General features: G+C 71.3%; 53 protein-coding genes and 2 pseudogenes (2 of these 55 only partly in view). 25 read left to right on the top strand and 30 right to left on the bottom strand.

Translation table 11 applies throughout. From position 1 onward, the window contains the following. Window positions 1–528: the 5' portion of a TetR/AcrR family transcriptional regulator gene (locus IE241_RS27295; RefSeq protein ID WP_190024497.1), read on the bottom strand. 126 nt of this gene lie to the left of the window's left edge; the window shows 528 of its 654 coding nt (coding positions 1–528); the start codon lies at window positions 526–528; its stop codon lies off the left edge, out of view. A gap of 129 nt (window positions 529–657) precedes the next feature. Between IE241_RS27295 and IE241_RS27290 the strand changes: the two genes are divergently transcribed. Next, complete coding sequence (locus IE241_RS27290; RefSeq protein ID WP_190024496.1) at window positions 658–1722, top strand: aldo/keto reductase; 1065 nt, start codon at window positions 658–660, stop codon at window positions 1720–1722. 90 nt (window positions 1723–1812) lie between these two features. Here IE241_RS27290 and IE241_RS27285 read toward each other — a convergent pair whose 3' ends face one another. Beyond that, a complete protein-coding gene (locus IE241_RS27285) occupies window positions 1813–2301 on the bottom strand; it encodes a glutathione peroxidase (RefSeq protein WP_190024495.1) in 489 nt (162 codons plus the stop codon). A gap of 301 nt (window positions 2302–2602) precedes the next feature. Here IE241_RS27285 and IE241_RS27280 point away from each other — a divergent pair, with 301 nt between their 5' ends. After that, window positions 2603–4042: a tetratricopeptide repeat protein gene (locus IE241_RS27280; protein ID WP_190024494.1), complete on the top strand. Its 1440-nt coding sequence runs from the start codon at window positions 2603–2605 to the stop codon at window positions 4040–4042. Between the two features lie 6 nt (window positions 4043–4048). After that, complete coding sequence (locus tag IE241_RS27275; RefSeq protein WP_190024493.1) at window positions 4049–5137, top strand: sulfotransferase family protein; 1089 nt, start codon at window positions 4049–4051, stop codon at window positions 5135–5137. 10 nt (window positions 5138–5147) lie between these two features. On the opposite strand, the gene IE241_RS27270 is transcribed toward IE241_RS27275, so the two are convergent. After that, window positions 5148–6173, bottom strand: coding sequence for a hypothetical protein (locus tag IE241_RS27270; RefSeq protein WP_190024492.1), 1026 nt, complete (start codon window positions 6171–6173; stop codon window positions 5148–5150). 147 nt (window positions 6174–6320) lie between these two features. On the opposite strand from IE241_RS27270, the gene IE241_RS27265 reads away from it, so the two are divergent. Continuing rightward, window positions 6321–6995 (top strand): hypothetical protein, encoded by a 675-nt coding sequence (locus IE241_RS27265; protein ID WP_190024491.1) that lies wholly within the window; start codon window positions 6321–6323, stop codon window positions 6993–6995. 133 nt (window positions 6996–7128) lie between these two features. Continuing rightward, window positions 7129–7306, top strand: a pseudogene (locus tag IE241_RS34375) (transposase family protein); the annotation flags it as partial. A gap of 392 nt (window positions 7307–7698) precedes the next feature. Here the strand turns inward: IE241_RS34375 and IE241_RS34690 are convergent. Together IE241_RS34690 and IE241_RS27260 are read right to left on the bottom strand one after the other, a co-directional pair. Continuing rightward, complete coding sequence (locus IE241_RS34690; protein ID WP_268254431.1) at window positions 7699–7833, bottom strand: hypothetical protein; 135 nt, start codon at window positions 7831–7833, stop codon at window positions 7699–7701. A 254-nt stretch (window positions 7834–8087) separates the two neighbouring features. Next, window positions 8088–9197: an alkene reductase gene (locus IE241_RS27260; protein ID WP_229899878.1), complete on the bottom strand. Its 1110-nt coding sequence runs from the start codon at window positions 9195–9197 to the stop codon at window positions 8088–8090. 156 nt (window positions 9198–9353) lie between these two features. On the opposite strand from IE241_RS27260, the gene IE241_RS27255 reads away from it, so the two are divergent. Next, the gene (locus IE241_RS27255; protein ID WP_190024490.1) at window positions 9354–10190 is read left to right on the top strand and encodes a helix-turn-helix transcriptional regulator; all 837 of its coding nucleotides are present in this window, start codon (window positions 9354–9356) and stop codon (window positions 10188–10190) included. 63 nt (window positions 10191–10253) lie between these two features. On the opposite strand, the gene IE241_RS35035 is transcribed toward IE241_RS27255, so the two are convergent. Next, window positions 10254–10376 carry a SapB/AmfS family lanthipeptide gene (locus IE241_RS35035; RefSeq protein WP_190024489.1) on the bottom strand — a complete coding sequence of 41 codons (123 nt, stop codon included), beginning with the start codon at window positions 10374–10376 and terminating at the stop codon, window positions 10254–10256. Window positions 10377–10638: 262 nt separating this feature from the next. On the opposite strand from IE241_RS35035, the gene IE241_RS34685 reads away from it, so the two are divergent. After that, entirely contained in the window at window positions 10639–11442 is an 804-nt protein-coding gene (locus tag IE241_RS34685) for a CaiB/BaiF CoA transferase family protein (protein ID WP_190024488.1), read from the top strand. Beyond that, window positions 11346–11801 (top strand): CoA transferase, encoded by a 456-nt coding sequence (locus IE241_RS34680; protein ID WP_190024487.1) that lies wholly within the window; start codon window positions 11346–11348, stop codon window positions 11799–11801. The genes IE241_RS34685 and IE241_RS34680 overlap by 97 nt, the downstream gene beginning before the upstream one ends. Window positions 11802–11886: 85 nt before the next feature. Here IE241_RS34680 and IE241_RS27235 read toward each other — a convergent pair whose 3' ends face one another. From IE241_RS27235 to IE241_RS27225, 3 genes are all read right to left on the bottom strand, one after another. Beyond that, window positions 11887–12798 (bottom strand): carbohydrate kinase family protein, encoded by a 912-nt coding sequence (locus IE241_RS27235; protein WP_190024486.1) that lies wholly within the window; start codon window positions 12796–12798, stop codon window positions 11887–11889. After that, the gene (locus tag IE241_RS27230; RefSeq protein WP_190024516.1) at window positions 12795–13697 is read right to left on the bottom strand and encodes a pseudouridine-5'-phosphate glycosidase; all 903 of its coding nucleotides are present in this window, start codon (window positions 13695–13697) and stop codon (window positions 12795–12797) included. Before IE241_RS27230 ends, IE241_RS27235 begins: the two co-directional genes overlap by 4 nt. Window positions 13698–13889: 192 nt before the next feature. Then, window positions 13890–14825, bottom strand: a complete 936-nt coding sequence (locus IE241_RS27225) for a LysR family transcriptional regulator (protein ID WP_190024485.1) — start codon at window positions 14823–14825, stop codon at window positions 13890–13892. A gap of 118 nt (window positions 14826–14943) precedes the next feature. On the opposite strand from IE241_RS27225, the gene IE241_RS27220 reads away from it, so the two are divergent. Then, a complete protein-coding gene (locus IE241_RS27220; protein WP_190024484.1) occupies window positions 14944–15384 on the top strand; it encodes a tautomerase family protein in 441 nt (146 codons plus the stop codon). A gap of 232 nt (window positions 15385–15616) precedes the next feature. Beyond that, complete coding sequence (locus IE241_RS27215; protein WP_190024483.1) at window positions 15617–16159, top strand: RICIN domain-containing protein; 543 nt, start codon at window positions 15617–15619, stop codon at window positions 16157–16159. A gap of 121 nt (window positions 16160–16280) precedes the next feature. Here IE241_RS27215 and IE241_RS27210 read toward each other — a convergent pair whose 3' ends face one another. From IE241_RS27210 to IE241_RS27195, 4 genes are all read right to left on the bottom strand, one after another. Then, window positions 16281–16913, bottom strand: a complete 633-nt coding sequence (locus tag IE241_RS27210) for an AAA family ATPase (RefSeq protein WP_190024482.1) — start codon at window positions 16911–16913, stop codon at window positions 16281–16283. An 85-nt stretch (window positions 16914–16998) separates the two neighbouring features. Next, the gene (locus IE241_RS27205; RefSeq protein ID WP_190024481.1) at window positions 16999–19398 is read right to left on the bottom strand and encodes an ATP-binding cassette domain-containing protein; all 2400 of its coding nucleotides are present in this window, start codon (window positions 19396–19398) and stop codon (window positions 16999–17001) included. 97 nt (window positions 19399–19495) lie between these two features. Beyond that, a complete protein-coding gene (locus tag IE241_RS27200) occupies window positions 19496–19912 on the bottom strand; it encodes a VOC family protein (protein ID WP_190024480.1) in 417 nt (138 codons plus the stop codon). 10 nt (window positions 19913–19922) lie between these two features. Further along, window positions 19923–20342 carry a helix-turn-helix transcriptional regulator gene (locus IE241_RS27195; RefSeq protein WP_190024479.1) on the bottom strand — a complete coding sequence of 140 codons (420 nt, stop codon included), beginning with the start codon at window positions 20340–20342 and terminating at the stop codon, window positions 19923–19925. Between the two features lie 146 nt (window positions 20343–20488). Here IE241_RS27195 and IE241_RS34365 point away from each other — a divergent pair. Then, window positions 20489–20602 (top strand): annotated as a pseudogene (locus IE241_RS34365) (AraC family transcriptional regulator); the annotation flags it as partial. 126 nt (window positions 20603–20728) lie between these two features. Here IE241_RS34365 and IE241_RS27190 read toward each other — a convergent pair. Next, on the bottom strand, window positions 20729–21964 hold the full coding sequence (locus IE241_RS27190) for a GDSL-type esterase/lipase family protein (RefSeq protein ID WP_190024478.1): 1236 nt from the start codon (window positions 21962–21964) through the stop codon (window positions 20729–20731). A 400-nt stretch (window positions 21965–22364) separates the two neighbouring features. Further along, window positions 22365–22910 (bottom strand): hypothetical protein, encoded by a 546-nt coding sequence (locus tag IE241_RS27185; protein WP_190024477.1) that lies wholly within the window; start codon window positions 22908–22910, stop codon window positions 22365–22367. A gap of 170 nt (window positions 22911–23080) precedes the next feature. Here IE241_RS27185 and IE241_RS27180 point away from each other — a divergent pair, with 170 nt between their 5' ends. Beyond that, window positions 23081–23278, top strand: a complete 198-nt coding sequence (locus tag IE241_RS27180) for a hypothetical protein (protein WP_190024476.1) — start codon at window positions 23081–23083, stop codon at window positions 23276–23278. Window positions 23279–23314: 36 nt separating this feature from the next. On the opposite strand, the gene IE241_RS27175 is transcribed toward IE241_RS27180, so the two are convergent. Together IE241_RS27175 and IE241_RS27170 are read right to left on the bottom strand one after the other, a co-directional pair. Further along, a complete protein-coding gene (locus IE241_RS27175) occupies window positions 23315–23992 on the bottom strand; it encodes a hypothetical protein (RefSeq protein WP_190024475.1) in 678 nt (225 codons plus the stop codon). Continuing rightward, on the bottom strand, window positions 23989–26241 hold the full coding sequence (locus IE241_RS27170; RefSeq protein ID WP_190024474.1) for an MMPL family transporter: 2253 nt from the start codon (window positions 26239–26241) through the stop codon (window positions 23989–23991). The genes IE241_RS27175 and IE241_RS27170 overlap by 4 nt, the downstream gene beginning before the upstream one ends. A gap of 238 nt (window positions 26242–26479) precedes the next feature. On the opposite strand from IE241_RS27170, the gene IE241_RS27165 reads away from it, so the two are divergent. Both IE241_RS27165 and IE241_RS27160 read left to right on the top strand, forming a co-directional pair. Then, entirely contained in the window at window positions 26480–29029 is a 2550-nt protein-coding gene (locus IE241_RS27165) for a polyprenyl synthetase family protein (RefSeq protein ID WP_190024473.1), read from the top strand. Between the two features lie 24 nt (window positions 29030–29053). Further along, on the top strand, window positions 29054–29827 hold the full coding sequence (locus tag IE241_RS27160) for an SOS response-associated peptidase (protein WP_190024472.1): 774 nt from the start codon (window positions 29054–29056) through the stop codon (window positions 29825–29827). On the opposite strand, the gene IE241_RS27155 is transcribed toward IE241_RS27160, so the two are convergent. After that, window positions 29824–31449, bottom strand: a complete 1626-nt coding sequence (locus IE241_RS27155) for an alkaline phosphatase D family protein (RefSeq protein ID WP_190024471.1) — start codon at window positions 31447–31449, stop codon at window positions 29824–29826. The two genes, IE241_RS27160 and IE241_RS27155, sit on opposite strands and share 4 nt — an antisense overlap. 274 nt (window positions 31450–31723) lie before the next feature. Here IE241_RS27155 and IE241_RS27150 point away from each other — a divergent pair, with 274 nt between their 5' ends. Next, a complete protein-coding gene (locus IE241_RS27150; protein WP_190024470.1) occupies window positions 31724–32884 on the top strand; it encodes a serine hydrolase domain-containing protein in 1161 nt (386 codons plus the stop codon). A 49-nt stretch (window positions 32885–32933) separates the two neighbouring features. On the opposite strand, the gene IE241_RS27145 is transcribed toward IE241_RS27150, so the two are convergent. The 4 genes from IE241_RS27145 to IE241_RS27130 all read right to left on the bottom strand — a co-directional run bounded on the left by IE241_RS27145 (window position 32934) and on the right by IE241_RS27130 (window position 36748). Then, entirely contained in the window at window positions 32934–33899 is a 966-nt protein-coding gene (locus tag IE241_RS27145; protein ID WP_190024469.1) for a hypothetical protein, read from the bottom strand. 49 nt (window positions 33900–33948) lie between these two features. Further along, window positions 33949–34761 carry an alpha/beta fold hydrolase gene (locus IE241_RS27140; RefSeq protein ID WP_190024468.1) on the bottom strand — a complete coding sequence of 271 codons (813 nt, stop codon included), beginning with the start codon at window positions 34759–34761 and terminating at the stop codon, window positions 33949–33951. 113 nt (window positions 34762–34874) lie between these two features. Further along, window positions 34875–35651 (bottom strand): DUF2278 family protein, encoded by a 777-nt coding sequence (locus IE241_RS27135; protein WP_190024467.1) that lies wholly within the window; start codon window positions 35649–35651, stop codon window positions 34875–34877. A gap of 128 nt (window positions 35652–35779) precedes the next feature. Next, on the bottom strand, window positions 35780–36748 hold the full coding sequence (locus tag IE241_RS27130) for an epimerase (protein ID WP_190024466.1): 969 nt from the start codon (window positions 36746–36748) through the stop codon (window positions 35780–35782). Between the two features lie 259 nt (window positions 36749–37007). Between IE241_RS27130 and IE241_RS27125 the strand changes: the two genes are divergently transcribed. The 4 genes from IE241_RS27125 (at window position 37008) to IE241_RS27110 (ending at window position 42939) form a co-directional block, all read left to right on the top strand. Next, the gene (locus tag IE241_RS27125; protein ID WP_190024465.1) at window positions 37008–38264 is read left to right on the top strand and encodes an ankyrin and HEAT repeat domain-containing protein; all 1257 of its coding nucleotides are present in this window, start codon (window positions 37008–37010) and stop codon (window positions 38262–38264) included. 177 nt (window positions 38265–38441) lie between these two features. Beyond that, the gene (locus IE241_RS27120) at window positions 38442–39716 is read left to right on the top strand and encodes an aspartate aminotransferase type Ic (protein WP_190024464.1); all 1275 of its coding nucleotides are present in this window, start codon (window positions 38442–38444) and stop codon (window positions 39714–39716) included. A gap of 197 nt (window positions 39717–39913) precedes the next feature. Continuing rightward, window positions 39914–41554, top strand: coding sequence for an amidase (locus IE241_RS27115; protein ID WP_190024463.1), 1641 nt, complete (start codon window positions 39914–39916; stop codon window positions 41552–41554). A 269-nt stretch (window positions 41555–41823) separates the two neighbouring features. After that, window positions 41824–42939 (top strand): alpha/beta hydrolase, encoded by a 1116-nt coding sequence (locus IE241_RS27110; protein WP_190024462.1) that lies wholly within the window; start codon window positions 41824–41826, stop codon window positions 42937–42939. A gap of 28 nt (window positions 42940–42967) precedes the next feature. Here the strand turns inward: IE241_RS27110 and IE241_RS27105 are convergent, their stop codons facing one another. Continuing rightward, entirely contained in the window at window positions 42968–43633 is a 666-nt protein-coding gene (locus tag IE241_RS27105; RefSeq protein WP_190024461.1) for a LysE family translocator, read from the bottom strand. Window positions 43634–43806: 173 nt separating this feature from the next. On the opposite strand from IE241_RS27105, the gene IE241_RS27100 reads away from it, so the two are divergent. Further along, window positions 43807–44763 carry a MerR family transcriptional regulator gene (locus IE241_RS27100; RefSeq protein ID WP_190024460.1) on the top strand — a complete coding sequence of 319 codons (957 nt, stop codon included), beginning with the start codon at window positions 43807–43809 and terminating at the stop codon, window positions 44761–44763. 62 nt (window positions 44764–44825) lie between these two features. Here IE241_RS27100 and rox read toward each other — a convergent pair whose 3' ends face one another. From rox to IE241_RS27085, 3 genes are all read right to left on the bottom strand, one after another. Next, window positions 44826–46250 carry a rifampin monooxygenase gene (gene rox, locus IE241_RS27095; protein ID WP_190024459.1) on the bottom strand — a complete coding sequence of 475 codons (1425 nt, stop codon included), beginning with the start codon at window positions 46248–46250 and terminating at the stop codon, window positions 44826–44828. A 191-nt stretch (window positions 46251–46441) separates the two neighbouring features. Beyond that, window positions 46442–46636 (bottom strand): DUF1272 domain-containing protein, encoded by a 195-nt coding sequence (locus IE241_RS27090; RefSeq protein WP_190024458.1) that lies wholly within the window; start codon window positions 46634–46636, stop codon window positions 46442–46444. Window positions 46637–46798: 162 nt separating this feature from the next. Next, complete coding sequence (locus tag IE241_RS27085) at window positions 46799–47131, bottom strand: antibiotic biosynthesis monooxygenase family protein (protein ID WP_190024457.1); 333 nt, start codon at window positions 47129–47131, stop codon at window positions 46799–46801. A 232-nt stretch (window positions 47132–47363) separates the two neighbouring features. Between IE241_RS27085 and IE241_RS27080 the strand changes: the two genes are divergently transcribed. Beyond that, entirely contained in the window at window positions 47364–47564 is a 201-nt protein-coding gene (locus IE241_RS27080; RefSeq protein WP_190024456.1) for an SCO3870 family protein, read from the top strand. A gap of 139 nt (window positions 47565–47703) precedes the next feature. On the opposite strand, the gene IE241_RS27075 is transcribed toward IE241_RS27080, so the two are convergent. Continuing rightward, complete coding sequence (locus IE241_RS27075; RefSeq protein ID WP_190024455.1) at window positions 47704–48819, bottom strand: outer membrane protein assembly factor BamB family protein; 1116 nt, start codon at window positions 48817–48819, stop codon at window positions 47704–47706. A gap of 213 nt (window positions 48820–49032) precedes the next feature. Between IE241_RS27075 and IE241_RS27070 the strand changes: the two genes are divergently transcribed. After that, window positions 49033–49368 carry a hypothetical protein gene (locus IE241_RS27070; RefSeq protein ID WP_190024454.1) on the top strand — a complete coding sequence of 112 codons (336 nt, stop codon included), beginning with the start codon at window positions 49033–49035 and terminating at the stop codon, window positions 49366–49368. A 74-nt stretch (window positions 49369–49442) separates the two neighbouring features. Here the strand turns inward: IE241_RS27070 and IE241_RS27065 are convergent, their stop codons facing one another. After that, window positions 49443–49880, bottom strand: coding sequence for a PPOX class F420-dependent oxidoreductase (locus IE241_RS27065; RefSeq protein ID WP_308433747.1), 438 nt, complete (start codon window positions 49878–49880; stop codon window positions 49443–49445). Window positions 49881–50380: 500 nt separating this feature from the next. Between IE241_RS27065 and IE241_RS27060 the strand changes: the two genes are divergently transcribed. Next, window positions 50381–51319 (top strand): amidohydrolase family protein, encoded by a 939-nt coding sequence (locus tag IE241_RS27060; protein WP_190024452.1) that lies wholly within the window; start codon window positions 50381–50383, stop codon window positions 51317–51319. A 66-nt stretch (window positions 51320–51385) separates the two neighbouring features. Here IE241_RS27060 and IE241_RS27055 read toward each other — a convergent pair whose 3' ends face one another. Beyond that, window positions 51386–52729, bottom strand: coding sequence for a cytochrome P450 (locus IE241_RS27055; protein WP_190024451.1), 1344 nt, complete (start codon window positions 52727–52729; stop codon window positions 51386–51388). Window positions 52730–52901: 172 nt separating this feature from the next. Between IE241_RS27055 and IE241_RS27050 the strand changes: the two genes are divergently transcribed. Together IE241_RS27050 and IE241_RS27045 are read left to right on the top strand one after the other, a co-directional pair. After that, window positions 52902–53477, top strand: a complete 576-nt coding sequence (locus tag IE241_RS27050; RefSeq protein WP_190024450.1) for a hypothetical protein — start codon at window positions 52902–52904, stop codon at window positions 53475–53477. Between the two features lie 319 nt (window positions 53478–53796). Beyond that, window positions 53797–54723, top strand: coding sequence for a methyltransferase domain-containing protein (locus IE241_RS27045; protein ID WP_190024449.1), 927 nt, complete (start codon window positions 53797–53799; stop codon window positions 54721–54723). Window positions 54724–54785: 62 nt separating this feature from the next. Here IE241_RS27045 and IE241_RS35030 read toward each other — a convergent pair whose 3' ends face one another. Then, a protein-coding gene (locus tag IE241_RS35030) for a S10 family serine carboxypeptidase-like protein (protein WP_373300772.1) crosses the window boundary here: on the bottom strand, window positions 54786–55432 show its 3' portion. It continues 61 nt past the right edge of the window; the window shows 647 of its 708 coding nt (coding positions 62–708); the start codon falls outside the window, past its right edge; the stop codon is at window positions 54786–54788.

The raw sequence follows: 55432 nt of genomic DNA, 5'->3' as shown, positions 1-55432 counted from the left end.
GGTCAGCAGGCGGTAGTAGAGGGGAGCGGAGACGGCCCGGACGACCTCGCGGGTGTCGGTCCCCTCGGGCAGCTCACCTCGCTCGACGGCTTCCCGGACGCAGGGCTCCCACTCCGCGACACGGGTGTCGTAGAAGAGACGGAGGGCCGCCGCCGCCTCGTCGTTGCAGGTCGCTGCGGCGATCACCGCCTTGAAGAGCGCTCCCTGGCGCGGGTCGGCCAGTGTGCGCTGCACGAGGCGGGCATTGGCGCGCAGGTCGCCCAGGAGCGTGCCCGTACGGGCGCGCGGGAGGGACTGCTCGGCCATGTCCGCGAGCACGTCGGCGGCGAGGCCCGCCGGCGTGCCCCAGCGGCGGTACACGGTCGTCCTGCCGACGTCCGCGCGGCGGGCCACGTCGGCGAGGTCGAGGCCGGAGAACCCGCCCTCGGCCAGTGCGTCTCCGGCGGCCTGCAGGACGGCCGCACGCACGCGGGCGGTGCGCCCGCCCGGACGCACGGTTCCCGGATCCGCGCTCCTGGACGACTCCATAACGGGACTCCTATTCCATTAGTGGCTCGACTCCTGCTACGGTAGAGCCATATTAACGGGACGGAAGTCCCGGTAGCGTTGTCGTCCCGCACCCACGGCGCTGGACGGCACGAGGGGAAGGGAACCGCTGTGGAATTCCGACGACTGGGCGCTTCAGGGCTGATGGTTCCGGCGCTGAGCATGGGCGCAGGCACGTTCGGCGGGCGCGGGGAGCTCTTCGGCGCCTGGGGCACCACCGACGCCGAGGAGGCACGCCGCCTCATCGACATCTGCCTCGAGGCCGGCCTCAACATGTTCGACACCGCCGACGTGTACTCCGCCGGCGCTTCGGAAGAGGTCCTCGGCGCCGCCATCAAGGGCCGGCGCGACGAGGTCATCCTCTCCACCAAGGCGGGGCTGCCGATGGGCGACGGCCCGGCGGACGCGGGAACCTCCCGCTCACGCCTCATCAAGGCCGTCGACGACGCCCTGCGCCGCCTCGGCACCGACTACATCGACCTCTTCCAGCTCCACGCCTTCGACGCGGGCACCCCCGTCCAGGAAGTCCTCTCCACCCTCGACGACCTCGTACGGGCAGGGAAGCTCCGCTACACGGGCGTTTCCAACTTCGCCGGCTGGCAGCTGATGAAGTCCCTCGACACCGCCGACAAGCACGGCTACCAGCGCTACGCCGCGCACCAGGTCTACTACTCCCTCATAGGCCGCGACTACGAGTGGGAGCTCATGCCGCTCGGCCTCGACCAGGGCGTCGGCGCCGTCGTCTGGAGCCCCCTGGGCTGGGGACGCCTCACCGGCAAGATCCGCCGGGACCAGCCGCTGCCGGCCGGCAGCCGTCTGCACGCCACCGCGGACTACGGCCCTCCCGTGGACGACGACCTCCTGTTCCGCGTCGTCGACGCCCTCGACGAGATCGCCCGCGAAACCGGCAAGACCGTGCCGCAGATCGCCCTCAACTGGCTGCTGCAGCGCCCGACGGTCTCCTCCGTCATCATCGGCGCCCGCAACGAGGCGCAGCTGCGGCAGAACCTCGGCGCGGTCGGGTGGAACCTGACCGCCGATCAGGTGGCGAGGCTCGACGCCGCGAGCGCCACGACCGCGCCGTACCCCTACTTCCCCTACGAGCGCCAGGAAGGCTTCGCCCGCCTGAACCCGCACCCGGTCCGGCGTATGGAGGCAGCGGGCAGCGAGGCGTAGGAAAGCGGCCGGGCCCGCCGTGCCGTGCCGTGGACGGCACGGCACGGCAGCGCGACGCCCCCGCCGGCGACGAGCAGATGGTGAAAGGCGTCAGGCGGGCAGGGCGCCCTCGACGGCCGAGACGACCTCAGGGGCGTCGGGCTCGGTCCGAGGGCTGAAGCGGGCGGCGACGCTGCCGTCGGGGGCGATGAGGAACTTCTCGAAGTTCCAGCGGATGTCGCCGGTGTGACCCTCGGCGTCCGCCGTGTCCACCAGGGCGGCGTACAGGGGGTGCCGCTGCTCGCCGTTGACGTCGGTCTTCTCCGTCATGGGGAAGGTCACGCCGTAGGTGGCCGAGCAGAAGGAGGCGATCTCCTCGGCGGAGCCGGGCTCCTGGCCCATGAACTGGTTGCACGGCACGCCCAGCACCGTGAAGCCGCGCGGCGCGTAGGCCTCGTGCAGCTTCTCCAGCGCCGCGTACTGCGGTGTCAGGCCGCACTTCGAGGCGACGTTCACGACCAGGACGGCCTTGCCGCGGTACTGCGCGAGATTCGCGGGGCCGCCCTGGAGGGCGCCGATCTCCACGTCGTGGATGGACACGATGGCTCCTTGGGTTCTGCTCGGCTTGGATCTGCTCGGCTTCTGGGTGATCAGGTCGACTTACCTGTGGGCCAGTATGCCTCCAGCGGGACGAACTCCCGGGGCCCGGTGGCAGCATTGCCGGCGGCGGTCGGCACGGGCCGTGGTTCACGACAACCCCGCGATCATGCGTCCCGGCCCGCAGGACCGGGCAGGCATGTACTGCTGCCGCGGCGTCCGGTCCGTCCGTCCGGGCGGGCGGCGCTGTCACGGCGGCCGAGCGGGAGGACCTGGAGTGGGATCGGACCGGCATGCTCAGGCAATGACGTTCACCAGCACCGATGCGGTGCGGCACTACGAGAAGGCGCTGGACTGCCTGCTGTTCTTCCGCCCTCAGGTCACCGCCGAGGCGGAGGCGGTGGTCACCGACTCGCCGCGCTCGGTCATGGGGAACGTCCTCCTGGCGTACCTCGGTCTGCTGGGCACGGAGGAGAAGGACGCGGCAGCGGCCCGGAAGGCGTTCGAGGAGTTCCGCCGGGGCGTGCGCCTCTCGGAGGCGACTCAGCGGGAGCGGATGCACATCGAGGCCGCCTCGTCCTGGCTGAACGGTGACATCCCGGGAGCCGGCCGTGTGCTCGGCGAACTCCACGTGACCCACCCGCGGGACGCCCTGGCCCTGGCGGTGGGCCATCAGACCGACTTCTTCACCGGCAACGCCCTGCTGCTGCGCGACCGCATCGGCGGGGCGCTGTCCGCCTGGGACGAGGACGACCCGCACTACGGCCTGCTGCTCGGCATGTACGCGTTCGGCCTTGAGGAGGCGGGCCACTACGCACAGTCGGAGCAGGCGGGCCTGGCCGCCGTCGAGCGCAACGCCCGCGACGTGTGGGGGATCCATGCCGTCGTGCACGCCTACGAGATGACGGGGCGGTTCGCGGACGGGATCCGCTATCTGAACGAACGGAAGGCCGACTGGGCGGACGGCAACTACCTCAACGTGCACAACTGGTGGCACTACGCCCTGTACCACCTGGAGGCGGACCGCACCGACCGGGTCCTCGACGTCTACGACGCCGTCCTGCACAACGAGGAGTCCGCCGGGCTGGCCATGGAGATGCTGGACGCGGCGTCCCTGCTCTGGCGGCTCCACCTGGCCGGCACCGACACCGGTGACCGCTGGAAAGCACTCTCCGACGCCTGGGCGGCACGGCAGGACGGCGCCTACTACGCCTTCAACGACGCGCACGCCGTCATGGCCCACGTCGGGGCGGAGCGGATGGCCGAGGCCGAGGGCCTGATCCGGGACCGGGAGGCCTGGGTGCGGCAGGCGGCGGGGCAGCACACGTCCGGCCTGCCCGGCCTGCCCGGCCTGCCCGGCCTGCCCGGCTTGCACGGCCCGTCCAACCTGCAGATGACCGCCGAGGTCGGCCTGCCGGTGTGCCGGGCGCTCGTCGCCTACGGCAAGCGCCGGTACGACGAGGCCGTCGGTCTCCTCCTCCCGATCCGGCACCGTCTTCAGACCTTCGGGGGCAGCCACGCGCAGCGGGACGCCGTCCAGCGGACCCTGGTGGAGGCGGCGGTGCGCAGCGGGCAGCACGACATCGCGCGCACGCTGCTGAGCGAACGCATCCACGTACGGCCCCTGTGCCCGTACAACTGGGGCGCGCAGGCCCGGCTCGCCGACCGGCTCGGCGATACGGCGGGAGCCGGCGCGGCGCGGCGGCGAGCCGCGGAACAGGCGACGGCAGCGGCCGGGGCCTGAGCCGCAGTGACCGCCGAAGCGGCCGCGCGCCCCCTGACCTTCGTCGTCGGTACGGGCCGCAGCGGATCGACCGCGTTGTCCCGTATCGTCAACGCCCACCCGCGCGTCCTCAGCCTCAACGAGTTCATGGCCTCGGTGGGCGACACCGCCTTCCCCGAAGGGAAGGTGACCGGCGAGGAGTTCTGGCAGCCGCTGGCCGGCCCTGTGCCACGGTACGAGCGAATGATCCGCAGCGGGCTGCCGCTCCCGGAATTCCTCTACACGCGCCGCCCCGGACGGTACGCGCCGGAGACCACCGGCATCCCCGCGCTGTCCCTCATGGTGCTGCCCCACCTCACCGACGACCCGGACGGACTCCTCGACGAGCTGGGGGAATCGGTCGTCCACTGGCCCGAGCGCACCGCCGCCGAGCATCACCTGGCGCTGTTCGGCCTGCTCTGTGCGCGCTTCGGGCGCACGGCCGTCGTGGAGCGCTCCGGATACTCGACGGGCTGGGTGCCCCGGCTGCGGGCCGCCTTCCCGCACGCACGGTTCGTGCACATGTTCAGGGACGGCCCGGACTGCGCCCTGTCCATGAGCCGCCACCCCGGATTCCGCACGATCTCCCTGCTGCGCGAGATCAAGGCACGGGCCGGCGTCGCAAGCCTCGCCGACCTGACCGACGAGCATGTGCGCTCACTGCCGGCGGACCTGGCGCCGCTGCTCGGCGACCGCTTCGATCCGGCACTCGTACGGGACCGTCCCCTTCCCCTGCGGACGTTCGGCACGCTGTGGTCGGACCTCGTCATCCAGGGCATGGAATTCCTCGGCCCCTTACCCGCGGACCAGCGCACCACCCTCGCCTACGAAGACCTCCTCGACGCCCCGCGCGAGGAGCTGACCCGCCTCGCCGCATTCGTCGGCGCCGACCCCCTCCCGCAGTGGCTGGACACCGGATGCGCACTGCTCGACCACAGCCGGCGCGGCTCCGCGCAGAGGCTGACAGCCGCCGAACTCGACGAACTGAGGGAGAGCTGCGCCCCCGGCGTCCACGCCTTGGAGCAGGGCAAGGCGCAGGACCGTCTCCGCGCGGACCGTCTCCGCGTGGACGGTTGAGGACCGGGGGTCAGTTCTCCGGCGCCCCGGCGTGCGCCGGCTCGAACGCCCTCAGGCCGCTCGACAGCTCGACGAGAGTGTCCTCTGCCAGGTCGCGCAGGAAGTCGGGGCACACCCACGCGTCCAGGGGCTCGTCCTCCTGGTCCGCCTCGTCCTCCTCGTTCCACCCGTAGTACTCGGCGATCTCGGCCCGGCCGCCGGGGCTGCGCAGGAAGTAGCCGACCTGGTTCGTGTAGTCCGGATCGCGGGTGTCGGGGTGCTCGCCGGGGCCGTGCGTGCACGGACGGTCTTCCAGCAACGCAACGGCTTCCTCGACTCCCTTGATCATCGCGTCCAGCACCGAACGGTCCGTGATCCTCTCCGACGTCGCGTACCAGCAGGTCGCGTTCATGGTCACGAGGTAGCCGGCCAGCACTCCGCGGGTCGGCCGGGAGGGAAGGCAGGCGGCCTCGTCCTTGAGGTCCTCGTGCGGATCGCCGTAGGGATAGTCGTTCACGATCCCCGAGAGGGTGCTGATGCAACTGTGGTGGTACTTGGGCGCGCCCACGGGGATCCGGCGGACGGTCAACGGGGCGATCACGTCCGCGGCGAGCCGCGCCCACCCTGCGACGTTGCCCGGGCACAGCACCCGCTCGGGGTCGTCGGCGTTGCCGCCGGCGTCGGTGTCCGGCGCTGCGAGCCTGCCGGTCAGCAGCCCGGTGTCACCGTTCCAGATCTCGTCCTCCAGCGAGTCCATCTCGGCCTCGTACGGGTGGCGCTCGTGCGAGCAGGGCCGGCCGCCCAGCGCCTCGACCGCGGCCCGGAGGGCGTCGAGGGCGGCACGCTCGGCCTCCTGCTCGGGACGCCAGGCGAGGTAGCCCGACATCGCCACCAGTCCGGACACCCATATACGGGCCTCCTCCCCGCCGGGGTCGGCGGCGAGCCGGCGGGCGCAGTCCAGTACGAGGGGGACGGCTTCCTCCGCGGGGGAGGTGTCGCGGATGTGCTCCCATGCGGCGGCGAGCCGGGACACGTCGAGGTCGGTTGTAATGATCATGCCCTGGATGACGGAGCCTGCGTCCGGTACGGTTCCCGGCTCGTCTCGTAGCCGCCTCCTGGCGTACGAGCACCGCAAGGTCGAATGAGTATGCGAGTGAGTACGTGTGCTCAGGCCCGACGCGCCCGGGTCCCGGATGATGGGATCATGACGACGACGCCTCACCTCGCCTTTCCGCCCGCACCCCCGGCGCCCTCTCCGGCCGGCCGACCGGGCAACCGCCGGATGCTGGTGGCCGGCGCCGTGGCGGCGCTGGTCCTGCTGCTGGCCGCCGCGGCCGCCGGCGGGTGGTGGCTGACGCGTGACGAGGACTCCTCGCCCTTCGCCGGCCGGCCCCGGGTGACGGACGGTGCGGCCGGGCTCTCCTACGCGATACCCGAGGGGTGGAAACACGAGGAGCAGCAGAAGCTGATCGGCGCCTTCACTTCGTCGGTCACCAAGACGGACACCGGTGGCGAAGGCGGCAGCACCGTCCTCTCCGGCCGGGCCGGGGCCGTACCGCAGCCCGCACTTCAGCGGCAGGCCGAGCGGGCGGCCCGCTCGAACGCGGAGTTCTTCTATCCCGACGGAAGCTCGGAGATCGAGGAGTCCCGGCCGACGACGGTCGACGGCCGGCCCGCGCACACGGTGGCGCTGAGGGTGAGCGACGGCAAGCACGGCACCGGAAGCCCGGAAGGCTCCGGGGGCGCAGGCCATCTCCGCCTGACCCTCGTCGCGGTGGACGACAGCCGCTCGGCCTTCCTCCTCGGCATCGCCCAGCCGGGCGGGCCCGTGGAAGCCGGCGAGGTGGACAAGGTGATGGAGAGTGCTTCCCTGAACTGACGGGGTTGTGAGCGAAGTTGCCGTCTCGCGCCCGTTTCGACGAACATGCCATCGACGCTTCCATGGCGCTGATCGCGCCGGACGAATCAGCCGAGTCCATGGTGGTCGCGGCACTTTCCAGACAAGACTGGGACGTCCGCCGCCCTCGCCCCACCAGCCCGGCCGCTGCGCGTTCGTCTCCGGGAAGAAGAAGCAGAACACGTGCAAGACCACCACGGTCAGTGACGGCCAGGGGCCGCACCCTGTGGTCCGGAGCCGACCGGCCCGGAAGAATGCACGACCAGACCACAGTCCGCACCGAGGACATCGCCGAACAGCTCCGCAGCCCGGTGGGCCTGGTGAGCCCGGACCGAACCGGTCCGGGCCCGGCAGCCTGACGTACACACCGGCCCGGCGCGCCGGGCCTCACCCGCCCGGGGGCCGCCGGGCGGCCGGATGCGCGGGGCGGTGCCTGCCGGTGTGCCGGCCGGTGTCCTCCAGGTGGCTGCCGACGGTGTCGCGGTCCCCGGCGGTGCCCCGTCCCGTGCGTTAGTGTGTGGGCTCGTCGGGCAGCCGACAGATGGCGACGGGCACGCACGCCGTCGCGTCTTCCGTGCCGGGAACACGCGGTGCGAACGCACGAGTGCCCGCCGCGGGGGCGACCCCGCGACGGGCAAGCCGAAGAGCTGGCTCCACGGGGCGTACTGGTGATACGCCCCGCGGGTCAGCGCCTGCCGGTCATCGCCAGGGCCAGAGCGGTGAGGGCCGTCAGCAGCTCCACCCAGGGCGTCACTGCTCGGGCCGCGCTGCGGACCAGGTTCCAGTCGACCGGCGCTTTCGGCCTTCTGTGCTGCACCATGTGTGCGCCTCTCCTCGGACCAGGAGACCCGCCGGCCGGCGAGACCCTATGAGGGCCCTCGGGTGTGGCAGCGCAACCGGCCCCTCCCGAGACCCCTGGGTGAGGTCCCGACGTGACAGGCTGACCCGAGGTCAGCGCTGGTACTGCACAATGTAACTTTATGGGCGTAACACCCAAATGCTTGGTATTTGGCAGATGAACGTCGGCGAGTCCCTTTCCCGGCGAGAGACGCCGACGTGGCCGCAGACGTCATCTCACCCGCTGCTCACGGGGTAGTCGACGTATCCACCCGCCCCGCCGGAGTAGTACGTGTCTGGGTCGCCGGCCGCCAGATCGTGGCCCAGGGCGAACCGGGTGACGAGGTCGGGGTTGGCGATGAAGTGGGTCCCGAACGACACGGCGTCGGCGATCCCCGCCCCGATCGCGGCGTTCGCCGACGCGTGGTCGAAGCCGAGGTTCGCGATCAACGGGCCGTCGAACAGGCGCCGGTACCGTGCGAACGCCTCGAAGTCGGGGGTGGAGCCCGGCGCGGCCAGGTCCCGGCCGCGGAGGTGGAGATAGGCCACCGGGAGGCGGTTGAGCTCCGCCACCAGGGCGTCGTAGTCGGCGAGCGTCTCCTCATCGGCCGTGAAACGGCCGCCCGACGCCCAGTACGGCGACAGCCGGACCCCCACGCGCCGCCCCTCCCAGACGTCGGCCACCGCGTCGGTGATCTCCAGCAGCAGGCGCCGGCGGCCGGCGCGGCCGCCTCCGTAGGCATCGGAACGGAGGTTCAGCCGCGGATTGAGGAACTGCGGGATCAGGAACGGGCCGACGGCATGGATCTCGACCCCGTCGAACCCGGCACGCCAGGCGTTCAGCGCGGCCACCCGGTATGCGGTGACCGTTTCCTCGATGTCCGCGACGGTCATCTCCCGGGGCGTGACGGTGTCCTTGAAACCGCCCGGGGTGAAGGACTTCTCGTGCGGATTCACGGCCGACGGCCCGGCGGGCACTGCGCCCCGCAGGTGATCGGGGTGCGAGGCGGCACCGGTGTGCCACAGCTGCAGCACGATCCGGCCGCCGAGGGCGTGCACGACCTCGGTGACCCTTCGCCATCCGGCGACCTGCTGCTCGCTGTAGATGCCGGGGACGTTGACGAAGCCGATCGCGCGCTCGCTCACCCAGGTCCCCTCCGTGACGATCAGTCCGGCACCTGCCCGCTGGCCGTAGTAGACGGCGTGCAGTTCCGTCGGCACCAGGCCGCGGTCGGCCGCGCGGGCCCGGGTGAGCGGAGCCATCACCACCCGGTTCGGCAGCTGCAGGTCTCCGAGGTCCGCGGATCGCAGCAGCGGTTCCCGGGTGGTCGGCGGCATGGTGCTCATCGTGGGCTCTCCTCGTTCCCCGGCCGGCGGATACCGGCGCTCCGGAGCCATCGTGCGAGCGCAGGCCGGCCGGTAGGAGGGCCGGGATCATCCTGGTACCGGCAGGGCGACCCTCCGGGGAGCCTCCGCGGAGCGGGACCCATCAGAATGAGGGGCATGAAGGAAGCCGAACTGGGCATCTGCCTGCGCGCATGGCGTGACCGGCTCGCGCCCGCCGAGGCCGGGCTGCCGACGGGTCCGCGCCGCCGCGCGCCCGGGCTGCGCCGTCAGGAGCTCGCCACGCTGGCCGGACTCTCCGTCGAGTACCTGGCCCGGCTCGAACAGGGCCGCGCGGGAAGGCCGTCCGCCTCCGTCCTGGGGCCGCTGGCACGCGCCCTGCGCCTGACCGAAGCGGAACGGGAGCATCTGTTCCGGCTGGCCGGCCACGCACCGCCCGCCCCCGCCGTCGCCTCCTCCCACGTCACACCGGGACTGCAGCGGATCATCGACCGGCTGCACGACGCCGCGGTGATGGTGGTGGACCGTGGCTGGAACGTCGTCCTCGCCAACCCGGCGGCGATCGCCCTGCTCGGCGACGAGGCGACGGGCCGGGACGGGGAACGCAACGTCCTGCGACGGCACTTCACGGGGCGTCCCTCACGAGTGATCCGCACACCCGCGGAAGCCGCGGACTTCGAGGCGTACGCCGTCGCCGACCTGCGCGCGAGCCTCGGGCGCTTTCCCGGCGACCCCCGGCTGCCCGAGCTCGCCGGCGAACTGCGCTCCGCCAGCTCCCGCTTCGCGGAGCTGTGGGCACGGACCGACGTCGCCGCGAGCACCTCGCAGCGCAAGGTCGTCCAGCATCCCGAGGCCGGACGCCTGACGCTCGACTGCGACGTGCTGGAAGCCACCGGCTCGGCACTGCGCCTGGTCGTCTACACCGCCGCGCCGGGCAGCCCCGACCACCAGGCCCTGGCTCTGCTCACTGCCGTGGGATCAGGGGAGTTCGCGTGACGTGCCGGCGAGCGCCCGCCGGCGCCGGTACCGGGTAGACGCCGGCACCGGGCGAACCCGCCGTCAGTCCTCGTCCCCCGGGTGGCACAAGAGAAGGCTCAATTCGCTGTCGCCGATGCTCCCGAAGCCCAAGGCGTCGTCGCTTCCACCGGAAACCTCAAGGCTCTGCAAGTCGAGAAGGATCACGGGGCCCACCACCCTCCGCACCGGTCACAGGAAGGCCCAGCCCGACGTGCTGGGCCCGTGAAGAGGCTGTCCCCGGCCGTTCCCCGCTACTCCGAAGCTGCATGGTTCTGCATGACGCAAGGCGAAGGTGCCCTTGCCCCGGAGCGAAGGTCTGGGGAGCCTTGCGGGGCGGGGTGGTTCCGGGCCCGGTCGGTCCAGGCAGCCGGGCGATCGGAACCGGTGGGCTGTGCCTCCTGAACTGTGCCTCCTGAAAGGAGCCTCGGTGTCGCGTGCTTTCTCCGGTGTCCGGGTCCTCGACCTGACGCACGTGCTGGCCGGCCCGTTCGCGGCCTACCAACTGGGTGTGCTCGGCGCGGACGTGATCAAGATCGAGCCGCCGGGCCGGCCCGACTTCGTCCGGGGGCGCGGCCCGGACCCCGAGCTCAACAGACAGTTGCGCGGAATCAACTACCAGGTCCAGGGCGGCGGCAAACGCGCCATGACCCTCGACCTCAAGACCCCCGGCGGCCGCGAGGTCTTCCGGTCCTTGGTGAGGACGGCCGACGTGGTCGTCGAGAACTACCGCGCCGGAGCACTCGAGCGGCTCGGCGTGGGGTACGACGACCTGTCGGCGATCAATCCGAGGCTCATTCACTGCTCGATGACCGGCTACGGCCAGAGCGGCCCCCGGGCCGAGGTCAACGCGTACGACAACGTGGTCCAGGCCGCGTCCGGCGTCATCGCACGCTGCGACGGCCGCAAGCCGGACGTGGCCTTCATCGACTACGGGAGCGGGTACAACGCCGCGTTCGCGATAGCCGCCGCGCTGTACGCCCGGGCCCGCGACGGCCGGGGGCAGCGGATCGACTGCGCCATGTTCGACACGGCCTTGATGCTGATGGGCCCGGCGTATCCGCGCAACTCCACCCCGGCGTACGGGAGGAGGCCGTGCAGGAGAGCGGCCTGGGCGCGTACGAGACGGCGGACGGCGTGTTCGTCCTGGGCACCCCGACGCCGGACCAGAACCGTCGCCTGTGGTCGGCGCTCGCCGCCGAGGGACACCCCTGCCCCCGGTTCGAGGCGCTGAGCACCCTGGACGAACTCCGGAAGCACAGCGGGGCGATGCGTGACGCCCTGCACGAGATCTTCCGGACGCGGAGCGCGGCCTGGTGGGAGGAGTGGATCCACCGCCACGGCCTTCCCGGCGAACGGGTCCGGACCCTCGCGGAAGCGGTGGACGAGGAGCAGCTGAAGCACCGGCCGTTCCTGCAGCCGGCGCAGGACGGTGACCCGCCCGTACCGGTCGCCGCCTTCGGCTTCGCCCACGACGGCCCGCGGCGGGACCGGCCGGCCCCGGGGTTCGGCGAGCACACGGCCGAGATCCTGCAGGAACTGGGCCATTCCGCGGCGGACATCGACCGTCTGCGGGCCGAGGGCGCCGTCTGACCGTGTGCCGACCGAGGCGACCGAGGCGAGCCGGCCGAGCGACTGAGCGACCGAGTGCGTCCCACCCGTACCGCCGCGCCAGGACTCAGCCCAGGGGGAGGAGAGGGCGGGCGCCGACGTGGGTGACTGCTTCGGCGCCGGCGCGGCAGCCCCGGCGCGCGGCCGCGGCCGGGTCGTGACCTGCCAAGCGGGCCGCGAGGAAGGCTCCCGTGAAGGCGTCACCCGCTCCCGTGGTGTCCACGGCGGTGGCGGGCTCGGCCGGGACGCGGGCGACGATCGTGCCGGAGGCGGCGACCAGCGCGCCCCGGGAGCCCAGTGTGGAGACCACGAGAGGGAAGTGCCGGCTCAGCTTGGCCGCTGCGTCGGCCGGCTCCGGCAGGCCGGTGAGGAGCGCGGCCTCGTCGTGGTTGGGCAGGAGCACGTCCGCTCCCGCGACGGCCGCCAGGAAGCGGTCCACGCCGAAGCCGGCGATGAAACCGGCGGAGGCCGGGTCGATGCTCACCGGCACCGAGCGGGCGCGGGCCGCTTCCAGCGCCAGCCGGGCGGCCGTACGGCTCGCGTCGGCGAAGAAGAGGTAGCCGGAGATGTGCAGATGACCGGCTCCGGCCAGGAAGTCGTCACTCCAGTCGGCGGCCGACAGGCGCAGCACCGCTCCGCTGTCGGTGAGGAACGTCCGTTCACCGTCCGGGCCGACCAGGGAGATGACCGTCCCCGTGGGGGAGCCGGGGTCGACGACCAGGTGCGGGCGGACACCGGCTGCGCGCAGCGCGCGCTCGTGCAGGTCCGCTGCATCCGCGCCGACGCGGGCCAGGATGCGCACGTCGCGGGCGCCCGAGTGGGCGGCCCAGCAGGCCACGTTGGCGCCTGCGCCGCCCGGGAGGGTGGCGATACGGGCCGCGGTGTCGGTCGCGGGGACGAGGGGCGTGCGGTGGCGGGCGACCACGTCCGTCACCACGTCACCGACGACGAGCAGCGTCGCGCTGCCGGGGCCGGTCATGCGGCGTACGCCGTCGCGATCCCGGCCGCAAGGCGCACATTGCCGCGCACGGCGGCCACGTTGGCTTCCAAGGACGCGCCGTCGGTGTTCCGGACGAGGTAGTCGAGGAGGAACGGAGTGACCGCCTGCCCCGTGACACCCTCGCTCGCACACGCTGCCAGCGCCTGCGTCAGTACCCGGTCGTGCAGGGCGGGGTCGAGCTGCTCCGCTGCGGGGACGGGGTTCGCGACGATCAAGGCCGAGGGCGGGCCGCCGAGCGCATCCTGAGCGCGCAGCACCCCGGCCACTTCCGCCGCGGAACCGGCCGTCCAGTCGACCGGTTCGCCGGAGCTGCTGAGGTAGAAGCCCGGGAACTCCGTCGTCCGGAAGCCCAGCACGCCGACGCCCAGCGTCTCCAGGCGCTGCAAGGTCGCCGGCACGTCCAGGACCGATTTCACGCCTGCGCAGACCACGGCGATCCGCACCTTCGCCAGCAGGTGCAGGTCCGCCGACTCGTCCTGGGTCTGCGCCCACTCGCGATGGACACCGCCCAGGCCGCCCGTCGCGAAGACGCGGATCCCGGCCCGCGCCGCCAGAAAGGCGGTCGCGGACACCGTCGTCGCCCCGCTCGCCCCCGCTGCGACCGCCGGTGCCAGATCACGGTGTCCGAGCTTGCGGAGCCCGCTCTCGCCCGCCACCTGCGCCAATTGCGCCTTGTCCAGCCCGATACGGGGCCGCCCCTCCAGCACCGCAATGGTCGCGGGGACGGCGCCTCCGGCCCGTACGAGCTCCTCCAGCTCCTCCGCCACCTGCAGGTTCCGTGGCCTGGGCAGGCCGTGCGCGGTGATCGTCGATTCGAGAGCGACTACCGGCCGGTTCCGGTCCAGCGCCTCGCGCACCTCGTCCGAGACGACCAGCATTTCTGACACGTCGGACACTTCTGGCATCGCAGGTCCCTCCTGTCACGCCGAGCATGGCGCTGCTCACCGGATCCTCGATGCACAGACCTTTTCCCCGAGCCGTGCCACCGGAAGCCTTCGGCGGATTCGGTAAAGAGGAGTAAAGGGGATTCGGTAAAGAGGATCCGGTAAAGAGGAGCGCACCCGTGCGACTCAGGCGACAGGGCGGGCTGCAGCGGCCACGGTCGGCCCTTGCGCAGGCACGGCCGACGCGGAGGAGGCGGCTTCGGCCAGATGGCCGACTGCCGACTCCGCCAGGGTACGGATCGCCGGGTGCCAGGGGCGGTCAGGCGGTCCGGTCAGTACGAGGCGGCGCGAGACCCGGGGCTCCAGCGGCACCAGGACCAGGTCGGAGGGGATCAGGGAGCGGGAGACCTCGGACAGGACGGTCACGCCGATACCGGCCTGCACCATGCTGATCAGAGTCGCCAGGTCCCGTACCCGGTGGGTGGGCGCGAAGACCAGCCCCGCCAGGCCGTGGATCCTGCGGATGCGGACTTCGCAGCCGTTGGGTGAGATCAGGAACGGGTCGTCCTCCAGGTCGCGGATGTCGACACGCGGCTCTCCCGCCAGAGGGTGGTCCCGGGGCAGCAACGCCTGGTAGCGGTCCGTGGCGAGCTGGATGCCGGGGCCGGGCGGCGGGTCGATCACCACGGCGGCATCGGCCGTGCCGTCCTCCAGCCACGTCGACACCTCGCTGCTGTCGCCCTCGAAGACCCGCACGGTGATCCGCGGCTGGTCCTCACGCCAGTGCCTGAGCAGGCCGGGGACCAGCCCCTGACAGACCGTCGGGGTGGCGGCCAGCCGCACGGTGCCGGTCATGGCCCCGGCGGCTTCGGCCGCGATGTGCTCCACGGACCGGGCCGCCGACAGCGCGAGGCGGGCGTGCGGCAGGACCCGCTCGCCGAGCGCTGTGGTCCGCACCGGGGTGGAACGGACCAGCAGAGGGGCGGACAGTGCGCGTTCCAGAGAGGCGACGGCGTGCGACACCGCCGACTGGCTCATCCCCAGATCGGCGGCGGCTGCGCTGAATCCGCCTGCATCGACGACGGCGAGGAAAGCCCTCAGCTGGGGAAGGTTCACGGTCATGCGTCGGCCTCATATGTATATGACATGTATGCGTTGGATCCATGGTGCCAGGTCGGGTGAGGCTTGGTCCGTGCCGCCGGCTCCGGCGGCGATACGCCCAGCACGACCGAGGAGAGTCATGCCGTTCTTCCGGGTCACGGTCACCGACCCCGACCTTCCCGCCGACGCTCAGCGCGCCCTTGCCGAGGGACTGACGCGGCTGGCGGTGTCAGTCCTGCACAAGTCGAGCGCGCGCACCATCGTCCACGTCAACCTGGTTTCGGCCGGCAGCTACTACGTCGACGGCAAGCCTCTGACCGGCGGCCGTGACGCGCACGTGGAGGCCAGTATCACCGCCGGTACGAACAGCAGCGCGGAGAAGGCCGCCTTCATCGCCGAGGCCGGCGAGTTGTTGTCGGACATTCTCGGTCCGCTGCCGCGGTCCGGCATCGCACTGCACGAACTGCACCCCGAGAGCTACGGCTACAAGGGAGTGACGCAGTTCGACTACTACCGCACCCGCGAGGCCGGGGACGTTCCGGCTGCCACTGCTGGCACCGTTCCCGCCACTGCCCACTGAACCCTTCTCGTCGGTTCCCGCCAATTCCCGCCAACTTCCAGGGATCCCATCCCGCGTCTGCCGTTTCCCGGCGAACGGCTATAGCGTGCGGCCTGGCCCGGCCTGCCGGGCCCCGGCGCGGGCACCGAGCCGAGGACACGCACGGCATGAACGGCATGCATGGCACGCATGGCCACGTAAGGCACGTACGACTCATGATCCAAGCACTTCTCTCGTACGAGGAAGGGGACACATGAAGTCGCGCTATCGCCTCCTGGGAGTTATGGCGGCTGCCGCAGCCACACTCTTCACCTCCGGCATCACCGGAGCCTCCGCCGCGGTCCCGGACACCAAGCCCGGCCCGGACGGCGCCCTCTCCTACGGCTGGATCCGCAACGGCAACAGCGCCCAATGCCTGGCCGTACCCGGTGGCAGCACCCAGAACGGCATCGGGCTCATCCAGTGGGGCTGCGGCAGCTGGCAGGACCACTACTGGCAGTTCGAGTACGCGTTCAACAACGGAGGCCGCAACTACTACCGCATAAGAAACCTCAACAGCCAGCAGTGCCTGGCCGTCCCCGGCGGCAGCACCACGGCGGGCACACAGGTCATCCAGTGGCCCTGCAGCACCTGGGCGGACCACTACTGGGGCGTCGACACCACCAGCAACGGCACCCGCCTGGTGAACTGGAACAGTGGCCAGTGCCTCGCCATCCCCGGTGCCAGCCGCGTACAGGGTGAGAAGGCCATCCAGTGGCCGTGCGGCACGTGGCCCGACCACTACTGGAACTTCTAGCGGCCTGTAGGAGCGCTCGACGACGTGCCCGGCGGGGGACTCACCCCCCCCCGCCGGGCACGTCGCGCTCTCCGGAAGCCGTGAACAACGATGGGGCGGTCTCCGGGGTCGTGGCCCGGGGTCAGTCGAACCGGATGTGCTTGACCCCCGTCCAGGCCCGGCGCAGACGGCCTTGCAGAGCCCGGTCCGTATTCGGTGTGAGGGTCAGTCCGGCCGAGGCGGCGATGTGGTCGGCGACTTGCGGAACGGTGATCCGGTCGGTCCACACGTGCTCCGCGAACTCGGGCTTGCGCAGGCGCTCCAGACACAGGTCGAGTTTCGATACGGCGAAGCTCTCCCGGCGCAAGGGCGCGTCCTGTCCCGCGACGAGTTTCACCACGTGCCCGAAGTTGCGCTCGCGGAGCCGTCCCAGGACCGTCCGCCGGTCGGCCAGCAGGGCGAAGTGCCGGACGTCGTGACCACGTTCCCGCAGCCGGCCGACGGTCTCGAGGAAGCAGTCCGGCTCCACGATCGTCATGGGCACGATCACGGTCCCCTCGTACCGGGTCAGGGCCAGGTCCAGCACCTCGTACACGCCCTGCCGCCAGGCCCGGAGGTCCTGGAAGTCGCCGCGCAAGGACGGGGGCAGCATCCGGTGAAGGCCGAAACCGGCCTGCTCGGGGTCGCAGATGACGCTGCCCGGGAGCCGTCGCCGGATCTCGTGCGCGGTCTGCGTCTTGCCGCCGCCGAACGGCCCGTTGATCCACACAAGCATGCGCAGACCCTACACAAGCATGCGCAGACCCTACGCCCATGGCCCGGGGTCACCCGGGACCGGCCCTGCCCGCGTTCGCGCCCGGTCACGCGCCGACGTAGGCCGCGAGGTGCTCGCCGGTGAGGGTGGTGCGGGCGGTGACGAGATCGGCGGGTGTGCCCTCGAAGACGATCCGGCCGCCGTCGTGTCCGGCACCGGGGCCGAGGTCGATGATCCAGTCGGCGTGTGCCATGACCGCCTGGTGGTGCTCGATGACGATGACCGACTTGCCGGAGTCGACGAGCCGGTCGAGCAGGCCGAGCAGCTGTTCCACGTCGGCGAGGTGCAGGCCGGTGGTCGGCTCGTCCAGGACGTAGACGCCGCCCTTCTCGGCCATGTGGGTGGCCAGCTTGAGCCGCTGCCGCTCGCCGCCGGACAGCGTGGTGAGCGGCTGGCCGAGGCTGAGGTAGCCGAGCCCGACGTCGGCGAGCCGGCCGAGGATCTTGTGCGCGGCAGGCGTGTGTGCTTCGCCGGAGCCGAAGAACTCTCCGGCCTCGGCCACCGGCATCGCCAGCACCTCGCTGATGTCGCGCCCGCCGAGGTGGTACTCCAGCACCGATGCCTGGAACCGCTTCCCTTCGCACTCCTCGCAAGGGACGGCGACGCCCGCCATCATCGCCAGATCGGTGTAGATGACGCCGGCGCCGTTGCAGGTGGAGCAGGCGCCCTCGGAGTTGGCGCTGAAGAGCGCCGGCTTCACGCCGTTGGCCTTGGCGAACGCCTTGCGGATCGGGTCGAGCAGCCCGGTGTACGTCGCCGGGTTGCTGCGCCGCGAGCCGCGGATCGGACTCTGGTCGACCGACACCGCATCCGCGTCCCCGGGGAGCGATCCGTGCAGGAGCGAACTCTTGCCGGAGCCGGCGACGCCGGTGACGACGGTGAGCACCCCGAGCGGGATGTCCACGTCGACGCCCTGCAGGTTGTTCGCCTTCGCGCCGCGGATCGCAAGCCGGCCGGTGGGCTTCCGCACCGTCTCCTTGAGGGCGGCCCGGTCGCCGAAATGGCGGCCGGTGACGGTGCCGCCGGCCCGCAGCCCGTCGACGGTGCCCTCGAAGCAGACGGTGCCGCCCGTCGTCCCGGCGCCGGGGCCGAGGTCGACGACGTGGTCGGCGATCGCGATCGTCTCCGGCTTGTGCTCGACGACGAGCACCGTGTTGCCCTTGTCCCGCAGCCGCAGCAGCAGGTCGTTCATCCGCTGGATGTCATGGGGGTGCAGGCCGGTGGTGGGCTCGTCGAAGACGTAGGTGACGTCGGTGAGCGAGGAGCCGAGCTGGCGGATCATCTTGACGCGCTGCGCCTCGCCGCCCGACAGCGTGCCCGACGGCCGGTCGAGCGCGAGGTAGCCCAGGCCGATCTCCACGAACGAGTCGAGAGTCTGCTGCAGCGCGGCGAGCAGCGGCGCCACCGAGGGCTCCTTGAGGCCGCGGACCCATTCGGCCAGGTCGCGGATTTCCATCGCGCAGGCGTCGGCGATGCCGATCTTCTTGATCTTCGACGACCGGGCGCCCTCGCTGAGCCGCGTGCCGTCGCAGTCGGGGCAGGTGGTGAAGGTGACCGCACGCTCCACGAACGCCCGGACGTGCGGCTGCATCGACTCCTTGTCCTTGGAGAGCATCGACTTCTGGACCCGCGGGACCAGCCCCTCGTAGGTCATGTTGATGCCCGCGATCTTCATCCTGGTCGGCTCGCGGTAGAGGAAGTCGTGCAGCTCCTTCTTGGTGAACTTGCGGATCGGCTTGTCCGGGTCGAAGAAGCCCGACTCGCCGTAGAGCCGGGAGTTCCAGCCGCCCCCCGTATAGCCGGGGATGGTGAACGCGCCCTCGGAGATCGACTTGGAGTCGTCGTAGAGCTCGCTGAGGTCGATGTCGGAGACCGTGCCCCGCCCTTCACAGCGCGGGCACATGCCGCCGGTGCGCTGGTAGGTCGCCTTCACCGCCTTCTTGGCACCGCGCTCGACCGTGATCGCGCCGCTCGCCCGGACCGAGGCGACGTTGAAGGCGTACGCGCTGGGCGGCCCGATGTGCGGCTTGCCGAGCCGGCTGAAGAGGATGCGCAGCATCGCGTTGGCGTCGGTGGCGGTGCCGACCGTGGAGCGGGGGTCGCCGCCCATCCGCTGCTGGTCGACGATGATCGCGGTCGTCAGCCCCTCGAGGACGTCGACCTCGGGCCGCGCCAGCGTGGGCATGAAACCCTGGACGAAGGCGCTGTAGGTCTCGTTGATCAGCCGCTGTGACTCCGCGGCGATCGTGTCGAACACCAGCGAGCTCTTGCCCGAGCCGGAGACGCCGGTGAACACCGTCAGCCGGCGCTTGGGGATCTCGACGCTGACGTCCTTGAGGTTGTTCACGCGCGCGCCGTGCACGCGGATCAGGTCGTGACTGTCGGCACCGTGCGGCGCAGGCGACTGCGTGTCCGTCTTCTTGGCCGTCTTCCTGGCCGTGCTCATCATGTCTCCATCGGTTACGCAGTTACACAGTTACGGACTTACGCAGTGGACCGGCGTTGAGTAGTTCAGCCGTTCAACGGTTCAGTGGTTCAGTCGCTCACTGCTTGCGAGGCTGGGTGAAGCGGAGCATATTGCCGGAGGGGTCACGGAAGGCACAGTCGCGGACGCCGTAAGGCTGGTCCACCGGCTCCTGCAGCACCTCGCCGCCCGCCGCGCGGATCCGCTCGAAGGTGGCGTCGCAGTCGTCGGTGTGGAAGATGACACCGCGCAGTAGGCCCTTGGCCAGCAGTTCCGCCATGGCCTGCTTGTCGGCGGCCGAGGCGTTCGGGTCGGCGAGGGGCGGTTCGAGGACGAGGTTCACGTCGGGCTGCGACGGCGCCCCGACGGTCACCCAGCGCATCCCCTCGAAGCCGACGTCGTTGCGCACCTCCAGGCCGAGTACGTCCCGGTAGAAGGCGAGCGCCTTGTCGTGGTCGTCGACGGCGATGAAGCACTGTGAAAGCTTGATGTCCATGCGCCTCACGCTACGGGCGGGGGCCGGGTTTCGCTTCTCCATTCCTGACCGGTCTTGTATGGATCTTGGCGACGCAGGGCGGGATGGCGGCGCTCTCGTCATGGCGGCGGGCCCGGTAGGAGCTCGGGCTCTCGCCCACCAGCTCGGTGAACCGCGAGCTGAACGACCCCAGCGAGGTGCAGCCGACCGCGAAGCAGACCTCCGTCACCGTGAGGTCGCCCCGCCGCAGCAGCGCCTTGGCCCGCTCGATCCGGCGCGTCATGAGGTAGCTGTACGGCGTCTCCCCGAAGGCGGCGCGAAAGCTGCGGGAGAAATGGCCCGGCGACATGAGGGCCGTGCGCGCCAGTGCCGGAACGTCGAGCGGCTTCGCGTAGTCGCGGTCCATCCGGTCACGGGCCCGGCGCAGCCGGACGAGGTCCTCCAGGTTCACGTGACCAGGATCCCATGGGCATGTCCGGGGTCGCGTGGCGGCACAGGGCGGCACAGAACGGCACGGGGGCGGCACGGGACGAGGGCTGCCCACCCGGTACACGTTCGGCGTCTGTGACCGACCACGGCGCCCGGTACGCAGCGGACGTCGCCCGCCGCGTCGGCCTCTCCTCGGCCACCAACCTCCGCAGGTGCTTTCTCGGCGCCCTGGGGACGACACCGGGTGCCTACCGCCGTGCGTTCCGGGCCGGGCTGGGGTAGCGCCCCGGGGCCCGGCTCCTACGCTGACGCCGCCGCCCTGCGCGCACCATACTGCTCGGCACCATCCTCAGTACCTTGGCGGCAGCTGCGAGCGACCGCGTCGGAACCGGACGCGTAACGGGCGTGTCAGGACCGCGCGGCGGCGAACGGTCCGCCGGAGCCGAAGGCCAGGGCGGCGAAGCGTTCGCCGATGCGGCGGTGCGTGGCGGCGTCCGGGTGGAGCTGGTCGGGCAGCGGCAGTTCGGCGAAGTCCGCCTCGCCGTAGAGCTCGCGGCCGTCGAGGTAGTGCAGGTTCGGGTCGTCGGCCGCCCGCTGCTCCACGATGCGGGCCAGTTCGCCCCGGATGACGTTGAGGGTCAGCTTCCCGCCCGCCCGTTCCGCGGGGTCGCCCGCGGCCCGGAACTGCAGCTTTCCCTCGCCGAGGTTGCTGAAGTCCGGTGCGCTGGGGCCCGGGGTGTCCTCGTGGATGGGGCACAGGATGGGCGAGACGACCAGGAGCGGAGTGGTCGGGTGACCCTCGCGGACGGTGTCGAGGAAGCCGTGCACCGCGGGGCCGAAGGCGCGCAGGCGCATCAGGTCGGTGTTGACGAGATTGATGCCGATCTTGACGCTGATCAGGTCCGCCGGAGTGTCGCGCAGGGCACGGGCGGTGAAGGGGTCGAGGAGGGCGCTGCCGCTCAGACCCAGGTTGGTCAGTTCCACGCCGCCGAGCGAGCCGGCCAGCGCGGGCCAGGTCGTGCTGGGGCTCGCGGCGTCGGAGCCGTGGCTGATCGAACTGCCGTGATGCAGCCACTGCTTGCGGCCCCCGTCCGGCAGGGGCTCGACCGGGGCATCGGTGCGCAGGGCGACCAGCTGGGTGATCTCGTTGTACGGCAGCCAGATCTCGATGTCCTTGACGCGGTCGGGGAGGCCGGAGAACCGGACGGTGCCGACCGGACCCGGGCGGGTTTCCACGGACCCGGTGGTCATGTCCACCAGCAGGACGTTGCCGCCGGTGGAGCCGGCCTGCCCGGTCGGCCGGCCGTCGACGAGCAGGTCGTAGACGCCGTCGGGGCGGGGCGGCGCGCCCTGGTAGACGTTCTTGGTGCGGAGCGCATCGAGCTCGACGGTGGTGGCACGTGTGCGGAACACCAGCCGTACACCGGAGGGCTGGGCCTCCGCCATCGCCAGCAGCCCGTCGGCGCACTGTGCCCGCGCCCGGGCCGGCAACCGGTGCGGCAGCACCCCGTGTTCGGTGCGCTCCAGGTCCAGGGCGCCGCGCAGGAGGTCCGCCGTGATGGGTGTGGCGATCGGCGGGGCTGTCCGGTCCGTCGCCGGGGCTGCCGCGGGGGTGTCGGGTATGTCGTCGAGCCGGTCGTTCATGAGGGCATTCTGCAGGCCGGATGCATGGTCCGCCCAATCAATATCGCCGGGTGTGCTGAGGTCATTTTCCGTCCATCGGAGGAATCTCGCGGGAACGCGAGCCGGAGACAGCGCCGTACGTGCAGGCTGTTCCGCGTGACGGGGCGGCGGACGACACGGACAGCACGGACAACGCGGTATGCAGTGATGCTGGCTACGGCTGCCGTGCTGGCGATGACAGGCGAGGCGGCGGCCGACGACGGTGGCGCGCACGTCGCGACAGGCAACACGTCGGTGACCGCCGTGCTGCATCGTCTGCCGAGCCTGCTGCCGGTACATCCGCCTTCGCATGTCGCCGTGAATGCGTTGGGCGGCACCGCCCGAGCAGAAGTGACCGACAACGGCCAGGGGTGCCTGGACATTACGGCGCACCTGTCCAATGTCGACGCAGAGGCGTGGCTGAAGTGCCGTAACGCCCCGCCTCCTCCGGCGGCGCCGCCTGCCCCCGCCCCGCCTGCTCCGGCGCCCCCGGCTCCTGCGCCGCCCGCGCCCGCCCCGCCCGCTCCTGCCCCACCGGCTCCGGGTCCCGGTGCTCCGGCTCCTGCGTCTCCAGGGCCGGGCGCTCCGGCTCCCGCCCCGCCTGCCCCCGCTCCACCGGCTCCTGCGCCCCCGGCTCCTGCGCCGCCCGCGCCCGCTCCTGCGCCTCCAGCCCCCGGTCCCGGCGCTCCTCCTCCCGCACCACCCGGGGCGGAAGTCCCTGCCCCGCCTGCTCCACCTGCCCCGGCTCCGCCTGCTCCCGCGCCTCCCGGCCCCGCTCCTGGTCCCGGTGCTCCGGCTCCTGCCCCTCCCGCGCCGGGCGCTCCCGCCCCGCCTGCTCCCGCCCCGCCTGCCCCCGCTCCACCGGCTCCTGCCCCACCTGCTCCCGCTCCGCCGGCCCCGCCCGCTCCCGTCCCCCCTCCGGGCGCACCGCAAGTTCCCCCGGCACCGGCGCCCCCCGCCCCAGCGCCCGTAGCTCCGCCCCCCGCCCCGGCCCCGCCGGCTCCTGCCCCCGCGCCACCGGCCCAGCTCCCGCCTGCCCCTGCCCCTGTTGTCATTACTCCGCCTCGCCCCTCCCCGTCTCCCGCACCGCCGAACTCGGTGCCTGCTCCGAAGCCGCCCCCCAGCCTGTGCGGCCCCAGGAACCATTGCCCCACCTACCGGAGAGCCCTCCCGTCGGCGAGCGAGAAGCGGCTCCGCAGCCTGTCGCTGGTGACGCTCACCCTGCTGCTCACCATCCCGGCCGTGCTGGCGGCTGCGCTGCTGCGGCCGCGCTCCGGCGCCAGGCGAAACCGGTGAAGGGCGAAGGGTGAAGGGTGAAGGACGAACGACCGGTCAGGTGAAGGAGATATTGCCCCGCCCTGCGACGGTGTGCAGTCCGCGGGTCACGCAGCCGGTCACATCGGTGGTGGGCACCGCCCAGCCGCGTACATGGCGGTACAACATCCGCCCGGAGACGACGCTGCCGCTGAGGAAGGCATCCGCCGGGGTGTAGCCACCGCCGCCACGCGCGGTCGGCTTCAGACGGGAGGTCCCGGCGGTGTAGCCGCGCTGTGCCCAGCCGTAGTACCAGGTGATGGTGGCGGACCCCTCGGGCCGGGCGGCGGTGAGGCAGTTGGCCGTCGCCGAGCCGCGCAGGACCATCCGTCCGGACCGGATTCCGCGCTGGCTGCTGTCCGGGGAGGTGCAGCGGTCGAGCAGGACGGTGCCCGTGGCGGACACCTGGCGCACGCGCCCGGTCACGGCCGGGCGGAATACGAGGGGGTCGCCCGGATCCGTCTGCAGGGAGCAGGCCAGGGCAGTACCGGCGAGGGCAGCACCGGCCGGGGCAGTACCGGTCAAGGCGCTACCCGCCGGGGCCGTCCCGGCCAAGGCGGTCCGGGCAGGGCCGCGCGCGGGTGCGGCCGCAGCCTGCGTGGTCCCGGGACCGGCGGTCGTGCAGAGGGCGCCGAGCAGCAAGGCGCCCAAAGCCGCGTGGATCGTCGCAGTGTGCGGACGGTGCGTGGTGGTCATGTGCGGATCTTCTTCCTCACGGTCGGTTTCTGCTGGGCCGGCACGGCGCCCGTGGACTCCGGCGGCGGCACGAAGGCGGTATGGAGTCCGAGGCGCCGGTGGAGGCGGCGCAGCGGCGCGGGCGCCCACCAGTTGGCGCGCCCGGCCAGCCGCATGAAGGCGGGCACGAGGACACCGCGTACGACAGTGGCGTCCATGAGTACGGCGAGGGCGATGCCGCATCCGAACATCTTCAGCAGCACCACGTGCGAGGTCAGCAGCGGCAGTACGGCGATGGCGACGAGCAACGACGCCGTGGTGATCACCCGTCCGGTGCGGGCGATTCCCCTGATCACGGCGGTGCGGCAGTCGGCGCCCGCCCGGTACTCCTCCTGGATGCGGGCGATGAGGAAGAGCTCGTAGTCCACCGAGACCCCGAAGGCGAAGCAGAACATCACCACCGGCATGGCCGTCTCCAGCTCGCCCGTCACGGTGAACGGTCCCAGGAGGCCGCGCAGATGGCCGTCCTGGAAGATGTGGACCATCGCCCCGAAGCTGGCGCACATGCTCAGCGCGGCCAGCACCACGGCCTTGAGCGGGATGAGCAGGGAGCCGGTGAAGAGGAACAGCAGGATCAGCACGCAGCCGATCAACAGCGCACCGATGAAGGGCAGGACGCGCGCCAGAGCCGTCTTGGTGTCCAGCACGCGCGCCGGGCAGCCGGTGACCAGGTGCGGGCCGGGGGAGGGCAACGCACGCAGGGTCCGGACGAGGGCGGGGTCGCTCGCGGGGGGACCGGATCCCGTCACCGCCAGCCAGGTGCCGCCCGTGGTGATCTGCAGCAGCGACCCGGGCGTGGGACCGGCCACCAGACGACCGTGTGCGTACGTTCCCAGGCCCGTCACCACACTCGCGACGTCGGGGCGTACGGACAACTGCCGGGCGTAGGCCGTCACCTCGGCTTCCTGCTCGACCGCATCGGTGGCCGGCAACAGAACGGTGACGGCGCGGTCCCAGGGGAGGGAGAAGTCGCGCTCGATCCCGGCGGCGACGGCGTGCGACTCCAGCTCGGCGGGCAGCACACGGTAGTCGGTGACCCCGAAACGGACGTGGGCGAAGGGCAGCGCCGACGCCGCGAGCAGCAGCACACAGCAGCCGCCGGCCAGGACGGGCCGGCCGGTGGCGGCCCGGGCGACGCGCCGCCACAGCAGGCTCTCCGGAGAGCGCGCCCGGCGCCACCTGGCCAGCGGGTCGCCGCGGTCGATCCAGCGGCCGAGCAGCACCAGCAGCGCCGGCAGGACGCATGCCGTGGCCAGCCCGCAGCACAGCACGACCGCGATGCCCGCACAGGCCAGGGAGCGCAGGAACGGCAGCGGGAACAGCAGCATGGGGGTCAGGCAGAGCGCGATCGTGCCGCTGGAGAAGAACACCGTGCGGCCGGCGGTGCGCATGGTGCGCAGCGTCGCACCGCGGGTGTCCTGGGCGTCCTGTGTGTCCTGGGAGCCGTCTTCTGTGGCGGCGAGTTCCTGGCGAAAGCGGCTGACGAGGAACAGCCCGTAGTCCACGGCCACGCCGAAGCCGAGCGCCGTGGCGACGTTCGTGGCGAGCGCGGACACCGGCATCACCTCGGCCAGCGCACACAGCAGGGGATAGGCACCCAGTACCGCGAACAGCCCCGTCAGCACCGGGAGAAGGGCCGCGACCGGGGAACCGAAGGCCAGCAGCAGCGCCAGCCCGGTCAGCGGCACGCCGAGCAGCTCGGCCCGGAGCAGCTCGTCCCCGCTGACGTCGGTGGCCTGCGCCGAGACGTAGGAGATGCCGGTGGCCGAGACCCGCAGCGGACCGTGGAGGCCGGTGAAACGCGGCACCAGCCGTTCGGCGGCCCGCGCCGTGGCCGCGTCGTCCCCCGACAGATCGGCCACGACGAGCGCACCGTGCCCGTTCTTGCTCAGCAGCTCGGAGGCGCCCGTGTTCCAGTACGAGTAGACGCGCTCGACCCCCGGCTGCAGGGAGAGCCTGACGGTGAGGTCCAGGCCCGCGCGGGAGACGGCCTCGGAACCGGCGGGGGAGTCGGCGTCCGCGCGCAGCACCAGGTCCGGCAGGCCCGCGTGGAAGCGTTCGGCCAGGACGGCGTCGGCGCGGGCGGCCTCGGTCCCGGTGGCGAGATAGCCCCCACCGCTGAACTGGGGGTGGGCTCCCAGAAGCCACAGCCCCAGCACCGTGCCCAGCAGGCCCGCCCCGGCCAGCACCCGCCAGGGACGGGAAACCACCCACCGCGTCATCATGTTCGTCCACCGTTCCCATCCGTCGTGTCCCGGGTATACGGCGGCGGCCGGGCACCCCTGCGGGCGGCACGCCCGCGCTCACCCGAATGCACCCGACAGGGCACGGACAGCCCGCTTGAGGCGATCCATACGGGTGGCGACAGGTAACCGTGTTGACGCCCGTGCAGTTGGGCGGTTACGGCCAGTACGCAACCCACACCGCAGGACTCCCCTTGGGACACCCGTGAACAAGCACGTCGCACAGGCACCGCCGTCCTCTTCCGCAGCCGGCTCCACCGGACTCACCACGGGCTCCACCGCCTCCGCATACGAGGGCCTGCCCCACCCGGACCGTCCCGTCGAACGGTGGTCCGTCAACGCCTCGGTACGGACGGCCGAAGGGGATGAGCACAGCCTGTCCGTGCAGTTCCTCTGCCGGCGGCCCGGTGCCGGAGGAGCGGACCGGGCCGCCGGAGGAGCGGACCGGCCTGCCGCCCATACCGTGATCTGGTCGCACACCGACCACGCCGCCGGCGGTCACACCTCCGAGTCCTGGCTGGACGAGGCGGCCCTGGCCGAGGCCCGCTCAGCGTTCGAGGACACCTCGGCATGGGACCCCCATGTGCGCCGGGCGGTCCTCGACGCCCTGGCCGGCGGCGGACCGCTCCTGCCCGACCGGCTGCTGTGCGCGCCCGTACGCCTCTTCGCGCACAGGCTGGACCTGGATTTCGGGGGCGTCGCCACCCTCACCCGGAACCCGGACGGCTCGTACGGCCTGACGGTGACCGGCGACGCCGGGGGTTTCGCACTGACCCTCAGACCGGACAAGCCGCCCCTGTCACTGTGTGAAGACGACGACACGGATCCCTCCTGGGCCTTGTCCTCGTCCTGCCTGCCGCGCATGGCCGCCGAAGGCACCCTGTTTCCTTCTGCCGCCCCCAGCCGTGCACCCGCGCACATCACAGGTGAGGCCTGGCTGGAGCACTCCTTCGGCACCGGCCCGGACGGCGCGCACCGGCCCGGCGGCGCGGACGCTGCCTGGATGTGGGCACAGGTGCAGCTGGACAACGGCTGGGACGTGGCGCTCCTGCGCACCAGCCTCGTCGAGGAGACCACCGACACCGAGCCGTTGCCCCCGGCACGGACGCCTCTCGACGACCGGGATCAGGACCGGCAGGCCCTGCAAGGCCTGACGGATGCGCCGGATGAGCCGCACGCGCCGGATCCGCCGGACCGGCCCATGGCCACCCACACAACACAGGCACAGCACACGGTCTGCGCCGTCGCCGGCCCCGACGGGCGCGGTCGGCGGACAGCGGCGGAACTGTGGACCACGCGCCGCTGGGAGTCCTCGGTCACCATGAACTCCTACCCCGTGGGCGCCCGGTTGCGGATCCCCGAGGCGGACCTCGACGTGCGGCTCGTCGCGTCCCCGTACGGGCAAGAGGTCCTGTCGATGTCCCTGGGCCGCGCCTTCTGGCACGGCCGGTGCCGGGTGGAGGGCACGATGGGCGGCCGGCCCGTCGGCGGCCACGCGCGCGTGGAGTTCGTCCCGCCCAACACCATCGGTGACCTTGAGGACTTCATGCGCCGCATCGGCCGGATCACGCGGGCGGAGGTGCGCCGTTTCTACCCCGATACCCCTGGCACCCCCGGCACCCCTGACACCCTCGACTCCCGTGTGCTGGTCGCCCTGGCCGCCCTGGCCGGCGTGGAAGACCATGCCCCGCTCGACGAGGCCTCGTCCCGGGAGCTGCACGCCGGGCTCGTCCTGCCCGTACGCCACCTCGCCGACCTGGGCGGGAAGTCATGGCGATCGTTCGCCTCCGCCTGTGTCATGGCCCTCTTCTGCGGCGCCGCGGACCGCTACCGCCCCCTGATGGCAGTCACCGAGCTGCTGCACACCGGGTCCCTGATCGTCGACGATGTGGAGGACGCCTCCCCGAAGCGCCGCGGCGGGCCGACCGTCCACGAGGTCTTCGGCGTACCGACCGCCATCAATGCGGGCACGGCCGCCTACTTCGTCTTCGACCGGGTCGCGGACGACGTCCTGCCCGACGACCCCGCGCTGCGCCTGCGCGTGCACCGGGCCTACCTGCGCGCCCTGCGCGCGGGCCACGCCGGACAGGCCCTCGACCTCGCCGGGCACGAGCAGGCCATGGACGCCGCCGTGGCCACCGGCGACGCCTCGGTGCTGCTGCAGCGCCTGCACTCCACCCACCGGCTGAAGTCCGGCCTGCCGGTGCGGATGTTCGCCGAGGCCAGCGCCCTGCTGACCGGCGCCGGGGAGGCGGAGACCGCCGCCGTCGGCGCGTACTTCGAGGCCGTCGGCGTGGCGTACCAGATCAGCGACGACGTCGCGGACCTCCGCGGCATCGGCACCGTCAGGCACGGCGGCCGCCGCCGCCCGGCCAAGCGCGTGGCCGAGGACCTGCTGAACGGCAAGGTCACGGTGCCGCTCGCCCACGCCGTGCCCCTGCTGCCCCCCGATCGCCTGCGCGCCGTGTGGGAGTCCGTGCGCGGCGGGCGCGCCACCCCGCAGACGGCGGAAGCCGTCGCCGCCGTCCTCACCGAGTGCGGCGCGGTGGACGCCGCCCGCGCCCACGCCCGGGCCCTCCTCGAAGAAGCCTGGCCGGCTCTCGACCGCGTCCTGCCGCCGACGATGCCCAAGGCGATCCTGCGCGGCCTGGGCTGGTACGCGGCCGAGCGCGAGGACGACGTCCCCGACCCGGCCGCCGACGGCCGTCCCCCGGCTCCCCGCAAGCCACTGCGCCTGACCGGCGACCGGGTCTGACGAGAGGTCCGGCGAGGTTCAGGCATGTGCGGCCGTTACGTCTCCACCCGCAGTCCGCAGGACCTGGCCGGGCTGTTCTCCGTCACTCGGTGGGACCCGGAACCGCTCCTGGCACCGAGCTGGAACGTCGCCCCGACCGACGACGTATGGGCCGTCCTGGAGCGCGCCGACCGCGAGAGCGGCGCCATCGAGCGACAGCTGCGGGCGCTGCGGTGGGGCCTGGTGCCGTCCTGGGCGAAGAGTCTGAGCACCGGCGCGAAGATGATCAACGCCAGGGTGGAGACGGTGCACGAGAAGCCCGCCTTCCGGCGCGCCTTCGCCAAGCACCGCTGCCTGCTCCCGGCCGACGGCTTCTACGAGTGGGAAGCGGTCCCGGCGACCCCGGCCGGGAAGGCCTACAAACAGCCGTACTTCATCAGCCCCGCGGACGGTCAGGTGATGGCGCTGGCGGGGCTGTACGAGTTCTGGCGCGACCCGGCGGTGGGAGACGGCGACCCGGCGGCGTGGTGGACCACCTGCAGCATCATCACCACCGAAGCCACCGACACCGCCGGCCGCATCCACCCCCGCATGCCCCTGGCCATCGCGTCGGCCGACTACGACACCTGGCTCGACCCCGCCCACCAGGACCCCGAAGAGCTCCGCGCGCTCCTGACCACTCCCGCAGGCGGCGACCTCGGCGCCCGCCCGGTATCGACCGCGGTCAACGACGTCCGCAACAACGGCCCCCACTTGCTGGACGACGCCCCCGGGCACTCGCTGGACGACGCCCCCGGGCCGAAGCACCACCGGTCTTAGAGAGAGGGCCGCTCGAATCCGGGACGACCCGCCCGGCAGGTCAGGCTGACGGCGGTGGAGACGGGGGCGCCCGGGCGCGTGACGTAGGGCAGGATGCGGTAGTCGGCGCGGGCCTGCGACGGGGTGAGGGTGACGACGACGTAGCCGCGGCGCTTGGCGTAGTACGCCATGTGAGGGTTGGCCGCGAGGAGGCTTTCCCAGTCTTCCGGCCTTTCGACCCCGTCGGCCCCACTGGAGAGGGACGTGCCGAGGATCTCGACGCCGCGCGTCGGGGAAGAGGGGTTGTCGAAGTCCTCCTTGATGTCCATGGCGAGGTGGATGTGGGAGTCACCGGAGAGGACCATGAGATTGGTGATCCTCGCGGCACTCGCGGCGTCGAGTAGCCGTTTACGGGCGGCCGGGTAACCGTCCCAGGCGTCCATGGACAACGGCGAGTTCTGGGGGCTCAGCCTGCGCCGGGAGAAGGCGACCTGCTGGGGGATGACGTTCCATGTGGCCGAAGAGCTGCGGAAGCCGTTGGCGAGCCACTGTTCCTGGGCGGGGCCGAGGAGGGTGCGGGAGGGGTCTTCCGAATCGGGGCCGGGCAGCTTCCAGCCGTCACCGTAGGCCTGGTCCGAGCGGTACTGCCGCGTGTCCAGGATGTCGAACTGCGCGAGCCTGCCGTAGCGCAGGCGGCGGTAGAGACGCATGTCCGGCCCCGTGGGGTGCGGGAGACGCAGGGGCATGTTCTCCCAGTACGCACGGTAGGCCGCGGCCCGTCGCAGCAGGAACTGCTCGGTCGGGTCGTTGTCCTGCGAGACGTCCGCCGCGTAGTTGTTCTCCACCTCGTGGTCGTCCCAGGTCACGCACCAGGGATGGGCGGCGTGGGCGGCCTGCAGACCGGGGTCGGATTTGCCCAGGGCGTAGCGCAGGCGGTAATCCGCCAGCGTGACGGTCTCGTGCGCGAAGACGTCGGGGAGCCGGCTGCCGTCCGGGAGCTGCCGGTCCCCGGCGCCGGCGTCGATGGCGTTCTCGTAGATGTAGTCGCCCAGGAAGAAGACGACGTCGAGGTCTTCGCGGGCCAGGTGCGACAGCGCGGTGTAGTAGCCCTCGTCGTACTGCTGGCACGAGGCCACGCCCAGGCGCAGCTGCCCGGGAGAGCTTCCGGCGGCAGGAGCGGTACGGGTCCGGCCGGCGCGGCTCACCCAGGAGCCGGCGCGGAAGCGGTACCAGTAGGTCCGCCCCGCCTTGAGGCCTCGGGCATCGACGTGGACGCTGTATCCGAAGTCGGCGTCGGCGGCGGCCGCGCCGCGGCGCACGATGCGCGAGAACCGTTCGTCCTCCGCGACTTCCCAGTCCACGGAGATCACGCCTGCGGGAGGCAGCCCGCCGCCCGGCTCCCACGGGCGCGGCGCCAGCCGCGTCCACAGCACCACGGCGTCCGGCAGCGGGTCGCCCGAGGCGACGCCGAGGGTGAAGGGGTCGTCGCCGAGGACGCGGTCGCCGAGCTCCCCGGCTGCGGCGCGGCCGGGCTCGGCGGTGAACGCCAGCACGGCGGTAGCGGCCGTCAGCGTGAGGAATCTGCGTCTGAGGTATGAGATCGATGCGGTGCCGGGCCGGTCATGGCCCTGATGTCCCGTCATGACGTGACGTCTCCCTCCAGAATCGCCGGTCACTCCTGCAGAGGAGATACCCAGCAGGAAGCCTCGTCTCCCGCGCAAAGACGGGGTTCCGGCGTATCCGCCGTCACAGCCGAGAGGGTGCGGAGGGTGCGCAGACGGCGGGTCCGACCCCGGCTCGGCATCAGGGGAACCTGTAGGGGGAAGGGGGCTTCATGATCATTCTTTTTCATGATCACAGGCATGGACAGGGCTCCGTACGGTGAGGACATCAACGCACTCCGGAAGGAACCCGACCATGCGCCGCCGAACAGCCGCAGTCTCCGCCCTGCTTGCCGCAGCCGCCCTCGTCCCCGCGGCGGTTCCGGCCGCCGCTGCACAAGCCGACCGGGACGGGGGCAGGAACGCCGCGCTGCAGCAGGCCCTGGACGGCATCGTCGCCGAGGGGGTGCCCGGCGCGATCGCCGAGGTGCGGGACGGCAACCGCTTCTGGCGGGTGGGCAGCGGTGTCGCCGACCTGCGGGACGGACGACAGGCGAAGCCCGGGGACCGGTTCCGGGCCGGGAGCGTGACCAAGACCTTCGTCGCCACGGTCGTCCTGCAGCTCGTCGACGAGGGCCGGCTCGGCCTGGACGACCCCCTCGGACGCCACCTACCCGGTCTCGTTCCCGACGGGGACGACGGTGCGCCCGTCACCGTACGCCAACTGCTCGGCCACACCAGCGGAATCCCCAACTACACCGATGTGCTCCGGAGCGGCGGCGACGACGCCGTACGCAAGCTCCAGCGCTCCCACTACACCCCCCGTGAGCTCGTCGGGATCGCGCTGAAGGAGCCGCGCGTGTTCAACCCCGGTCAGCCCGGGAAGTGGGCCTACTCCAACACCAACTACGTCCTTCTCGCCATGCTGATCGAGAAGGCCACCGGCCGCACGCTCGACCACCAGATCGACCGTCGCATCGTGCGTCCCCTCCACCTCACCGATACCACCGTCCCCACCTCCGCGCGCCTGCCGGGCCGTCACCTGAACGGCTACGAGCGGCTGCAGGGGGAGACCGCACCGGCCGACTTCACCGACTTCACCGACTTCAGCCCCACGGCTTTCTGGGGCCCCGGCAACATCGTCTCCACCGCCGCCGACCTGAACCGCTTCTACCGCGCGCTCGCCGACGGCAAGCTGCTGCCGCCCCACTTGTGGCAGGAGATGCGGACGCTCCGGGAGACGGACCGCGGACCCGAGCGGATGTACGGCCTGGGCCTGGAGAGCCGGGCCGCCTACTGCCCCGGCGAGAAGCCCGTATGGGGCCACACCGGAAGCGTCCCCGGCTACAGCACCTTCAGCTTCACCTCGGCCGACGGCGAGCGGCAGGTCACCCTCGCCGTCAACACCAGCCTCACCATGCCGGAGAAGGCCGGCAAGGCCGCGCTGAAGGTGTTCACCACGTCCTTGTGCAAGTGAGACCTGTACAAGTGAGTCCTGTACAAGTGAACGGGTCGTCAGACCGTCGTCACTCTTCCTCGTAATGGCTCTCCGGCTCGCAGATGCAGTCCGTCCAGTCCACGCCGAGCCTCTCGGCGAGCCGCTCCAGCGCCTGCTCGGTGCGTCCGTACGCAACGAACCCGAAGTCGCCGTATCCGGTGTTGTGGGCCACGATGACGTCCGGCCCGCCGAAGAACTCGGTACGCGCCCCCAGCTCACGCCACGGCAGCAGCCCCATCGGGCGCAGGCTCTCCCGCAGCCGGGTTACGGTCTCGGGGGCGATGTCGCCCTCCTCGACGGTCCACCCGTAGTGGGCGGGCAGACGTGTGACGGCCAGCTGGAGGAGGAACTCCGAGACCGAGTGGCTCTGCAGCAGCCACGCCGGCTTCTCGTCGTCGTCCAGGGCGGAGACCAGCACCGGCGGGTCGGCGAGGTGGCTGCGGGCCGTGGGGTAGCCCCACTCGTTGCAGTACTGGTTCTCGGCCATGAACACGCACACCCGCAGGTCCTCGGACGGGCCGGTGAAGGGGTTCTCCGGCGGCAGACCGTCGGAGACGCCGTAGCCGGTGGGGTCCGGACGAACGGTGGGCGGCCAGACCGGATTGGTCTCGTACAGCTCCGCCCGGTCCGCGAAGGAGTTGAACGGCAGGTCCCACCACTCGTCCAGGGCGGCGGGTATCGCGAGCGAGGGGTCGACGTCGCCGGGCTCGTCGTCAGCGGCGGCGTCGGACAGTTCGGCCTTCAGCCCGGACACGTATTCCTTGTGGGCATCGGGTTCCTCCCGCTCCCACCGCTCTCCGTCGGTGGGCTCGTACCCCCAGCCCTCCTGGAAGCTGCGCAGCAGGTCCCAGCGTGCGTCAGTGCCCGCCGGGTTCGCCGGGGTTGCCGGGGGCGCAGGGTTCGTAGGATTCGCAGGGCTTGCAGCGCCGCCCTCGGCCGCGCTGCGCGCCTGTTGCAGCCACTCGTGGAAACGCCCGTGGTCGATCTCTGTCACGCGGGCGATCCTAAGACCGTGGACGGCACGCCGGACGCACGCCCTCTCTTCAGCCTCGGAGCGCTCCGCGCAGTGCCGCGGCGAAGGCCGCCGGGTGCGTCAGAAAACCCACGTGCCCGCCCGGGAACTCGGTGATCCCGGTGCCGACGTGCTCCGCCAGGGCCCGCGTCGTGCGGTGCACGAGTGTCTTCGGCCCCTCGCCACCGATGACGAGGGTGAACCTGGCCGTGCGCAGCGCCTCGGCATCGGGGCGGAAACGGACGAACGAGCGCAGTTCGTACGCCAGGCACGTTTCCATGTTGACCCGGAGGCGTGCCAGCATCTCCCGGACCGGTGCGGGCAGGTCCTCGCGCGGTTCCGGCGGCCCTTGGACGCCGATCTCCTCACAGAACATCTGCATGGCGGCGTCGACGCCCTCGCGCTCGTAGCGCTCGTACACCTCCTGGAACAGCGCGTGCCAGCGGTCCGCATCCGGCAGCAGATCGACGACGAACGGCTCGTGCGCCACGAGCGCGCGCACCTGACCGGGATGGCGGGCCAGGAGGTCCGCGCCGATCATGCCGCCGTAACTGGTGCCGAAGACGTACGCCGGCTCGCCGGCGGCGACTGCGTTCAGCAGCAGGTGGGCGTCGTGACCGTGCCCCTCGATCCGCTGTTCCGCGGGCGGGCCGGTCAGACGGCTGCGGGAGTTGCCCCGCAGGTCGTACGTCACGACGGTGAAGTGCTCCGCCAGCAGACCGGCCAGCGGCCCGAACATCGCCGCGTCGCCGTCGCCGCCGTTGATGAGCAGAAGGAGCGGGCCCGTTCCTCGGACCTCGTGGTAGATCTCGGCACCGGGCACCGTCAGGGTGTCTGTCTTCATGAGGCCACCAGGGTGCACCGGTGACATGCCGCGGGCAAGGGCGCCGAACCGGGGGAGTGTCAGTGGGTCCTGCTTCCATGAGTGTGCCGTCGGCGCGGCGCCCGGCCCGGCGGTCAGATCGGGTGGCCGTCGTCGTCGGTGTGGAGCGACTGCGTGTTGAACTTGATCTGCCAGACCACGACCCGGCCGTCCGTGCCCTGGCACATCACCGCACCGTCCTGCCAGATGCCGTTCTCCGGATACCACTGCGTACCCGGAGGGTCTCCCTGATTGCAGTGCACGTCGTGGACGATGTTCTTCGTCGCGACCTTCTGCCCGAAGACGTAGATGCGGGCCGCGCCCGCCAGATGGGGCACCAGGACGTCCAGGGCGTTGTCACCGTTGCTGCTCACCCAGGGGAAGATCCGGGGGCCGGGCCGGCACGGCGCCGTCGAGGGGAGGCGGTGTGCCATCCGGCGCCGGAGGCTCGTCAGCCACTTGGCGACGACGTCGCCGGCGGTGGGGTGGAACACCGGCGCGCCCGTGGAGGGCCGCCGGACGGTCTGCTCGATCCGCCGGCTGGTCTCCCGGGCCTTGTCGAACCAGGACGAGTCACGCAGCAGCGGGCTGCGGGCGTAGTCCAGGGCGCCGGACGCAGGCGTGGAGTCCAGGGGGTGGAAGCCGGCGGTGAGCCCTTGCAGGGTGGGGATGTCGGCGACCATCAGATCGTCCACGAGGCGGTAGCTGACCCCTACGCTCGACGGGGCGTCGACATCGAGTGCCGACTCGAACAGTCCGGCGGTGGTATCGAGGGAGAGATGTCCGTGATACCAGTGGCCGAAGTCGTGGGTGGGGTCCCGCCGGAACTCATGGAAAGTCCCTACGGCCACTCCGTAACGGGAGAGAGGCATTTCTCCTCCTCGCTTAGACCGCCGACCCGGGAGACTCCGTACTGCCGGGTGAAGCCGAGGCCCACTTGTTGCTCGAGTTGTTGCCCGAGCGAGGGTGACAGCCCTGACAGCCCTCACATTCCAGGATGCTACGTCGTTTGCCCGGCTGCCAGACGAGACCGGCTTCGTACGCGCCCTGCGAGATCGTCGGCGGCTTCCGGCCAGTGGGGATGCCGGAATGCGAAGCCGGCTTCGAGGAGGCGGCCGGGGACGACACGCCGGCTTTTCAGGAGCAGTTCGGTATCCGAGCGCAGCAGGAAGGCGCCGAGCTCGGCCATCCACTTCGTTGCGGGCAGGCCCGCCGGGGAGCCCCATGCGGTGCGCAATGCGTGCATGAACATGCGTTGGGGCAGGGGGCCGGGGGCGGCGAGGTTGACGGGCCCGGCGACATCGTCCCGGTCGATCAGGAACTCCACCGCGCGGGCGAAGTCGCGGTCGTGAATCCAGGACACGTACTGTGCGCCGCCCGCCACGGGGCCGCCGAGGCCGAGCCGGGCCAGCCACAGCAGAACGTCGAAGACGCCGCCCCGGTCGGGGCTCATCACCATCGCGGAACGCAGGGCGACCTTGCGGGTGTACGGGGTGCAGGCTTCTTCCTGCTCCCGCTCCCAGGCCTTGGCGATGTCGACGCTGTAGGCCCAGTAGCCCGGCACGGCGGGTTCGGCCCCTCCGAACACCCCGGTCCGTTCGTCGTTGGGCGCGTCGAAGCGGTGGGCGTAGATCGTGGCGGTGCTCATTTGCAGCCAGACGCGGGGAGGTGCGGCCGCCGCGGCGATCGCTTCGCCCACAGCTCGGGTGGAGTACACGCGTGAATCCATCATGGCCTGCAGATGGGCGGCGGTGTAGCGGCAGCTCACGCTGCGACCGGCCAGGTTGACCACGGCGTCACTTCCGTCGATCACCTCGGCCCAGCGGCCCAGGGTCCGCCCGTCCCAGGGGACTTCACCCGGGCGCGCCGGCCGTCTGCTCAGCACCGTGACCTCGTGCCCGGCGGCGCTCAGCGCGCGCCTCAGGATCGTCCCCACCTGCCCGGTGCCCCCGGGTATCACGATCTTCATCCGGTTTCTCCCCTCCGTGCATCGAGGTGACCGTACCCAAAATTGAACGCGTTCAAAAGTGGATGCCGGTGCCGGTGCCGGTGCCGGTGCCGGCACCCGTGCTGCAATCGGTTGAAGTCCGGCTGTCCGGTCATAGCAGGATTTGCCCTGCCGCATACAGGTAGGATCCGCCCTTGCGCTGCACGTCTGCTCAGAACGGGGCGGCTGCTCCCGACGGGGCGGCGCTGCTGCGTGACGAACGGGACGGGGAACAGGAACGATGGCTGAAGAGCCACTCATAGCGGCGGTACGGAGCGGGGACGCCGAGACGGTGCGGGAACTGCTCGCGGCGGGCGCCGACCCCGATGCCGTCGACGGGGACGGCACGCCGGCGCTGTGCCTGGCGGTGGACGCCTTCGACCTGGCGGTGGCCGATGAGCTGGCGTACCGCGCCCGGCTGGACCGCGTCGGCCCCGACGGCCGTACGCCCCTGCTGCGAGCGATCGACCGGGGCGCGTCCCTGATCGCGAACATGCTCATCAACCGCGGGGCACAGCTCTGCCACCAGGACGCCGAAGGGCGGGACGCCCTGGCTCTGGCCCGGTACTGGCACGAGACGGGCACAGAAGCCGAGCTGCGCCGCCGTACCGGGGCGCGGGGGCCGGTGGAGCGCCGGCGTGTCCGGGACGACGTGTACCTGGAGACGTACCAGGAGCTGTCGCTGGGCGGCCTGACGGTCCGCGACACCCACACCGCGATCCTCACCGAGCTGGAGCCCGGCCTCGGCATCACCCAGCCGTTCGGCCGGCTGCTGAGCCGTGCCCTGGCCGAGCCGGACGTCGACCACCCGGTGTGGAACGCGACGATGTTCGCCCTCCAGAAGCGCCGCGACCCGGCCGTCTGGAACGCGGCGGGCGCCCTGCGGCACCGTGCGGACCCGCGGGAGCGGTACTTCGGCGCCACACTGCTCCACCTGGTCATCCTCTTCGACGAGAGCGAGGACGACTCCTTCGACGAGCCGGTCGTCGATCTCCTGCTGCCCTGGGTGGAGCAGGAGGAGGACCTGCTGGTGATGCGGGCCCTGGCCGCCGGACTGGCCGCCGCCTTCGACCCCCGGGCCGAGCGGCCGCTGCCCGCGCTCACCCGCCACCCCGACAGCGAGGTCCGGCGGCGGGCGCTCTCCGGCCTGGCCCGGCAGGTCTCCCAGGGAGACCCCGGGGCGCTGGCCGCCGTCACGGCGTGCACCCGGGACGCGGACCCCAGGGTGCGCGAGGGCGCTTGCAGAGCCCTCGGCGACGCCCCCGCGGGTTCCCCCGCCCCCGCCCCTGCCCCTGCCCCTGCGGACGCCCTCGCCGCGTGCCTGGACGACGAGGACGAGGGCGTACGGATCACGGCGGCGGTCCGGCTGGCCATGCGCGACGATCCACGCGGCGACGAGGTGCTGCGCGCCTGCGACACCATCGGCAAGGACTCGCCGTACTACTGGGATCTCCACGACGTGTGGTCTCGCCGTCAGAGGCTGAACGCCGCCGGCTGAAGCGCTCGTCCGCGCCGATGAGGGTGCAGCCGGTCGCCCGGCCTCCTCTCGGGCCCTCGGTGCCCGCCTCCCGGGCCGCCCCGCGCCGGTTTGTATTCTCGGGCAGGCGATCTCATCGACCTCATTGACCTCATCGACAGGCAGCCGAGCCGACAGGCGGCCGTGAGAGGAAACACCATGACCACCGAGCTGAGCCTGAGCCCCGACGCCCTGACCGGGCTCCTCGAGCAGGCCCGCCAGGACTACCGTGACCTCGCAGGACGCGGGCTCGCGCTCGACCTCACCCGGGGCAAGCCGGCACCCGAGCAGCTCGACCTCTCCGAGGACCTGCTGAGCCTGCCCGGCGGGCGCTACAACTCGGCCGACGGCACGGACGTGCGCAACTACGGCGGCCTGCAGGGGCTGCCCGAGCTCCGGGAGATCTTCGCGGAGGCCCTCCAGGTGCCGGCCGCCCAGCTCCTCGCCGCCGGCAACTCCAGCCTCGGGCTGATGCACGACTGCCTGGTGCACGCGCTGCTGAGCGTGCTGCCGGGCGCCGAGTCGCGCTGGGTGGAGCAGGAGCGGATCGCGTTCCTGTGCCCGGTCCCCGGCTACGACCGGCACTTCGCCCTCTGCGAGCGCTTCGGCATCGACATGATCCCGGTGCCGATGACCCCCGAGGGCCCGGACATGGACGTCGTGGAGCGGCTCGTCGCCGAGGACCCGGCGGTCAAGGGCATCTGGTGCGTACCGAAGTACAGCAACCCCGACGGCGCCTGCTACAGCGACGCCACCGTGGCGCGGCTCGCCTCCATGACCACCGCCGCACCCGACTTCCGGATCTTCTGGGACAACGCCTACGCCGTCCACCACCTCACCGACGAGCCCGTCGGGATCGCCGACCTGCTCGCCGCCTGCGCGGAGGCCGGGAACCCGGACCGGACGTTCGTGTTCGGCTCCACCTCGAAGATCACCGCGGCGGGCGCGGGCGTCGCCTTCTTCGGCTCGTCGCCCGCGAACGTGCAGTGGCTGCTCGGCAACAACGCCATGCGGTCGATCGGCCCCGACAAGGTCAACCAGCTGCGCCACGTGATGTTCCTGCGGGACGCCGAGGGACTGCAGGCCCACATGGAGCGCCAGCGCGCCCTGCTGCAGCCCAAGTTCGAGGCCGTGGCGCGGATCCTGGACGCCGAACTCGGGGCGACCGGGCTCGCGACCTGGACCTCGCCCAAGGGCGGCTACTTCGTCACCCTGCAGGTGCCGGACGGCTGCGCCAAGGAGGTCGTACGCCGTGCCGCCGAGGCGGGCATCGTGCTCACCCCGGCCGGCGCCACGCACCCCTACGGCGACGACCCGCGCGACGCGGTCATCCGGATCGCGCCCAGCTACCCCGGGCTCGCGGAACTGGAGCAGGCGATCGCCGGCCTCACGGTCTGCGTCCGGCTCGTGGGATACGAGCAGCAGGCCCGCTAGCCCGCACCGCCCGAACCTTGACGCCCGGCCCCTCCCGGTGCCGGGCATCGGCGGGCGCGGGCGTCGCCGTGCCGCTCCCCTCGGTCCGGTAGGAGCAGCAGCCTGGCCGCGACGGCGTGGAACGCTGCGCGCCAGGTGGTGCGTACGTGGTGCAGCACCCTTGCGCCGGACGGTCGGCATGTAGTCCGCTGAGGCTCATGAGGCAGAGAAGCGTTGCGATGCTGATTGCCGTCACGGCTGTGGGGTCCCTTCTGGCAGGCACACCGGTTCCAGGTGCCCTGGCCGCCGAAAGCGGCGCCGGCAGCTCGCCGTCGCCGGCCGGTGCCCGCCCACCCGGGCCGGCGGGGGTCGATCTCGAGACGGTGACGATCCCGGAGTTGCAGGCCCGCATGGCGGACGGATCGCTGACTTCGTCGGCTCTCACCGCCGCCTACCTGCAGCGGATCGAGACCGTCGACCCCAAGATCAACGCGGTGCTGCGCACCGACCCGACAGCCCTGCGCCAGGCGGCCGCCAGTGACATCAGGCACCGGCACGGCCGCGCCCGCGGCCCGCTCGACGGCATTCCCGTCCTGCTCAAGGACAACGTGAACACCCGCGGCATGCCGACGACGGCCGGGTCGCTGGCGCTGGCCGGGAGTCCGCCGGACACCGACGCGGCCCTGGTGACGCGACTGCGGGACGCGGGGGCGGTGATCCTCGGCAAGACCAACCTGTCCGAGTGGGCGAACTTCCGCGCGGCCAAGCCGACATCAGGGTGGTCGGCGGTGGGCGGGCAGACCGGCAACCCGTACGTACTGGACCGGAATCCGTGCGGTTCGTCCTCCGGTTCGGCTGCCGCGCTCGCCGCGTCGTTGTCGCAGGTGGCGATCGGCACCGAGACGGACGGCTCCATCGTGTGCCCGGCCGGGATGAACGGGGTGGTCGGCCACAAGCCCAGCCTCGGGCTGGTCAGCCAGGCCGGTGTGGTGCCGATCTCCGCCGAACAGGACACCGCGGGTCCCATGGCGCGCAACGTGACCGATGCGGCGCTCACCCTTGCGGTGCTCCGCGGCGACGGTAGCTCGCAGCCCGGGGTCGCTGGAGCCACTCGCGCCTCAGGCGCCTCCGGCAGCCTGCCGGAGGAGTCGGCGCGCCCCGGCACGCTGCGCGGCAAGCGGATCGGCCTGTGGCGACTGCCCTCGCTCGGGCCGGAAGTGGACGCCTTGATGACCCGTACGGCGGAGAAGCTCCGTAGCGCGGGAGCCGAGGTCGTCCAGGTGACGCCCCCGTATCAGGAGCGGCTCGCCCAACTCGAGTACCCGGCGCTGCTGAGCGAGTTCCACCGGGACATCGACGCCTACCTCGCCACGCGCAAGGGACCCCGCAACCTCGCCGAGCTGATCGAGTTCAACCGCGCCCACCCCGCGGAGCGCACCTGCTTCGCCGGTCAGGAACTCTTCGAGCAGGCCCTCGCCGCGCCTGCCACCACCGACCCGGGATACCGGGTCATGCGTGCCGAACTCAAGGACCTTTCCCGGCGTTCCCTGGACGAGACCATGGCCGCCCACCGGCTGGACGCCATCGCCGCGCCGACGAACCCGCCCGCCTGGACGACCGACTGCGCACGGGGCGACAACGATGTGATCCCGTCCTCCACGCCCGCGGCCGTGGCCGGTTACCCGTCGTTGTCGGTACCCGCAGGCTTCGTGAACGAGCTCCCCGTCGGCCTGCTCCTGACGGCCGGTGACCGCCAGGACGCAAAGCTGCTGTCGCTGGGGGCCGCGGTGGAGCACCGTCTGGAGGCCTGGCGAGCCCCGCGCTACTTGCCGACCGTGGGTCCCGGCACCTCCCGCTGAGGACGACTCCGCCGAGCCGGCCACGGCAACCTGACCATCGTCACCGCACGCGCGGATATCACCGCCCTCGCCGTGGCCCGGCACCCGGTACGCAAGGCGCGAGGACCGGCCTTTACGATCCCCTGTGGGGCGTGGAGGCGACGTTCTCGCATGAGCGACGAAGGTCATAGGCGCGAGCGGAACCTCCGGAAGTCTTCGCCCCTCCACATGGGCGGAAACAAGATGGTCATGTCCTTCGGGGCAACAGCGGGAATGTCCGGAGTGACGTGATGACGCAAGCGAACAGCGGGATCTATCAAGCGCAGGGGTACGTCCGCGCGCGCCGCGCCAAGCGATGGACCATTGTGGTGGTGTCCCTGGCCGTGGTCGGGCTGATAACCGCCGGCGTGCTCAATTACCTCAAAATCGGTCCGTTCTCCGACAAGGGGGAGTCGGTCAGCTTCGGCCAAGGCCCGGCCGCCGGCGGCAGTGGCGGCGGCGGTCAGGCCGGTGGCGCGAACGGCGCGCAGCAGCCGGACTCCAAGATCCTCATGCCGACCGGACCCGCCGCCGACTTCAAGAACTCCGAAACCCTCGGTGACGGCACGCACATCGCCGTCACCACACTGGAGGGCAAGAAGTCCGGCTTCACGGGCAAGGTGTGGGTCTGGGCGCCCAAGGAGTACAAGGACCCGAAGTTCAAGGACCACGGTTTCCCGGTCCTGATCGCCCTGCCCGGCGGCCCCGGTTTCCCGGACAACTACTGGATGGGTACCAACCTCAAACTCCAGTCGTCCATCTCCAAGTGGTACGCCCAGGGCAAGAGCAAGCCGTTCCTCCTGGCCATGCCGGTCCTCAATCCCAAGAACAACGGTACGTACTGGGACGGAAGCGACATTCCGGGTCAGCCGAAGATGGGCACCTGGCTGACCGAGGACGTCCCCGACCTGATGAAGGCCAATTTCCGTACGATCAAGTCGCGTGACGGCTGGGCGTTCATGGGCTCCTCCTCCGGCGGCTTCGCCGGAATGAAGGCCGTGCTGAAGCACCCGGACCAGTTCAAGGCCGCGATCGCCTCCGGCCCGGACTTCTTCCCCGACTCCCCGCTGTGGAAGGGCCACACCAAGGAGCGGGACGAGAACGACCCCAAGCTGCTGGCCAAGGACCTGATCGCCCGTAAGGGCCCCGACGTCTACATCGCTTTCCAGTACGGCACCCGGGAGGACCCCATCACCATCAACGGGGTGAAGAACTTCGTGAAGGAGTACGGGCACGGCCCGGTGCACACCTCGGTCAAGGAGATACCGGGCGGCAAGCACGACGCCTACACGTACGTCCCGAGCATGGGAGAGGGCCCGATCCAGTTCATCAGCGAGCAGCTCTCGGACCCCGTTCCGGCGTCCTGAGCGGGGCGGCCGAGGCCGAGGCGTCCGCTCAGTCGCCGAGGGCGAGGCGGACGCCGAAGCCGGCGATGACCGTGCCGCTGATCCGGTCCAGGATCCGCCGCGCCGAGGGCCGCCGCAGGGTGGTGCGGAGCGCCCGGGCGAATGCGATCAGCACGCCCGACCAGAGCGTGGCGAGCACGATGTGCACGCCGGCCAGCAGGGTTCCGGAGACCGGGTGCGAGGCGTCGGCCGGGATGAACTGCGGCAGCACGGCCACGTAGAAGGCGCCCATCTTGGGGTTGAGCAGGTTGGTCACCGTGCCACGGCGCCAGCCGCCCCGGAAGCTGTCGCCGGTGTCCGGCGTCTCCGGGGCGTCGGCCGGGGCATCGGTGGTGTCGGGGCCGGGGTCCGCGCCGGCCGGCCGGCGCAGGGCCGGTATCAGGATCCGGCCTCCCATCCACACCAGATAGGCGGCTCCTGCCCAGCGGAGTATCGCGTAGGCGAGGTGGGAGGCGGTCAGCACGGCGGTGATGCCGAGCGAGCTGAGCACCCCCCAGGCGAGGGTTCCCGTCTGGATGCCGAGGACCACGCCCCAGACGCGCCTGCGGTGCCCCAGGGCGGCGGTACGCAGGATGAGGGCGGTGTCGAGGCCGGGTGTGAGGGTGAGGAGCCCGACGATCAGCGCGAAGGACCCCAGTGCGGAGAAGGTGATCATGGGTGATCACTGTAGCGCCGGAGCCGATAACTCCTTATTTTTTGCCCGAAATCGGGCAGAAATCTCTTGCACTGCTCGGCCGGCCGGATGGACGGCTTCCGGGGAGGGAATTCCGCGCCTTCGGTTGACCTTGCCCCTGGGGGCAAGGTTTAGCGTTCTGCGAGGTGAGGGGCATGCGTATCAGTGAGCTGGCCCGTCGCGCGGGGGTGACGACCAAAGCGGTGCGCTACTACGAATCGCTGGGGCTGATCACTCCCGGGCGGCTGGCCAACGGCTATCGGGACTACGACGAGAACGACGTACGACTCGCGCGGGAGATCCGGGCACTCAGGAGGCTGGGGATCCCGGCGGAGCGTACTCGGCCGTTCCTGGACTGCCTTCAGTCCGGCCGTCGGCACGCCGACGACTGCCCGGCCTCGCTGGCCGGATACCGGGAGGCCGTCGACGAGCTCACGGAGCGGATCGGGGAACTCACCGCCCGGCGGGCGGCGCTGATCTCGCAGCTGCAGGAGGCCGCTCACCGCAACAGCAGCGTCTCACCGGCCCACGAAGGAGAGGACTTCATGAACGACTACTTGAGCCTGCCCGCCGACCTGCCCGCCCCCGAGGACGACGGCGCGGCCGGCCACCTGCCCGGCATGAAGGCGCCCTCCTTGGAGCTTTCCGGCACGGCAGGCGGGACGATCCGCCTCGACGCGCTCGCTGCGGGCCGGACGGTGATCTACGTCTACCCGCTCACCGGCCGCCCCGGCACCGACCTCCCCGAAGGCTGGGACTCGATCCCCGGGGCACGCGGCTGCACCCCCGAATCGTGCGGCTTCCGCGACCACTACCAGGACCTGCTCGCTGCCGGTGCCGCCGACGTGTTCGGCTTGTCCGGCCAGGACACCGGATATCAGCGCGAGGTCGTCGAGCGGCTCCGGCTGCCGTTCCAGATGCTCTCCGACCCCGCCTTGGACCTGGTCGGCATGCTCGGCCTGCCCACGTTCGAGGCCGGCGGGCTGACGCTGTACAAGAGGCTGACGCTGATCATCCTCGACGGCGTGATCGAGCACGTCTTCTACCCGGTCTTCCCGCCGAGCGAGCACGCCGATCAGGTCCTGACCTGGCTGCGGGACAACCCGCTGTAGGCGTACGGGGCCGAGACCCCGCCCCCGCCCGGCTCCTGCCCTTTCCGGCCGGGACAGCGCGCTCAGCCGGCGGCAGCGCCGAACCACTTCGGCAGCTGGGCGAGCAGGTCCTGCTGGTCTTCACCGGCCCACGCCACATGCCCGTCCGGCCGCAGGAGTACGGCGGGCACGTCCAGTTCCTCGGTGACGTCGACGACGTGGTCGACCCGGTCCGCCCAGCCCTCGACCGAGAGCCGTCCGGTCTGGTCGAGCAGGAGCCCGCGGCCGCCGTGCATGAGGTCGTAGAGGCGACCCCGCTTGAGCCCCACGTCCCGCATCCGCCGGCCGAGCAGTTCGTGGCCCTCGCCGAAGTCGTAGCGGACCCCGACCGCGGTGATCATCTCGGTCACGTACCGGTTCACGACCTCGAACTCCAGCAGCTCGGAGAACAGCTCCTTCAACGCCGTCGCACCCGCGTCGGTCCCCAGCAGCACGCCCTGCGCGCGGGTGTTGGTCAGTACGCGGGTGCCCACCGGGTGCCGTTCGGCGTGGTAGCTGTCCAGGAGGCCCTCCGGAGCCCAGCCGTTCACCTCTGCGGCCAGCTTCCAGCCGAGGTTGAACGCGTCCTGCACGCCCAGGTTGAGCCCCTGTCCGCCGATCGGCGGGTGGATGTGCGCCGCGTCACCGGCCAGCAGCACCCGGCCGACCCGGTAGCGCTCGGCCTGCCGGGTGGCGTCGCCGAACCGGGACAGCCAGCGCGGCGAGCGCGCGCCGAAGTCGGTGCCCGCCATCTCCCGCAGCCGCTGCTTGAACTCCTCGAGGGTCGGCGCCGCGCGGTCCTCGGCCACCTCGGCGGCGGGCACGATGACGCGGTACGTCCCGTTCCCGTTGGGGACGACGCCGAACCGTACATGGGTCTTGCTGATCTCGGCCGTCACGGCGGCCACCGTCTCCGGGTCCTCGGTCAGCTCCATGTCGCCGAGCATCGTCTCGACCTTGGCGGGCTCACCGGGGAAGCCGACACCGAGCAGCTTGCGCACCGTACTGCGGCCGCCGTCGCACCCGACGAGGTAGCGCGAGCGCAACGTCGTACCGTCGGCCAGCTCGACGCTCACCCCGTCACTGTCCTGGCTCAGCCCGACCACCTCGCAGCCGCGCCGGATCTCGGCGCCGAGTTCGAGCGCACGCTCATTCAGCACGCGCTCGGTGACCGGCTGAGGCATGGCGAGGCCGTATGGGTGGGCGGTTTCCAGCTGCTCCGGCCACGGCGTGGGGAAGGCGGCGAAGGGGCCGCCGACGGAGAACGGCTGGCTGACCGCGCGGAAGCGCTCCAGCAGGCCGCGCTGGGCCATCACCTCGACGCTGCGCACGTGCAGACCGCGCCCGCGGGACTCCGGGGTCGGCTCGGCCAGCTTCTCCAGCACGACCGTTCGCACCCCGGCAAGTCGCAGCTCGGCGGCCAGCATCAACCCGGTCGGTCCGCCACCGGCGACTATCACGTCGATCATCAAAAAATCTCATTTCACAGTTCTGGCTTCGACGGTGATTGTGCGTCATGGCCAGGGCCTTGCCGCAAGGCCCCCTGTGCGCTATAAATTAAAAGTGGCAAGGAGCGGTGCGCTCCTTGCCTTTGTCTTTTACCGGACACGACAGCCGAACCGATCCGGGATGAGCCGATCCGTTCGGGAGCCGGTCGCTTCTAAGGGGCCGCCGGGGACGGGGTGCGGCGGGGACGCGCCACGAGTTCGCCGCCGCAGTTGGGGCAGATGTCCTGCATGGCGTCGCTGCAGGGCACGCAGAACGTGCACTCGTGCGAGCAGATGCGGGCGGGGGAGTCCTGCGCCAGTGCCGCGCTCTCACACCGCTCGCACCGGTCGCGCATTTCCAAAGCCATGGCTCTCCTCGTGGGATCGGGCATCCGCCGCCTGGTCGTCGCCGGCACCGGATGGTTTCGGATACCCATCCTCGGCACCGGGATCTTGGCCTGAAAGCATCGGCAGGGCCAGCTTTGCGCAAGATCCGGCCAGTGCCGGCGCTCCCCCTCTGCCGACGGGCGTCAGGCGTCCTTGACCTTGGGCGCAGCCTGCTGCACGACCTCGAAGGACCACAGGGTCGACCCGGACGCGGCCGGCTTCTGCTTGGGGGCCCCGTCACCGCCACCCTGATGCGCGGCCTTCATCGGGCCCTCCATCCACGCCTGGAAGTCCTCCTCGCTGCGCCAGCGGGTGTAGACCAGGTAGGTGTCCGTCCCCTCCACGGGACGAAGGAGTTCGAACCACTCGAAGCCGTCGGAGCTCTCGACGGACCCGGCACGGGCCGCGAAACGCTGCTCCAGGACCTCCCGCTGCTCGGCCGGGACGTTCAGCACATTGATCTTCACAACACTCATGGGGCCATCTTGCCGCACCCCCGGACGGGAACCGCCCAGGGGAGTGCCGGTGGCGCCGGGCGCCTTGTCACACCTGCCCGCGAGGACGTCAAGAGCATCTTCGGCCTCCTGCTCCCCGGTGTGATCTTCGACATGGGCTGAACCGCACCGTTCGGGGCAGGTGAGGGGCGATTGACAGAGCATCAGCAGGCCCGGCGATGGCCGGGCCGTCTCGTTGTTTGGAGGAGATGGAATGGCAAAGGCCCCCTTCGGCGCCTTGTTCGGCGCGCTCGCGGGGCTCGGTACCGCACTGGGTTGTCTCGCGGTCGAGTTGCGCGCTGACGGCTACGAGCAGTACGTCGAGTCCGTGTCCGTCGCCGCAGGCGCGATCTACTTCGCCGCGATCATGATCGTGGTGACGTGGGACCGTGACCGTCGGCTGAACTCGGACTGAGAGACCCGGCGCAACCCGCCGACAGGCAGGTGAAAGCGCTCTCTGTGCCCTCTGCCCTGCGTCTACGTCTACGTCTACATCTGCGTCGTCTTCGTCTTCGCAGGACAGGGGGCTTCGCCTGCATGAGATCCGAAAGACGTCACCATCGGCCCGGTGGCCGGTAGACGTCGATCGCCCGGGCCGCGGGGTCGTAGACCAGGCCGTAGCCGTCGTTGACCAGCGAAGGCGAGACGGGACCGAGGTCCGTGCGGAGGTCGCTTCCCGTACGGGCGTCGAGGGTCATGGCTTGATCGGCTCGGGCGTAGACCACCCCGTGCCACGCCGAGGTGATCTCGGGAGCGGTACGGCCGGCCGGTTCATCGGGCAGGCGCCACAGGACGCGTGCGGTGTGCACGTCCACGGCCCATACGGCCGCGTGGCCAGAGTCATCGGCTCCGGCGCAGACCGTCGTGTTCCAGCCGTCGTAGTGGCACCCGTCCAGGGAGGTCTCACCCGAGTCCAGGCGGGTTGCGCCGGTTGCGGGGTCGATCAGCAGGGTGCCGCCCGCCTCGACGCCGTCGGCCCAGGTCAGTCCGGGGCCGGGGTCCGCCGCCCGGGCCTCGCCGAGCCGGAGGTCCCGCTTCCATAGCTGAGTGTCCGCAGAGGTGGACTTGCCTGCGAAGTCGCCGTCGCCGCGCACCCCGACAGCCACCGCCTGCTCCAGGTCCACCCCTTTGAAGTCGGTGTCCGTCCAGACGACTTGGCCTGTTCGCGTGTCGAGCAGGGCGGACAGGGGCGGAGTCTGCGCGTAGCCCTCCTCGTACGAGGCGACGAGGACATGCCGGGCATCGGCGCCGACCACATGCGGCGCGGCCTCGGCGGCGGTGACCTTGTCGCCGGCGACCTCGCGCGTCCACAAGTTCTTGCCGGTGCGGGCGTCCAAGGCGACGACGGTGATGCCGCGCCGGCCGGCGTAAGTCCCCTTGCCTTGTTCCGCGGTGGCGAAGGCGCCGATCACCTTGTCACCGACCGCACGCGGAGCCTGTGCCACGGTGACGCCGTTCGGTACGGCCGTGTGCCAGGCGACCTCACCGGAGTCGAGCCGGAAGGCGGTGACGCCTACCTCGTCCTGGTCGTAGGCATAGGCGAGGCCCCTGCCCAGCGACACCACGTCGGAGGGATCGCCCTCGTCGGCCGGGGAAGGCCAGGCGCCTTGCAACCTGCTGGCGGGGCCCGCCGGGAAGGACTCGGCCGGGGACCTCCCCGGCTCCGTCACCCGGAGGCCATCGGGCTGCCCACCGCCGCTGCCGCACGCGGCCACGGTGCACAAGAAGCCGACGACAGCCGAGGCGGTAAGCAGGCGACGCCCTACGGGCTCACGCCGGTTCGCGGAATCCATGGAACTCATGGACACCAGAGGGTGGCAGAAGAAGGATCCCTGGCGAAGCCGTCTCCGGAACTTTCCGGAACGCTGACTTACGATCGGCGCATGGCCACGCAATCCTCGGACTCACCCCTGTCCCTCTGGTCCCGGGACTCCGTGCTGTCGATCGGTTCGGTGGGCTCCGTGCTCTCGATCGGCTCGGTCGGATCCGTCCTGTCCGTCGGCTCGGTCGGAAGCGCTCTGTCGCTCGGCTCGATCGGTTCCGCGCTCTCGGCCGTATCGGCCGGCTCCTGGCTGAGCACCGGCTCGCTGCTGTCAGCCCAGTCGCGCTGGTCGGTGTTGTCCTGGCGGGGCAACCGGGGCTTCCTGGCAGCCGGGGCCGTGACGGCGGCGGTCGTCTGCGTGGCCCTGGCGAGCGAGCAACGACGCCGGGCCTCGTAGGCCGGCATGGACGGCGGCGCCCGCCGCCCGGCTTCCACGGTGCGGCAAGTCCCCGGGAGGGACATGCCCGGCTGCTATTCCGCCCGAGCCGTGGGGTGCTGCCGCTGCTGCTCGGCGGCCCGCTGTCCCTTGAACCCCGTGACCTTCTGCGGTGTCACCCGGACGATCAGCCGCAGCACCTCATCCGGCTCAGCCGGAGGGTTCTCGCCGAGGTACTTCTGTGAGAGCCTGCGCGGCAGCTCCTTGTCCGGGTCCTCGATGAGCTCGGCGGTACCCCGGATGTCCACGGAGAGGTAGGGGTTCTCGGTGTCGAACACCGTGAGGCTGATCCGCGGCTCCCGGGCGAGGTTCCGGGCCTTCAGACGGCCGGCCGTGGTGGAGAACACCACCGTGTCCCCGTCCCTCGCGATCCAGACCACCGAGGTCTGAGGCGCGCCGTCCCGGTTGATCGTGGCGACGGTGGCGAAGTTCTTCCCGTCGAGCAGCTTCTGTGTCTCTTCATTGAACTCCACGGCCACAGCCTCTCCTTGCCATGTCATCGGTCTCGTGATCACTGCACACGAAGAACACAGGCGGGAGCCGTTGTCTTCCCCTCAGCGGGTGATGTCTCTCCCGGCTGCCGTCCCGGCTGCCGTTCCTGCCGCCGTCCCGGCCGCATTCGACGTGCAGGTCAGCGGCCGTTTCCCTGTCTCCTGTCCGCAGAGGAAACCGGGAAACGGCTCGACTGCCTGCCCGCACCCGGCTGAACTACTGGTTGTCGGCCCCGGGCGGCGGACACGGTCGCCGGAGGTCCACGCAAGGCGGTAGGGGCGTGGCGCGGCCGGCAGCTGCGGCTGCTCTTCCGGCGTACCGAATCCCGGATACGGCCCGGCCCGGACGCGCTACGGGGGTGCGAGTCCGGGCCGGGCGGCCGCAGGCTCTGCGAATGACTGGCATGTGCGCTCCCGAGTGTTAACTCCTCCTCGAATCGGGGACCCGGAAAACAGGGGATTCGAGGAGGTTCGGAAGAGGCATGACGGATTCCGCACGAATCGACGTGCACCAGCATCTGATCCCGCCGGAGCAGAGCCGCGCGATCTCCGGCCGCGCTGCCGCCTTCGGCTGGCCCGCGCCGGCCTGGGACGTACGGAGTGCGATCGCGATGATGGACCGCCGGTCGATCGCCACCGGCGTACTGTCGTACGCCGCGCCGGTCGGGCCGCCGGACGACCCGGCGGGGGCCCGCGCCACGGCCCGGCGAGTCAACGACTACACCGCGGAACTGGTCAAGGACCGGCCCGACCGGTTCGGGCACTTCGCAGTCCTTCCCCTGCCCGACGTGGACGGCGCGCTCGCCGAGGCCGCGCACGCCCTGGACGAGCTGCATGCCGACGGGGTGATGGTGCTCTCCAACCTGCACGGCCGCTATCTCGGCGACCCGGTGTTCGAGCCGCTCTGGGCCGAGCTCGACGCGCGCGCCGCGATCGTCCTGATCCACCCCACCGCACCGCCGGGCACCATGCTCCCCGATCTGCCCGGCCCGCTCGTGGACTTCCCCTACGACACCACCCGCACCGCCCTGCACCTGGTCGTCAACGGGGTTCCGCGCCGGTACCCGCGGATCAGGATGATCCTGCCGCACGCCGGCGGATTCCTGCCGTACGCAGCCCACCGGTTCGCCTGCGCCGGACGGCTGCGTCCCGGCACCACCCCCGAGGACGTCCTGGCCGACCTGCGGCGCTTCTACTTCGACACCGCCTTCGCGGCCGGCCCGGCCACGCTGCCCTCGCTGCTGGCCTTCGCGGCGCCCGGGCACGTGCTGTACGGCAGCGACTTCCCCATGGTCCCGGAGGAGTGGGGCACCGGCTTCGACGCGGCGCTGGACGGCCATCCGCACTGGGACCCCGGGCAACTGCACGCCGTCAACCGCGGCAACGCCGAAGCCCTCCTTCCCCGGCTCGCCCGGGGCTGACCCCGGACGTGTCGGCAGACCCGCTCGGCAGTGAAGACGGCCTCGATCCCCTCCCCCCCCCGGCTGTCACTCACTCCGGACCCGCGGGCTCACGGTCATGCGGATGTCGTCGGCCGCCCAGAGCACGAACCGCTCGATCGGAGTCACCTCGTGCCCCGGTACGGGCCGGAACCGGAAGCGCTTGAGCAGGACGGCCAGCACCAGCTCGGCCTCGACCATGGCCAGGGCGGAGCCCTCGCAGCTGCGGGGGCCGACACCGAAGGGGATGTAGGCCAGCCGTGGCCGCTCGGCCGTCTCCTCCGGACTGAACCGCTCGGGCACGAACTTCTCGGGCTCGGGCCAGTAGGCGGGGTTCATGTGGACGGCCCGGATCGGATAGAAGACCGTCGTGCCGGCCGGGATTTCGTACTCGCCCAGCCCGCCCGGCCCGCCCAGGAAGAGGGTCTCGGTCGCCTCCCGCGCGCCGTACGGGCCGGGCGGGAAGAGCCGCATCGACTCCTTGAGGACCATGTCCAGGTGCGCAAGCCGCCGCAGGTCGGCGTACTCGGGCGCCGCACGGTCACCGAGGACGCGATCCAGCTCGCCGGCGACGCGTTCGGCGGCGTCAGGATGCCGGCCCAGCAGGTGCAGGGTCCACGAGACCGCCACCCCGGTCGTGTGGTGGGCGGCCAGCATCATCACCATGACGGTGTCGCGGATCCGTGCGGGGGACTCACCGGCCTTGACGAGCGCCCCGATCAGGTCGCTCCTGTCGGCGCGGTCACCGGAGCGATGTCCCGCGACGACTCGGTCGACCGTCACCCGCAGATAGGCGAGGGCTGCCCGAGCCCGCTCGGCACGTTCCTCCCGTGCGCCGGGAGCGGGAAGATCGTAGAGCTGCCCCAAGTGCTCGGTCAGCACGTCCTCGAAGGCGGCCACGACCCTGCCGGGGTCGGCGATCTCGCCCCCCAGCGCGTACTCGCAGATCATCCGCAGGGACAGTGCGGTGAGGTCCTTCTGCAACTCGACCGGCCCGACGTCCGCTTGCTCGGCCCAGCGGTCCGCGAGGGCTGTCGCCAGCGCGGTGAACTGTGCGAAGCGCCGTTCGTGGGAAGGGCGGCCGGCCAGCACCGACAGCAGCAGGCGCCGCCACGGGGCGTGCTCATCTGCCGGCATCACCTGCAGGTTGCCCGTCTCGAACAACGGCGCCAGGAACGCGAACAGCCGCTCCGGCCGCTTGTCGATGTGAGCCGTGGCCTCCAGCAGGACGGGGTCGGCGACGGACACGGCCGTCTTCGCCCCCGGAAGCTGGAACCGTACGACGGGCCCGTACGCGGCGTGCAGCTGCAACTGGTAGTTGTGCAGACCGCCGGCCGCCGCCACGGCGCCGGCGCCACCGTCCGCCCGGGGCTCGGGACCGGGGATGTCCACGGCAGCTCCTCCTCTCCTCCTCGTCCTTGCCGACTGCCCGATTCACAGGGCAACGGCAAGTCTCCTCCGCACGGGGACGGCAGTCACCAGGTACGCGTCCGGCCGAGCCCGGCTCTCTCCCCCCGTGGAAAATAGCGGGCGGCAGGCCGGCGTCACGGGCGAGGATGGGCGTATGCAGAAGATCCCTACACTCTTCGTCCGTGATCCCGACGACCGCCGTTACGTCCTTGCCGACGTGACGCCCGGCTGTGAGTGGGTGATCGCGGGTGAGGGGATACCGACTCGCAAGTACGACGGTACGTGCGTGATGCTCGACGCCGCCGGCGAGTGGTGGGCGCGGCGTGAGGTCAAGCCGCGTAAGACTCCTCCGCCCGGTTTTCTGGCGGTCGAGACGGACGAGGTGACGGGCAAGACCGTCGGCTGGGAGCCCGTCGCGCAGTCGTCGTTCGTGAAGTTCCACGCGGAGGCGCTGGCGAACTCGGCCGCGCAGGCCGCCGAAGCGCTTGCCCCGGGTACGTACGAGTTGGTCGGTCCGAAGGTGAACGGTAATCCGGAGCAGGTGGAGCAGCATGAGCTGATCGCTCACCGGGGCGCCGCGCAGTGCCGCATTCCGGAGCGTTCGTTCGCCGTGATCCGCGAGCACGTCCTGGCCTTCCGTGCCTCCGACGGCTGCGAGGGCGTCGTCTTCCACCACTCTGACGGCCGGATGGCGAAGATCAAGGCCCGCGACTTCCCCCAGGACGGCTGACAGCCGTAAGCCCGGCCGGGGGCGCGTACAGGTCGTGTGCCGAGAGCCGGGCCTGCGAGTCGACGGACAAATCGCGCGTCCTATGGCGGGTTGAGTACGTGACCCCCAAAGCGGCTCCGCGCTGGGGGAGTCGCTGTCTATGGTGTGGGGTGAAACAACGGAACGGCCGTGTAGGAGGACCTGCGATGAATGGCGGAGACCGGCAGTCGGGAGACGGACAGGTCGGCGGGCCCTACTCCAGCCCTGGCGATCCGGGCAATCCGATGCCGGAGCCGGACGACACCGACGCCGGCATCGACGACTAGCGCGCGACCACGCGATGGTGATCACCGCCGAGAGCCTGCGCGCCCGCTGCGCCCGGGACATGAGCCGGACACCGCGGGGGTTCGCGGGCCGCTCCTGGCTCCGCCGAGCCTTCCTGGAGGTTCCCCGGGAGGCTTTCGTGCCGGACCGGGTGTGGTGGCCCTCCCGTGCGGACGACGGCCGCTACCCCCTGATCGACAGGAACGAGAAACCGCGCGCCTGGCTCAAGGCGGTATACCTGCCCGGCGCCGCGCTCATCACGCAGATCGACGACGGAACCGTTCCCCCCAGCGGCCCCGCAGACGGCGCATTCACCTCCAGCATCTCCTCACCCGGCGTCGTGATCGAGCTGCTGCGCCACCTCGCTCCCGAGCCTGGCGAGCGCATCCTCGAGATCGGCACCGGCACCGGATACACCACGGCGCTCCTGGCCCACCGCGCCGGAGCCGGCGGCGTGGTGACGGTGGAGATCGACGCCCGCCTCGCCGCCCGTGCCCGGGGCCGCCTGCGGGCCGTCGGCATGAGTGCGCAGGTCATCACGGGTGACGGCGAACAAGGCCATGCCGACGGCCGGCTGTACGACCGCATCGTGTCCACCGCCTCGGTACGGGAGATTCCCCTCGCGTGGCTGCAGCAGCTCAGACCGGGCGGCATCCTGGTCGCGCCGCTGGACAGCCCGTTCGGCTACGACCTGCTGGTACGTCTCGTCGCCGACGGCCACGGCAACGCATCGGGCTGCGCCGTGGCACCGGTGGAGTTCATGCGGGTCCGCGGTCAGCGCGTACCACGCCCTCATGCAGACCTGGGCTGGCCCGGGGGGCTGGACCCCGCGCAATGGAGAGACCTCCGGGTGGAGGCGGGCCGGGAAGGGCAGCACATCACCCGGAGGCCGCCGGCCCGGACGGCCCAGGCGGCCCGTGCCGCCCGGGATCAAGCGAGGTGAGCTGCGTTCACGCCTTGCGCAGGCCGGCGCCGCCGTTGCGCTGTTTGAGCGGCTATTGTCCTTCACCAGCCATTCGGCCACCGGGCCGTCGTTGTCCGGCGCAATTCCAGGTGACGTCCGCGGGAACGTGCAGCGACGCCTTCACGTCCTCGCTGTCCAGGTAGGTGCGCAGCGCCCCCATGGACAGATCGGCCCAGCGCCGCACATCGTAGAGGTCGAAGTTCCCTCCGTAGGCGAGGGTCGTGGCGACCGCAGACGTACAGCGGGCATCGCGCATACTCCGGGTGCGCGCTGAAGAACTTCTGCAGGCCCTCCCGGAACATCGGGCCGCGGGACTTCTCGTCCTGGACGTAGTCCCCGACGTCGGAGTAGCTGTAGCCGGTGCCGAGGGGCTGGTCCCAGAAGATGACGTGCGCCTCCTGGTTCCAGGTGTCGGAGTTCACCGATATCGTCCCGGCGGCATCGTCGCCGATGGACTGTTCCCGGATGCTCCGTGCTGTCGATGTGCACGTGCCCGGCGTCGGAGCGGGCCTTCTTGGGGGCGCGTCGCGCGAGCCCCTTCTGCCGTATCTGCGCCATGAGGCGACCGGATAAACATACACAGCTACATACGGATGAATGTGTGCCGCTTTTGCTGTGCAGGTGCCGGCCGGCCCGTCATCCTGCTCATGGCCTGGTCGGGGTGGCGGAACGGTGACCGATGGTGGCG

It is taken from the genome of Streptomyces hiroshimensis (assembly GCF_014650335.1).
Taxonomy (GTDB): Bacteria; Actinomycetota; Actinomycetes; order Streptomycetales; family Streptomycetaceae; genus Streptomyces; species Streptomyces hiroshimensis.
The sequence above is the reverse complement of the archived record's forward strand: the minus strand, read 5'-3'. Positions and strand labels throughout refer to the sequence as shown.

Bases quoted from the DNA above. Each gene is read 5' to 3' on its own strand.
- IE241_RS27200 (WP_190024480.1), bottom strand. From the start codon at position 19,912: ATGGACATCAAGCTTTCACAGTGCTTCATCGCCGTCGACGACCACGAC.
- IE241_RS27050 (WP_190024450.1), top strand. From the start codon at position 52,902: ATGCAGAAGATCCCTACACTCTTCGTCCGTGATCCCGACGACCGCCGT.
- IE241_RS27120 (WP_190024464.1), top strand. From the start codon at position 38,442: ATGACCACCGAGCTGAGCCTGAGCCCCGACGCCCTGACCGGGCTCCTC.
- IE241_RS27110 (WP_190024462.1), top strand. From the start codon at position 41,824: ATGACGCAAGCGAACAGCGGGATCTATCAAGCGCAGGGGTACGTCCGC.
- IE241_RS27125 (WP_190024465.1), top strand. From the start codon at position 37,008: ATGGCTGAAGAGCCACTCATAGCGGCGGTACGGAGCGGGGACGCCGAG.
- IE241_RS27225 (WP_190024485.1), bottom strand. From the start codon at position 14,825: ATGACCGTGAACCTTCCCCAGCTGAGGGCTTTCCTCGCCGTCGTCGAT.
- IE241_RS27280 (WP_190024494.1), top strand. From the start codon at position 2,603: ATGACGTTCACCAGCACCGATGCGGTGCGGCACTACGAGAAGGCGCTG.
- IE241_RS27215 (WP_190024483.1), top strand. From the start codon at position 15,617: ATGAAGTCGCGCTATCGCCTCCTGGGAGTTATGGCGGCTGCCGCAGCC.
- IE241_RS34690 (WP_268254431.1), bottom strand. From the start codon at position 7,833: ATGGTGCAGCACAGAAGGCCGAAAGCGCCGGTCGACTGGAACCTGGTC.
- IE241_RS27205 (WP_190024481.1), bottom strand. From the start codon at position 19,398: ATGAGCACGGCCAGGAAGACGGCCAAGAAGACGGACACGCAGTCGCCT.
- IE241_RS27045 (WP_190024449.1), top strand. From the start codon at position 53,797: ATGGTGATCACCGCCGAGAGCCTGCGCGCCCGCTGCGCCCGGGACATG.
- IE241_RS27155 (WP_190024471.1), bottom strand. From the start codon at position 31,449: ATGACGGGACATCAGGGCCATGACCGGCCCGGCACCGCATCGATCTCA.
- IE241_RS27270 (WP_190024492.1), bottom strand. From the start codon at position 6,173: ATGATCATTACAACCGACCTCGACGTGTCCCGGCTCGCCGCCGCATGG.
- IE241_RS27255 (WP_190024490.1), top strand. From the start codon at position 9,354: ATGAAGGAAGCCGAACTGGGCATCTGCCTGCGCGCATGGCGTGACCGG.
- IE241_RS27220 (WP_190024484.1), top strand. From the start codon at position 14,944: ATGCCGTTCTTCCGGGTCACGGTCACCGACCCCGACCTTCCCGCCGAC.
- IE241_RS27190 (WP_190024478.1), bottom strand. From the start codon at position 21,964: ATGAACGACCGGCTCGACGACATACCCGACACCCCCGCGGCAGCCCCG.
- IE241_RS27150 (WP_190024470.1), top strand. From the start codon at position 31,724: ATGCGCCGCCGAACAGCCGCAGTCTCCGCCCTGCTTGCCGCAGCCGCC.
- IE241_RS27175 (WP_190024475.1), bottom strand. From the start codon at position 23,992: ATGACCACCACGCACCGTCCGCACACTGCGACGATCCACGCGGCTTTG.
- IE241_RS27160 (WP_190024472.1), top strand. From the start codon at position 29,054: ATGTGCGGCCGTTACGTCTCCACCCGCAGTCCGCAGGACCTGGCCGGG.
- IE241_RS27070 (WP_190024454.1), top strand. From the start codon at position 49,033: ATGGCCACGCAATCCTCGGACTCACCCCTGTCCCTCTGGTCCCGGGAC.
- IE241_RS27115 (WP_190024463.1), top strand. From the start codon at position 39,914: ATGAGGCAGAGAAGCGTTGCGATGCTGATTGCCGTCACGGCTGTGGGG.
- IE241_RS27100 (WP_190024460.1), top strand. From the start codon at position 43,807: ATGCGTATCAGTGAGCTGGCCCGTCGCGCGGGGGTGACGACCAAAGCG.
- IE241_RS27080 (WP_190024456.1), top strand. From the start codon at position 47,364: ATGGCAAAGGCCCCCTTCGGCGCCTTGTTCGGCGCGCTCGCGGGGCTC.
- IE241_RS27105 (WP_190024461.1), bottom strand. From the start codon at position 43,633: ATGATCACCTTCTCCGCACTGGGGTCCTTCGCGCTGATCGTCGGGCTC.
- IE241_RS27265 (WP_190024491.1), top strand. From the start codon at position 6,321: ATGACGACGACGCCTCACCTCGCCTTTCCGCCCGCACCCCCGGCGCCC.
- IE241_RS27085 (WP_190024457.1), bottom strand. From the start codon at position 47,131: ATGAGTGTTGTGAAGATCAATGTGCTGAACGTCCCGGCCGAGCAGCGG.
- IE241_RS27235 (WP_190024486.1), bottom strand. From the start codon at position 12,798: ATGACCGGCCCCGGCAGCGCGACGCTGCTCGTCGTCGGTGACGTGGTG.
- IE241_RS27230 (WP_190024516.1), bottom strand. From the start codon at position 13,697: ATGCTGGTCGTCTCGGACGAGGTGCGCGAGGCGCTGGACCGGAACCGG.
- IE241_RS27210 (WP_190024482.1), bottom strand. From the start codon at position 16,913: ATGCTTGTGTGGATCAACGGGCCGTTCGGCGGCGGCAAGACGCAGACC.
- IE241_RS27060 (WP_190024452.1), top strand. From the start codon at position 50,381: ATGACGGATTCCGCACGAATCGACGTGCACCAGCATCTGATCCCGCCG.
- IE241_RS27135 (WP_190024467.1), bottom strand. From the start codon at position 35,651: ATGCCTCTCTCCCGTTACGGAGTGGCCGTAGGGACTTTCCATGAGTTC.
- rox (WP_190024459.1), bottom strand. From the start codon at position 46,250: ATGATCGACGTGATAGTCGCCGGTGGCGGACCGACCGGGTTGATGCTG.
- IE241_RS27130 (WP_190024466.1), bottom strand. From the start codon at position 36,748: ATGAAGATCGTGATACCCGGGGGCACCGGGCAGGTGGGGACGATCCTG.
- IE241_RS27090 (WP_190024458.1), bottom strand. From the start codon at position 46,636: ATGGCTTTGGAAATGCGCGACCGGTGCGAGCGGTGTGAGAGCGCGGCA.
- IE241_RS27260 (WP_229899878.1), bottom strand. From the start codon at position 9,197: ATGAGCACCATGCCGCCGACCACCCGGGAACCGCTGCTGCGATCCGCG.
- IE241_RS27140 (WP_190024468.1), bottom strand. From the start codon at position 34,761: ATGAAGACAGACACCCTGACGGTGCCCGGTGCCGAGATCTACCACGAG.